The following is a 54,577-nucleotide window of genomic DNA, read 5'->3' as shown; positions in this document are numbered from 1 at the left end:
GTCCTGGAAGAACAGCCCGTCGGGTGCCGATCCGCGGGTGCCGCTGATCTCCCCGTCGGCGTGCAGGCGGACGAAGGTGGCGTCGCGCACCAGTTGGACGCGGGGGTCGGCCGCGGTCATGATCCGGCCTCCTTCGGGTCGGTGCTCAGCAGGTCGAGCGTGAGGGCCGCGGTCCAGGAGAAGTGCCGGGTGCCGCAGGCCGCGCCGGTGGCGGGGTCGACGTACTCGGCGAACCCGGAGCGTCCCGCCTCGGTGAGGAAGCCGGTGCGCAGGCGCTCGGCGTCCGTCTGGAAGCCGTGGGTGCGCAGGCCCCGCTCGATCAGCCAGGCGGTGTTGAACCAGGCCGGTCCGCGCCAGTACCGGGTGGGGTCGAAGGCGTGGCCCTTCAGGTCGTAGCTCGGGACCAGCTGCGTGGCCGGGGCGCTGAAGCGCGCTCCGGTGAGCGTGGTGTGCAGGCGCCGGACGATGTGCTCGGGCAACTGCGGGACCAGCAGCGGGATCAGACCGCTGACCGTCCGCTCGTCGACCGGTGCGCCGGTGTGCAGGTCGCGCACGCGGAACAGGCCGGCCTCCTCGTCCCAGAGCCGGTCCACCAGCGCCCGGGTCAGCCCGGCGGCCCGTTCGGTGTGCCGCTGCCCCGGCAGCCCCAGTTCGCGTGCCATGGCGGCCAGGGCGAGTTCGCTCACGATCAGCAGCGCGTTGAAGGCCGGATCCTCGACCGCGAACCGGTGCCGTACGACGCGGTCGTCGTAGCCGGCCTCCCGGTACTCGGTGGCCAGCCGGACGTACCGGCCGTAGTCGAGGTCGGTGGGCCGGTCGGCGGGGTGGCCGTGGTCGAGGTCGGCGCGCCGGAAGGTGTCGGGCGGGCTGGGTTCGACCCGCTTCAGGGCCCGGTCCCAGCTGGGGCTGTTGTCCATGCCGGGTTCCCACGGGTGGACGACGGCCGCGAGGCCGCCCCCGCCGAGGTCGCGGCGGCCGAGCAGGTAGTCGTGCCAGGCGGCGAGCCTAGGGTGGACGCGGGCGAGGAAGCCGCGGCGCCGGGACTCGGCCGGGTCGGCCCGGTGGACCAGCCAGGCGGCCAGGGCGTGCACGGGCGGCTGGACGATGCCCGAGGTCTCCACGGACGAGGGGGCGCCTGCCGCCCGGCCCGCGGTGGAGGACTGCCAGAAGTCGGGGCTCGGGAAGTAGGCGTCGTGCGGCAGGGCGGGGTTGAAGACGATGTGGGGCACGCGTCCGTCGGCCCACTGCGCGGCCAGCAGGGACTCCAGTTCCCGCTGGGCGCGGCGCACCGAGAGGTGGCGCAGTCCGATGGCGACGAAGGCGGAGTCCCAGCTCCACTGGTGCGGGTAGAGGGTGCGGGAGGGGACGGTGGAGGCGCCGGTCCAGTTGTCGATGAGGACCCGCGCCGCACCGCGCCGCAGGGTCAGGTCCGCGGGCGCGGTGGGCGCGGGCCGGTCCAGGAGGTCCAGGGGGGAGTTCACGCGCCCGACCTCTTGAGGAAGGCGGGGACGGAGCGCACGGCCTGGACGGGATCGCCGGTGAGCCGGCATTCGAGGGCGAGGTGGCCGTCGTAGCCGACGGTGTGCAGGGCGCCGAGCCAGGCGGGCCAGTCGAGGTGGCCGGCGCCGGGCTGGAAGCGGTTGGAGTCGGAGACCTGGGCGTGGCCGATGACGTCGGCGTGGGCGACGATGGCGGCCGCGGGGTCGGTCTCCTCGATGTTCATGTGGTAGCTGTCGATGCCGATCCGGACCGAGTCGAGGCCGACGGCGCGGATCAGGTCGGCGGCCTGGTCGAGCCGGTTGACCATGTGGTCCTCGTAGCGGTTGAGCGGCTCCAGGAAGAGCGTGACGCCCTCGCGGCGGGCGTGCTCCCCGAGTTCGGTGAGCCCGGCGAGGAGCACCTCGCGGTCCTCCTCCTCGGTGCGCGGCGGTGTGAAGGGCGGCAGGCGCCGGGAGAACATGCCGTACGAGGCGGGGGTCTGGGCGCCCGCGCCGCCGATCTCGGCGATCACGGTGAGCTGGGACTTCATCTGGGCGACGGCGTCGCGGCGCAGCTCCTCGTCGAAGGCGCCGAGGAAGTGCAGCATGTCGACGCAGACGGTGGGCATCACGACGCCGTCCTTGCGCGCCTGCCGCAGTTCCTCGCGCCGGGCGGCGAAGTGGAAGTCGCCCTTGCCGCGCAGTTCGATCGCGTCGTAGCCGGCCTGCTGGGCGAAGTCCCACTTGGCTTGCAGCGTGTCTCCGGGCAGGAGCTGTTCCTGGACGGCGGTCTTGAGCATGGGGGTGCCTCTGCCTTTCGGGGCTCTCAGAATTCCAGGACGACCTGCAGCGCCTCGGCGGGCCGCTCGTCCAGCAGGACGTAGGCGTCGGCCGCGTCGGCGACGGGGACGACGTGGCTCACCAGGGAGTCGACGTCCACCTGGCCCTCGGCGACCAGGCGCAGGAAGGTCTGCTGGAGGCGCTCGACACTCCAGCGGTTGGACAGCTGGGGCGGGACGCCACCGATCTGGGAGCAGATCAGCTGGACCCGGTTGTGGTGGAACTCGTCGCCGAGGCGCAGGCCGATGCCGTCGCCCTGGTAGAAGCCGGAGGCCACCACCCGGCCCCCGGCCGCGACCGAGCGCAGCGCCTCGTGCAGGGCCGGGTAGGCGCCGCTGATCTCGATGGCGAGGTCGGCGCCGAGGCCGCCGGTGGCCTCGCGGACGCGTTCGGCGACGGCGTCGGTGCGGGCGTTGAGGGTGCGCTGGGCGCCGTAGTGCTTCGCGGTCTCCAGGCGGCCGTCGAGGGCGTCGACGGCGGTGACGCGGGCGCCGCTGAGCCGGGCGAGCCGGGTGGTGAGCAGGCCGATGACGCCCTGCCCGAACACGGCGACGTCCTCGCCGAGGTGGATGTCACCGGCCAGGACCGCGTTGTACGCGATGGCGCCGACCCGGGCGAAGGCACCGGCCAGCGGTTCGAGGCCGGCCGGCAGGGTGTGGCCGACCATGCGCTCGGCGGGGACGATGCCCTCGCTGCGGTGGCCCCAGATGCCCCACACCAGGTCGCCGGGGACCGGCAGGCCCGGGGTGCCGGCCAGCTCCGGGGAGACCTCGACGACCTCGCCGACCTCGGAGTAGCCCCAGCCGGCCACCGGGTACTCGATGCCGGGCGCGCCGTCGCGGAAGAGGCGCGCCTCGGGGTCCCAGGTCCGGGTCAGGTACGGATTGGTGCCGCGGTAGGCGGTCAGCTCGGTGCCGGCCGAGATGCCCGAGTAGCGGGTGCGGACCCGCAGGTGGCCGGGGGGCAGTTCGGCCCTGGTGTGCTCGGCCACCTCCACCTGGCGGGGCCCGGTGAACTGGACGACGCGCTCCACGGACGACGCGGACGGCACGGATGACACCGACGGTACGGGCGGCACGGATGACACGGACGGCTCCGGAAGGGTTGCTGATGCTGTTGCGTCGACAATATCCGCAACTTATGTCTTGTCAACAAGCAAAAGTGATGCTGTGATGCGTGACGAGCAGACGTAAGCCGGAACGAGGACACTCAATGCGCATCAGGACCCTGCGGTCGAGGACGATCGCGGTCGGCGTCACGGCAGCCCTGGGAATCGGGCTGCTCTCGGGCTGCGCGAGCAGCACCGGGCCCGGCAAGCCGGACCGTGAGATCACGGTCTGGTCGCAGGAGAACCTGCCCGACCGCGTCGCCGCGACGCAGAAGGTCATCGACGGGTTCGAGAAGAAGACCGGCGTCAAGGTGAAGCTCGTCGGGGTCGACGAGCAGCAGATGCCGCAGCTCATCATGTCGGCGGCGGCCTCGGGCACCCTGCCCGACGTCATCGGCGCCGCCCCCATGGGCCAGGTCTGGCAGATGTACAGCAACGGCCTGCTGAACACCGACATCCCGAAGCGGATCGTCGACGGGCTGGGGCGCGACACCTTCAACGCCAACGCGCTGGAGCTGACCTCCGACGGCGGCACCAGCCTGGGCGTGCCCTCCGACGCCTGGCTCCAGCTGCTGGTCTACCGCAAGGACCAGTTCGACCAGAAGGGCCTGCCCGCTCCCACCACGTACGCGAAGGCGCTGGCCGCCGCCAAGGCGCTCACCACCGAGGGCCACGACGGCATCTCGGCGGCCACCGACCCCAGCGACGCCTTCACCTCCCAGAGCTTCGAGAGCCTCGCCCTGGCCAACGACTGCCAACTGGTCGACGACCGGCACGAGGTCGCCCTCGACTCCCCGCGCTGCCAGGAGGCCTTCCGCACCTACGACCAGCTGGCCCGCGGCTACGGCGCCCCGGGCACCCAGACCGTGGACTCCACCCGCGCCACCTACTTCGCGGGCCGGTCCTCCATGGTCATCTGGTCCTCGTTCCTGCTCGACGAACTCGCCGGACTGCGCAAGGACGCCCTGCCCAGCTGCCCCCAGTGCGCGAAGGACCCGCGGTACCTGTCGGACCACAGCGGCATCGTCACCGCCATGAAGGGCCCCGACGCCAAGGACGCCGCCCAGTTCGGCGAGATCACGTCGTGGGTCACCACCAAGACGGCCGAGACGGCGGCGTCCCGCGAGTTCATCGAGTACATGATGGGCACCGGCTACGAGTCCTGGTTCGGCATGGCACCCGAGGGCAAGATCCCGGTGCGCAAGGGCACGGCCGCCGAGCCCGAGCGCTACCTGGACGCCTGGCGGCACAGTGACATCGGCGTGGACACCCGCAAGCCGCTGGACGAGGTCTTCCCCACGTCCCTGCTGGACCAGCTCGCCGACGGCGTCAGCAACATGCGCCGCTGGGGCATCACCCAGGGCGAGGGAGCACTCGTCGGCGCCACCAACGGCGAACTGCCCGTTCCCAAGGCCATCGGCGCCATGACCAGCGGTCAGAGCTCACCGTCCGAGGCGGCGCGCGACGCCGACGAAGAGGTCGCCGCACTCAAGAAGTCCCTTCAGTAGCCGCCCGCCGCCTGCACATCACGAAGGTCTCTCATGCCCACAGCCCCAGCCGGCGCGCCGCAGCGCCGGGACACCAGCCGCCGGTCCACGGACCCGTCCGGGGGCCGGTCCCCCTCCCCGGGCCGTCGCCCGCTCACCGCGAGCCGGCGCGCCAACCGCGCGGGACTCGCGTTCGTCTCCCCCACCTTCCTCGTCGTCCTCGTGGTGGTCGTGCTGCCCATCGCGTGGACCGTGCTGCTGGCCTTCCAAAAGGCCAGGCTCGTCGACATCCAGGGCATGGGCCTGTTCGGCAACTGGTCCCTGGACAACTTCTCGCAGGTCTTCGACTCGGCCGGCTTCTGGTCCAGCCTCGGCACCACCCTGCTGTACACGGCGGGCGCCACGCTCGGTTCGGTCCTCCTCGGCCTGGTCGCCGCGCTCGCCCTGCGCAAGCCGTTCAGGGGGCGCGGGCTGCTGCGCGCGGCGATGCTGCTGCCGTACGTGGCGCCGGTGGTCGCGGTGGCCTTCGTCTGGGAGGTCGCGCTCAGTCCGCAGTACGGCGTGGTCAACGACTGGGGCCGGCGGCTGTTCGGCTGGGACGACCCGATCGCCTTCCTGTCGACCCGGCAGTACGAGGTCGATCTGCTCGGGCTGCACTTCGACATCCCGCTGGCGCTGCTGACGGTCATCGTCTTCGAGTGCTGGCGGTACTTCCCCTTCGCCTTCCTGTTCATCCTGGCGCGGTTGCAGGCGGTGCCCGACACCCTGGAGGAGGCCGCGCTGGTCGACGGCGCCACGCCGACCCAGCGGTTCCGGCACGTGCTGCTGCCCCAGCTGATGCCGGTGATCGCGCTGCTGTGCGTGCTGCGCTTCATCATGACGTTCAACAAGTTCGACGACGTCTACCTGCTCACCGGTGGCGGCGCCGGCACCGACGTGGCCGCCGTGCGCGTCTACGACTTCCTCACCGCCCGCTACGACGTGGGAGCGGCGGCCGCGCAGGCGCTCGTCCTGGCCCTCTCGCTGATGATCCTGCTGGGCTTCTACTTCAAGTTCTTCGGCAACAAGGTCCAGGAGGAAGCGTGAGTGGCAAGACGGCCCTGAGCCGGGCCCGGTTCGAGGAGAGGTTCTTCGGCGTCGCGCGCTGGATCGTCATCGCCTTCCTCGCCGTGATCACCCTCCTGCCGTTCTACTACATGGTGCTGCTGTCGCTGAAGCCCATCGACGCGCTGCTGCTGGACCCCGGCTCGCTGTGGATCTCGGCCAAGGACTTCACCCTCTCCACCTACCGGGACGTGCTGCGTTCCACCGACGACGGCGGCCAGGGCTTCCTGAAGTTCCTGCTCAACTCCGCGCTGGTCTCGCTCGGCACGGTGGTGCTGACCCTGGTGGCCGCCGTGCCCGGCGCCTATGCGGTGAGCCGGCTGAAGTTCTTCGGCCACCGCCAGGTCAGCGCCCTCTTCCTGGCCGTCTACCTGTTCCCGGCGACGCTGCTGGCCGTGCCGCTCTTCGTGATCTTCGCGAAGATCGGCCTCTCCTCCAGCCTGGCCGGTCTCGCCATCGTGTACGTCGCGCAGACCGTGCCGGTGTCGATCTACATGCTGAAGAACTACCTCGTCACCATCCCCGCCTCCATCGAGGAGGCGGCGGCGCTCGACGGCTGCTCGCGCCTTCAGACCGTGCGCAAGGTGATCCTGCCGCTGGCCCTGCCCTCCCTGATGGCGACGGGTCTGTACGTCTTCATGATCGCCTGGAACGAGTTCCTCTTCGCGCTGCTGTTCCTGGCCGCCGACCCGGGCCAGTGGACCGTCTCCCTGGGCCTGGCCCAGCTGTCCAACGGCATCGAGGTGCCCAAGACCGTCCTGATGGCCGGTTCCGTGGTGCTCACGATCCCCGTGGTACTTCTGTTCTTCGCCGCGGAACGCCTGCTCACCGAGGGGCTGACCAGCGGCGCCGACAAGAGTTGAGCCGTGGGGGACACCATGATGACGTCAAGTCAGGCCAGCGCCGGCGAACTGCTGCACCTGATCCGCAGCGGCCGCGCCAACACGCGGGCCGACCTCCAGCAGGCCACCGGCCTGTCCCGCTCCACCGTCGGACAGCGCCTCGACCTGCTCAACCGTGCCGGGTGGCTGCGCCACAGCACGGGCAGCTCCACCGGCGGCCGCCCCTCGCACCGGATCGCCTTCGACCCCGGCCACGCCTCGGTCATCGCCTTCGACCTGGAGACCCGGCACGCCCGCGCCGCGGTGCTCGACCTGGCCGGCAACATCCTCGCCGAGCACACCGGCCCGATGGACGTCGGCGCCGGACCCGACCGCGTCCTGAAGGGGCTGGCCGACTGGTTCCCCGACCTGATCGCCGCGGCCGGTGTCCCGGCGTCCCACGTGGCGGGCATCGGCCTGTCCGTACCCGGTCCGGTCGACTGGGAGTCCGGGCAGGTGATCGAGCCGCCCATCATGCCCGGCTGGGACCGCTACCCCATCCGGGAGCGGCTCCAGGAGGCGTACGCGGCCCGGCTGGACCTGGACCCGGCGGGAGCCGGGGCCGTGCCGGTGCTCGTGGACAACGACGCCAACCTCATGGCCCTGGCCGAGCACCAGGCCAACCACCGCGACTGCGCCTCCTTCGTCCTGCTGAAGGTGTCCACCGGCATCGGCGCCGGGGTCGTCATCGGGGACCGCCTGTACCGCGGCATCGACGGCGGGGCGGGCGACATCGGTCACATCCGCCTGCACGACCGGTCCGACGCGTTGTGCATGTGCGGCTCCCACGGCTGTCTCGCGGCCGTGGCCAGTGGCCGGGCGATCGCCGGGGAACTGGCCGCCCTCGGCCAGGACACCGCCTCCGGACGGGATGTCAGGCGGCTGCTCAACGAGGGGCACCCGGACGCCGTCCGGCTGGCCCGCGAGGCCGGCCGGCGGGTGGGCGAGGTCCTGGTGACCGTCGTGACCCTGCTCAATCCGGGGGTGCTCATGATCGCCGGCGAGCTGGCCGGAGTGCCCTTCCTCACCGGAGTGCGGGAGTTGGTCTACCAGCGGGCGATGCCCCGCGCGACCGCCAACCTCCAGGTCGTCACCTCGCGGCTCGGCGACCACGCGGGCCTCGTCGGAGCGGCCGCGATGGTCGTGGAGCACCTCTACTCCCCCGCGGGCGCCGACGCCCGGCTGGAACGCCTCGCCTCATGACCACCTCGCCGCATGACCACCTCGCCTCACACCCGCCTCGCCTCACGACCGCCGCCCGTCCTCCCCGGCCGGTCGCCGGGAGACCTTCCCAGACAGGAACACCGTGACCGCTGACCCCGCCCCCTGGACCGACCGGCCCGTCAAGGTCGGGCTCGTGGGTGCCGGCCCCTGGGCCCGCGCCATGCACGCCCGGGTGCTCGCCGCCGGGCCGGAGACCCAGCTCGCCGCGGTCTGGGCCCGCCGCACCGAGGCCGCCCGCGAGACCGCCGCGCCCTACGGCGCTCATGTCGCCGCCGGCTTCGAGGAGTTGCTGGACCACTGCGAGGCCGTGGCGTTCGCGGTGCCGCCCGCGATCCAGGCCGAGCTGGCGCCGCTGGCGGCGAAGCGGGGCAAGGACCTGCTGCTGGAGAAGCCGCTCGGTCCCGATCTGGCCGCCGCCCGCCGGGTGGCCGACGCGGTCGCCGAGTCCGGGGTCGTCTCCCAGCTCGTCCTGACCAAGCGCTACCACCCGGCCACCCGGGCCTTCCTCGAAGCCGCCCGCTCCTTCGAGGCGGTCGGGGCGCGCTCCTGCTACCTCCACGGCGCCTTCCTGGGAGGGGAGTTCGCCACCGGCTGGCGTCTGGAGCACGGCGCCCTGCTCGACCTCGGCCCCCATCTGCTCGACCTGCTGGACGCCGCGGTCGGTCCGGTCACCGCCGTCCGCGCCACGGGCGATCCGCGCCGCTGGGTGGAGCTGACCTGCGAGCACGAGAACGGTGCCGTGAGCCAGGCCTCGCTGTCCGGTTCCGTGGCCGTCCCCCGCGCGCTGACCCGCGTCGAACTCTTCGGCGCCGGCGAGCCGCTGGTCTACGACACGGCCGGCCTCGACCACGAGGAGTGCTGGCCCGTCCTGCGCCGCGACTTCGCCACGGCCGTCCGGACCCGCAAGCCGACGCAGGTCGACGCCGGACGCGGCCTGTACCTGCAACGCCTCCTCGACCGGGCCGTGCACGGCTAGGAGCGGTCAGTCGACGACCGCGGTGGCCTCCACCTCGACCAGGTGCTCGGGCACGTCCAGTGCCGCGACGCCCAGCAGGGTGGCCGGTGCGGCCGGGGTCACCCCCAGCTTCGCGGCCGCCCGCTCGATGCCCGCCAGCAGCAGGGGCATCTTGTCGGGCGTCCAGTCGACGACGTGGACGTTCAGCTTGGCCACGTCCGCGAAGGAGGCGCCGGCCGCGGCCAGCGCGGTGGCGACGTTGAGGTAGCACTGCTCGGTCTGCGCGGCCAGGTCTCCCTCGCCCACCGTGACGCCGTCGGCGTCCCAGGCGACCTGCCCGGCTACGAAGACCAGCTTCGATCCGGACGCGATCGACACCTGTCGGTAGACGTCGATCTCGGGCAGCCCGCCGGGGTTCACCAGGGTGATGGCCATGACGTCGTTCTCCTTGCTCACGTGCTCTCTTATGGTTACTCAGGAACCGTAGGAGAGTGAGCGCCGACATGGAAGAACGCACTTTTCAGTGACTGGGGCACCTGCGGGTGACCAAGCAGTTCAGCGGCTCGCCCGACGACGCCGGGAAGCCTCGCGCGGCCGCTTCGGCACCTGGGGCGTGTCCTGACGCGCGGTGCGGAAGACGGCCAGTCTCAGGACCAGGAAGCGTACGACGGTGACGGCGACGGACGTGGCGGCGAGGACCGCGGTCTCGGCGGCCGGCGAGGCGTCGGGCCGCCGGTGCGTGAACCACAGCACCGCACCGGAGGTGACCAGGTAGCCGAGCAGGAAGAGGCCGCCCGCTCCGAGGTGCGCGCGGGCCGGTTTCGTGGCGGCGTGCCGGAACGTCAGCCGCCGGTTCGCCTCGGTGTTCAGCACCGTCAGGACGAGGAGCGAGACCAGGTTGGCGACCGCCGGGGGCGACCACGGGCGCAGCCCCCAGTAGAGGAGCGCCTGGCCCGCGGTCGAGGCGACGCCGATCGCGACGAACCAGCCGACTTCCCTGGACCACACCGCGCGCCCACCGATCCGATCTCCCGACGAACTCCCCGGTGGCGCAGCGTACTACGACACCACCAGCCGCTTTGCCTTTTCTTTGCCCATCGGGAACCCTGTGGTTCCCGGCCGCGTTCATCGTGGTGACCGCGGGAAACCGCGGCCGGGGACAGACCGATGGACAGCGACAGAAGCCGAGGTGGCACGAGTGGCGATGTGGGACAAGATCAAGGACCAGGCCAAGACCTTCCAGCAGTCCCAGGGCACTCGGGGAGCGAGCGGATCCGGCCAGGGGTCGCACGGGCCCGTGGGCGGCGGCAGGCCGGGCTCGTCCTCCGGCGGTTCCAAGGCGCAGCTGATCGGGATGTTCAAGTCCCAGCTCGCCTCGGCCAAGAACGAGCTGAAGAGCGGCGCCTACCGGGACGCCAGCATGGCCATGTGCGCGCTGGTGGCCGCCGCGGACGGCCGGGTGGAGCCGGCGGAGCGGCAGCGTGTGGAGGAGCTGATCGTCTCCAACGAGGTGTTGCAGAACTTCCCGGCGGACCAGCTCCGCCAGCGGTTCAACCAGCACGTGGACCGGCTCCTCGCCAACTTCGAGCAGGGGAAGGCCGAGGCGCTCCAGGTGATCGCCAAGGCCGCCAAGAAGCCCGCGGAGGCCCGTGCGGTCGTGCAGACCGGCATGGTGGTCGCCGGGGCCGACGGGTCCTTCGAGCCGTCCGAGCAGTACGCGATCCGCGAGGCGTGCACCGCGCTGAACATCCCGCCCTCGGAGTTCGGCGTCTGATCACCCGTCGGCCCGGCGCCGGTGCGCCGCGACCCGCTCCCGCGTCGCGCAGCGACGTGAGCAGTAGCGGCGCTCCGGACCGCTGCCCCGGGTGATGAAGACGTTCCGGCAGCTGCCGGAGGCGCAGATCCTGCCGGGTGGGCGTTGGCGGTCCCAGACCAGGACCGTCAACGCCAGGCAGGACGACGCCAGGAACCATTCGGGCCACGGCGCGTCGTCGGCGTGGTCGATGTGCGGGTGCCAGGGGGACCCGCCCCGGTGGGACGACAGACGCAGGCGCCCCGTGTGTGCGCCCAGGAGGCGGTTCAGGACGTGCGCGGCGGCGTCGGCGGACTCCGCCGCGAAGACGTCCCGCAGCAGGGTGGCGGCCTCGCGCATCCCCTCCACGTCCCGGGCGGTGAGGTCGAGGGGCTCCTTCTCGCCGTAGGCACGCAGCACCTCGGCGACCGCGCCGGGGACCGGGCCTCCGCCGGCGCCGGAAGGGCCCGCGGCGAGCACGTTGACGAGAGCGGCGGTGCGCCGCGCCGTGGACAGCACGGAGTGCCTCGTGGACCAGTCGTCGTCGGGAGCAAGGGCGTCGCGAGGGGTGGACACGGGCCGAATGTAACGCATATTGCGGAGTTTTGAGTTACCTCCGTAACGTCTTCCCAGTGCCGAAGGGTTACTCGCTACGCTTCTACCTGGCCGCTGCGACGGCGGCGCGCGCCGGGGACGAGATGTCCGGGCCGGCGCTGCTGCTGGCGGGCCTCGCCGTCACCGGTTCGACGACCGACGCGTCGACACTGCTCGCGGGCATCACGGTCTCCGCCGCGGTCGGCGGGCCGCTGCTGGGGGCGCTCCTGGACCGGGCGGAGCGACCGGGCCGCCTGCTGGCGGGCGCCCTGGCGCTGTACGCGACGGGGCTGATGGTGATCCTCGCGGGGCTCGGCCGCCTCCCCATGGCCTGCACCCTCCCGCTCGCGGTACTCACGGGACTGCTGGGCCCGGCGCTGTCGGGCGGCTGGACCGCCCAACTCCCCCGCGTGGCGGCGGACGCACGGTTGCCCCGGGCCAACGCGCTGGACGCGATGACCTTCGGCGTGGCGAGCCTGGCCGGTCCGGCCCTGGCCGGGGGCGTGGCCGAACTGCTGGGCGCCTCCACGGCTCTCGCGCTCGCCGCGGCGCTGATCACGGCGGCCGTGCCCACCGCGTGGCGGTTGCCCGCGCGCGCCGTCCCGGACCGGGACTCCCGGCGGGCCCCGGTGGCCGCCGCGCTGGCCGCCGGGTTCCGGGTGGTCCTGCGGCGCCCGCTCCTGGCCCGGGCGACCCTCGTTTCGGTCGCCTCCTGCGCCGCCCAGGGCATGCTGACGGCCTGCGTTCCGCTCCTCGGCGCACAGTGGCTCGGCGCGGCCGGGCACGGTGTCCTGCTGTTCTCCGGCGCGGCGGTGTCCGCCCTGGCGGCCAACGCCGTTCTCGCACGGCGTCCGCTCCCCGTCGCCCCCGACACGGTCGTCCGGGCGGGCGCCCTGGTCCAGGCGGTCGCGCCGGCGCTGGCGGCGACGGGCCGGCCGGTGGCGTTGGTGGCCGCCGTGGTCGTCCTCGGCATCGGCGAGGGCCCCCAGCTCACCGCGCTGTTCGCGGTACGCCATCGGGAGGCCCCGGAGCACCTGCGGGGCCAGGTCTTCACCACCGGGGCGAGCCTCAAGATCACCGCGTTCGCCCTGGGCGTGGCCGTCGCCGGCCCCCTGGCCGCATGGTCCCTGCCGGGCACGCTGACGTTGGCGGCGGGGACCGCGGCGGGCGGGGCACTGACCCTCGGCGGGAAAGCGTTTGACGGCCGTCCGCGTCGAAGGGTCGGATGAGGGCCATGAGTTCAGGGCAGAGGCGTCCGGACCGGTGCCGCGTCGACGACCGTCTGGTGCGGCGCCTGGTCGACGGGCAGTTCCCGCGGTGGTCGGGCCTGCCCGTCGAACGCTTCCCCTCCGGCGGCACGGTCAACGCGATGTACCGGCTGGGCGAGGACATGGTCGTACGGCTGCCGCTGATCGAGGGCGGCGCGGCGGACGTGGCGACGGAGCGGGCGTGGCTGCCGCGGCTGTCGCCCCTGCTGCCCACCCCGGTGCCCGAGGTGCTCGGGGAAGGCGTGCCGGGCGACGGGTACCCGTGGCCCTGGTCGGTCTACCGGTGGCTGCCCGGGGAGAACCCCGCGGCCGGAGCGCTGACCGATCCCGTGCGGCTGGCGGAGGATCTGGCCGCCTTCGTGGCGGCGATGCGCGGCATCTCCCTGCCCGACGCGCCGAAGGCGTTCCGCGGTGGGCCGCTCACCACGCTCGACGCGCCGACGCGGGCCGCCCTCGACGAACTGCGCGCCCTCCCCGAAGAGGACGTCGACTGCGACGCGCTGGCCGCCGTGTGGCAGGACGCGCTGCGCGCACCGGCGCACGAGGGGCCGCCCCGCTGGCTGCACGCGGATCTGATGCCGGGCAATCTGCTGGTGCGCGGCGGCAGGCTGTCCGCGGTGATCGACTTCGGGTGCATGGGGGTGGGCGATCCGGCCTGCGACCTCTTCCCGGCGTGGAATCTGCTGCCGCGCGGCGCGCGGGAGGTCTTCCGCGAGGCCCTCGGCGTGGACGACGCGGCCTGGCGGCGCGGCCGTGGCCGCACGCTCTCCCAGGCCGTGATCGCCCTGCCGTACCACCGGAAGACCAACCCCGCGATGGCCGGCAACGCCCGCCATGTGATCCGGGCGGTGCTGGCGGAGGCGGCGGACCGCTAGCGCAGCAGCCGGTCCGCCCTCCGCCGGGATCCACCGCTCTACGGCGCGATCCCCACGCCCTCGATCCTGCTCCACGCCCGCTCCTGCGCGGCCGTCATGGCGGGCCAGGCGAGACCGCCCGGCCGCGGCAGCACCCGGGCGGCGTACGGCGCGGGGTGGAAGCCGGGGTCGTAGAAGCAGCCCTCTGCGTACCTGGCGTCGAAGGCGGCACAGGACGCGGCGATCGAGCGCGGGGTCGGCCGGTGACCGGTGCGCACCCAGGAGTCCAGCGCGGCGAGGGAGCCCGCGTACTCGGAGTCGCTCAGCGAGCTGTGCTCGTGTTCCCGGGTGAAGGTCTGGACGAGGTTCCGTTCCCGGCCGGCCCCGCGGAGCGTGGCGCGGTAGGCCGCCTCGTGCTCCACGAACGCCGTCGGGTCGTCGATGGCGTGCAGGGTGAGCACGGGCAGGGAGACCTTGCCGGTGAGGTCGCTGTCGTAGGACAGGTCGCGCCGTGCGGTGGGGTCGGCCGAGAAGCGCTCGACGCCCGCGTTCAGCGCCTTGTCGTCGTGCGAACCCGAGTAGCGCACCCCCCGGTTGCTCCACGGGTTCCGCCCGCCGAGCCGGTTGGTCACGATGTCCCGGAACGTGAACGTGGCGAACCGCAGATGGGATTCCAGGGTGCGCTCGGGGATGCCGGTGACGGCGAGGATGTCGTCGAGGTTGCGCTGCTGGAGCGCGGTCCGGTCGGCCGGGTCCGAGGCGTAGCCCGTGCACTCCTCCAGGCGGGCGCGCAGCCCCGCGGTCGTCATGGTGGAGCCGGGGCGCAGGCCCTGCCACAGCGGGTACTGCGGCTCGGTCGGGCGCGGGTGGTTGTGGCAGTAGTACTGGTAGACCACCCGCAAGTCCACGCGGTAGTCGTAGCCGCGCGAACCGCCGCCGAGCACGCCGTTGGTCAGCAGCACCCCGTCGTAGGCGCCGGGGCGCCGGCCGTAGGTCTCGGCGACCTTGGCGGCGACGTTCCCGCCCCAGGACTGGCCGTGCAGGTAGGTGTGTTCGGGCCGGCCGAACCGTTCGGTGAACAGGCGGCGCACGTTCTCGGTGTCGGCGGCCGCCATGCGGGCCCCGTAGCCGCCGCGCCGGTAGGAGGAGGCGGCCCAGGCGTATCCCTGGTCGACCATCACCGCCCAGCGTTCCAGGTCCTCGGTGCTGCGGGCGGGGTCCGAGGCGTCGCCGAGGTCGGGGCCGCCGTGGGCGTGCACGACGAGGGACCCGTTCCAGCGGTGGGGCACGGCCATCGCGTAGAAGGCGCCGTCCGCGTCCTGGCCGGTGTAGCAGGTGGCCTTCTCCGCGAGCGCGGGCGGGCAGTCCGCGGCCGCCGGCTGTCCGGCCGCCCGTGCGGGGGCGGCGGAGACGTTGCCGAGGGTGCCGAGGAGCGCGGCGGCGAGCGCGGCGGCGACCACCGCCGGGCGGCCTCTGCGGCGGGCGGGCCGGGTGTCGTGCCTGGGAGCGGGGGGTGTGGTCAAGGTGCGGCTCCTGTACGTGCTGTGGGCCGGCGCGAAGTTGCGCTGCGAGCGGGGATGTTAGGAACCCGCCGGATCCGGAGCCACCCCTTCGGCCGTTGCGTTCATAGTGTTCGCCGGCCGCCGCCGACCCGGACGTCCACGTGTTCCTGCGTGGCCTCTTGACGGCCCATTGGTCTCTACCTATCGTCACCGCCCAGTCGAACGTTCAGAACAACACCCAGCGTTCACATACTCGAACGGACGGACCCCCCACATGTCCTCTGCTCCCACGCGCCGCCACCGCAGATCCCGCTTCGTCCCGCTCGCGACGCTCACCGCCGCGCTCGTCGGCACCCTGCTCGCCGGTCCCGGCTCGGCCGGCGACCGCGCCGACGCCGCACCGGCCGCGTTCACGCATCCCGGAGTCACCGTCTCCCAGGGCCAGCTCGACTTCGCCCGGGCCAAGGTGCAGGCCGGGGCCCAGCCCTGGAAGGGCGCCTTCGACCAGATGATGGCGAGCCGGTACGCGGATTTGAACCGCGCCCCGAAGCCCCGCGCGGTGGTCGAGTGCGGTTCGTACTCCAACCCCAACTACGGCTGCACCGACGAGCGCGAGGACGCGATCGCGGCCTACACCAACGCGCTGGCCTGGTACTTCACCCGGGACGAGAAGTACGCCCGCAAGTCCATCGAGCTGATGGACGCCTGGTCCGCCGTGCTCCGGGACCACACCAACAGCAACGCGCCGCTACAGACCGGATGGGCCGGGTCCTCCTGGCCCAAGGCCGCCGAGATCATCAAGTACACGTACGGCGGCACCTGGGCGAACTCGGGCCGCTTCGCCACCATGCTCCGCGACGTCTACCTGCCCGAGATCATCAACGGCTCCAACTCCAACGGCAACTGGGAGCTGACCATGACGGAGGCCGCCGTCGGCATCTCCGTCTTCCTGGAGGACCGGGCCTCCTACGACAAGGCCCTGGCCAGGTTCCGCACCCGCACGGCCGCGTACGTGTACCTGAACTCCGACGGAGCGCTGCCGAAGACCGTGCCGAGCCAGCACCTCGACACCCGGGACAAGATCGTCAAGTACTGGCAGGGCCAGTCCACCTTCGTCACCGGCCTCACCCAGGAGACCTGCCGGGACTTCACCCACACCGGGTACGGCATCTCGTCCATCTCGCACGTCGCCGAGACCAGCCGGATCCAGGGGCAGGACCTCTACGGCACCGACGTCGGCGAGCGGCTGCGGCACGCGCTCGGTTTCCAGGCCAAGTACCAGCAGGGCGCGGCCGCACCGAGCTGGCTGTGCGGGGGCTCGCTCCACCTCGGCCTGGGCCCGGTGACCGAGGTCGGCTACAACGCCCTCCACAACCGCCTCGGGTTCGCCATGGACAACACCGAGGCGCTCACCGAACACACCCGGCCCTCCGGCACGAACAACCTCTTCGTCGCCTGGGAGACCCTCACCCACGGCGACAACCCCGCCTGAGCGGCCGCGGGCCGACGGCCGGTCAGCTGTCGTAGTCCACGGTCAGCTTCTCGGAGACCGGGTACGACTGGCAGGTCAGGACGTAGCCGGCGTCGACCTCGGCGGTCTCGAGGGCGTAGTTGCGGCGCATGTCCGCACTGCCGTCGGTGACCAGGGCCCGGCAGGTTCCGCAGACCCCGCCCTTGCAGGCGAAGGGCAGGTCGGGGCGGGTCTGCTGGGCCCCGTCGAGGATCGACCGCTCCCGGGAGAGCGAGGAGGTCGTCGAGCGGCCGTCCAGGGTGATGGTGACCTCGCTGACGGGGCCCTCGGGGCCGCTCTCCTCGTGGCGCACTTCCCGCACGGGCTCGTCGTCGGCGTAGAACAGCTCCCGGTGGACGCGCTCCGCCGGGACGCCGAGGCCGGACAGGACCTGCTGGGCGTCGGCGACCATGCCCTGCGGTCCGCACAGCCACCAGTGGTCCGCGCTCCCCACGTCCAGCAGGGAACCCACGAGCGCCGCGAGCCGTCCGGCGTCCAGGCGGCCGGAGAGCACCTCGGCCTCCCGCGGCTCGCGGGAGAGCACATGGGCGAGGTGGAAGCGGGTCGGGTGGAGGTCCTTCAGGTCGGCCAGCTCGTCGGCGAACATCACCGTGTCGGTGCGGCGGTTGCCGTAGAACAGGGTGACGGTGGAACGGTCGTCGGCGGCGAGCACCGACTCGGCGATGGACACCATCGGGGTGATGCCCGAACCGGCCGCGACCAGGACGTGGTGGCCGGGGGTGGTCAGGTCGGGAGTGAAGAGGCCGGTGGGCGCCATCACCTCCACGGTGTCGCCCGGCCGCACCTCGTCGACCAGCCACGCCGAGAACAGTCCGCCCGGCACCACCCGCACGCCGATGCGCGGCGCCGCACCGGCCGGTGCGCAGATCGAGTACGAGCGGCGCTCGTCCCGGCCGTCCACCTCGCGCCGCAGGGTGAGCGACTGACCGGGCGCGAAGGCGAACTCCCCGGCCAGCTCGTCGGGGATCTCGAAACTCACGGCCGCCGCGTCCGCGCACAGCCGCTCGACGGCGGCGACGCGCAGCCGGTGGAAAGCGGGCCGGCGGCGGGTGCGCACCGGGGCCGCCGGGACGGGGGCGGTCGGGGCCATCAGATCTCCTTGACGTACTCGAACGGCTCGCGGCAGGCCCGGCAGCGCCACAGCGCCTTGCAGGACGTGGCGGCGAAGCGGGAGGTCTCCTCGGTGTCCGCCGAGCCGCAGCGCGGGCAGGGCACGGCGGGACGGGTGGGTGACAGCACCAGGGAGACCGGGCCTCGGGGTGCCGCACCAGGCGGGGCGATGCCGTGCTCGGCGAGCTTCTGGCGGCCCGCCCCGGTGATCCAGTCGCTGGTCCAGGGCGGGTCCAGGACGGTGCGGATCTCCACGCGCGGATATCCCGCCTCCCGCAGCCGTGCGTCGACGTCCGCCCGCATCTCGGCCATGGCCGGGCAGCCCGAGTAGGTGGGGGTCAGGCTGGCGACCACGGTGCCGTCCGCGACCACCTCGACCTCGCGCAGGACACCGAGGTCGGCGAGGGTCAGCATGGGCAGCTCGGGGTCGGGCACCTGCTCGGCGACCTGCCGGGCGCGGCGGGCGTCCAGGAGTGCGGGGCCATCGGTCACCATGTCGCCTCCGGGTGGGCGCGGGCGATGCCCTGGAGCTCGGTCAGGAGCGGCGCCAGGTGTTCGGTGTGCTCGCCGGCGCGGCCGGAGCCGGGCAGCGGACGGTACACGGGCAGGGTCAGTCCCGCCGCCTCCGTGACCTGGCGCAGGTCGTCGGCGATCTCGTCCCGCACGTCGTACGCCGTGTGCAGCTCGCCGAGGTAGGGGGCGACCTCGTCGAGTGCGGTGCGCATCCGGCGGTGCGACTCGTCCGTGCCGTCGCCCAGGCGCACGCACCACTCGGCGGCGTACTGGCGGTGGTACGTCAGCTCCTTGACGCCCTTGGCTGCTACCGCCGCGAGCACCGGGTCGGGGTGTGCCTGAAGCCGCCGGAAGTGGGCCAGGCGCCAGCTGGAGAGCACCAGCAGCCGGACCACGGCGAACGCGAAGTCGCCGCCCGGGAGTTCCGCCAGGCGGACGTTGCGGAAGTCGCCGGCGTCCCGGAAGTAGGCGTAGGCGTCCTCGTCGCGGCCGGTGCCGTCGGCCTGCCCGGCTCGGGAGTAGAGCAGGCGGGCCTGGCCGAGCAGGTCGAGGCCGATGTTGGCCAGCGCCACCTCCTCCTCCAGCTCGGGCGCGCGGGTGACCCACTCGGCGAGCCGCTGGGCGCTCACCAGGGCGTCGTCGGCCAGGGCCACGCAGTCCGCGGCCAGTACACCGGGGTCGACGCCCTCGGGCACGGTGGTGTCGACGCCGTGCAGCGGGTCCTCGAAGCCGGTGCCGTAGGCCCAGCGGGTGTCGTCCTCGTGCCCCTCGGCCAGGGTGAGGTAGACGTGGTCGTCACTCATGCCCTGCTCCTAGATGTGCGGGACGTCGTCGGGGATGTCGTAGAAGGTCGGGTGGCGGTAGACCTTGTCGGCGCTGGGGGCGAAGAAGGGGTCCTTCTCGTCGCGGGTGGAGGCGGCGATGTGCTCGGAGCGCACCACCCAGATGCTGACGCCCTCGTTGCGCCGGGTGTAGAGGTCGCGGGCGTGGGTGAGGGCCATGGCGTCGTCGGCGGCGTGCAGCGAGCCGACGTGGACGTGGTTGAGGCCGCGCTTGCCGCGCACGAACACCTCGTACAGCGGCCAGCCCTGCTTCCCGGGCGTCTCGGTGCTCATGCCGCCGCTCCCTTCTCCGCGCGGGCGGCCTGTTTGGCGGCGTGGGCGGTGGCCGCCTCGCGCACCCAGGCGCCCTCCTCGTGAGCGGTCCGCCGCCGCTCCATCCGCCGGTCGTTGCAGGGGCCGTCGCCCTTGATGACGCGCATCAGCTCGTCCCAGTCGGGGGTGCCGAAGTCGTGGTGCCCGCTCTCCTCGTTCCAGCGGAGCTCCGGGTCGGGCAGGGTGACGCCGAGCTTCTCGGCCTGCGGGACGGTCATGTCGACGAAGCGGCGGCGCAGTTCGTCGTTGCTGTGCCGCTTGATCTTCCAGGCCATGGACCGCGCCGAGTTGGGCGAGGCGTCGTCGGGCGGGCCGAACATCATCAGGGACGGCCACCACCAGCGGTCCACCGCGTCCTGCACCATCTCCCGCTGGGCGTCGGTGCCGCGCATCATGGTCATCAGCAGTTCGTAGCCCTGCCGCTGGTGGAAGGACTCCTCCTTGCAGATGCGCACCATCGCGCGCGCGTAGGGCCCGTAGGAGCTGCGGCACAGCGGCACCTGGTTGCAGATCGCGGCACCGTCCACGAACCAGCCGATCACGCCGACGTCGGCGAAGCTCAGGGTCGGGTAGTTGAAGATCGACGAGTACTTCTGGCGGCCCTCGATCAGCCGCTGGGTGAGGTCGTCGCGGTCCGCGCCGAGGGTTTCCGCCGCCGAGTACAGGTACAGCCCGTGTCCGGCCTCGTCCTGGACCTTGGCGAACAGGATCGCCTTGCGGCGCAGCGACGGGGCCCGGGTGATCCACTCGCCCTCGGGCTGCATGCCGATGATCTCCGAGTGCGCGTGCTGGGCGATCTGCCGGATCAGCGTCCTGCGGTAGCCGTCGGGCATCCAGTCCCGCGGCTCGATGCGCTGGTCGCGCGCGATCGTCGCGTCGAAGTGCTCCTGGAGCCCGTCCGGCGCGTCCGGGGGCGGCGCCTCGGCGGCGTGTGTCGTGGTCATCGTCACCAGCTTCCCAACCGACCATTCGTTCGGTATCAGTGTGACGTGTTTCCGCGCGCCGGGCAAGAGCCGGACACCCGCCGGTCACACTCTTGACAGCGCCGCCGCGCGACGGGATAACTTGACCTTGCCGCGCGCTAACCGAATGGTCGGTCGGGAGACAAGGTGGTGGGTACGGTGTCGCAGGCCACTGAGCAGACGCCCACGGAGGCGATGTTCTTCGCGGACGAGGCCTCCCGGGGGCTCGGCATCGAGCTGGTGGAGCACGGCGCCGGCCGGGCCGTGGTGCGCATGACGGTGACCCCGGCGATGGTGAACGGCCACCGGACCGCCCACGGCGGCTTCCTGTTCCTGCTGGCCGACACCGCCTTCGCCTGCGCCTGCAACAGCCACGGCCCCGTGACCGTGGCGGCCGGCGCCGACATCGTCTTCGTCGCCCCGGCCCGCGAGGGCGACGTGCTGGTGGCCGTCGCCGAGGAGCGTGCCCGGTACGGACGCAGCGGGATCTACGACGTGAGCGTACGGCGTGGCGACGAGGTGATCGCGGAGTTCCGCGGGCGCAGCCGCAGCGTGCGCGACGACGGAGGCGGCCGCGGCACGCACAGGGACACGGCGCGCGAGACGCCGGGCACGACGACGAAGGAGTCGCGATGAGCAGCGAGCCGGCGACCGGGGCGGCCCCGGCACCCCGACCGGGCGAGCCTCTCCCCCACGACCTGCTGGACGACGCCGAGCGCCTCTCCCGCGAGCAGCTCCGCGAGCTCCAGCTGGACCGGCTGCGCGCGACCCTGCGGCACGCCTACGACCACGTGGAGCTGTACCGCAAGAAGTTCGACGCCGCCGGGGTGACGCCCGAGGACTGCCGCAGCCTGGCGGACCTGTCCCGGTTCCCCTTCACCACCAAGGCGGACCTGCGGGACACCTACCCCTTCGGCATGTTCGCCGTCCCGATGTCCGAGGTGCGGCGCGTGCACGCCTCCAGCGGCACCACCGGCCGCGCCACCGTCGTCGGCTACACGGAGAACGACCTCTCCATGTGGGCCGACGTCATAGCCCGTTCGATCCGCGCCGCCGGCGGGCGCCCCGGACACAAGGTGCACATCTCCTACGGCTACGGCCTGTTCACCGGCGGCCTCGGCGCCCACTACGGCGCCGAGCGCGCCGGCTGCACGGTGATCCCCGCCTCCGGCGGCATGACGGCACGCCAGGTGCAGATCATCCAGGACTTCCGGCCCGAGATCATCATGGTCACCCCGTCCTACATGCTCACCCTGCTCGACGAGTTCGAGCGCCAGGGCGTCGATCCGCGCACCAGCTCCCTCAAGGTCGGCATCTTCGGCGCGGAGCCGTGGACCGAGGAGATGCGGCGCGAGATCGAGGAGCGCATGGACATCCACGCCGTCGACATATACGGCCTGTCCGAGGTGATCGGCCCGGGCGTGGCCCAGGAGTGCGTGGAGACCAAGGACGGACTGCACATCTGGGAGGACCACTTCTACCCCGAGGTGGTGGACCCGCTCACGGACGCCGTGCTGCCCGAGGGCGAGGAGGGCGAGATCGTCTTCACCTCCCTCACCAAGGAGGCGCTCCCGGTGATCCGCTACCGCACGCGGGACCTGACCCGGCTGCTGCCCGGCACCGCACGTCCCGCCTTCCGTCGGATGCGGAAGGTCACCGGGCGCTGCGACGACATGATCATCCTGCGCGGGGTGAACGTCTTCCCCACCCAGGTCGAGGAGATCGTGCTGCGCACTCCGGGCGTCGCCCCGCACTTCCAGATCCGGCTCACCGAACGCGGCCGCATGGACCACATGACCGTACGGGTCGAGGCCCGGTCCGACGCGGGTCCCGAACAGCGCGAGGCCGCCGCCAGGGCGATCGCCCAGGGCGTCAAGGACGGGGTGGGCGTGACCGTGGAGGTGGAGGTCGTCGAGCCGGAGAGCCTGGAGCGCTCGCTCGGCAAGATCCGCCGGGTGTGGGACCTGCGGGGCGCGTGAAACGTGAGCACGGACACGTCCGTTCGCGGGTCGTGCTGGTGTGCGGGAAGAAACGGATGGGCAGTATGAGCACGATCGGGGGAGGTTGAGTACATCCTGGGGGGACATCCCGTGCGTGTGTGTGTGATCGGTGCAGGCCTGTCGGGGCTGGCGACGGGCCGTGCCCTCAAAGAGCGCGGCATCTCCTTCGTCTGCCTGGAGAAGGCGCCCGACGTCGGCGGGATCTGGCGCCGGCCGGGGGCCGGCGAGCGTGGACCGGGCTATCAGTCCCTGCACCTGAACACCGCCAAGCAGCTGACCGGTTACGCGGACTTCCCGATGCCGTCCTCGTACCCGCTCTATCCCCGGCACAGCCAGTTCGCCGCCTATCTGCGGTCCTTCGCCGAGTGGGCGGGCCTGCTCGACCACATCGAGCTGCGCACCGAGGTGCTGTCCGTGCGTCAGGACGGGGACGGCGCCTGGACGGTCGTCACCCGGGGCGCGGACGGGGTACCGCGCTCCCGCCGGTTCGAGGAGGTGGTCGTCGCCTCGGGCCACAACAGCGAACCGGCCCTGCCCGATCCCCTTCCGGCCGGTGCCGAGTCGTTCGCCGGAACGATTCTTCACTCCCTCGACTACCAGGACGGCGGCGACTTCGCCGGCCGGCGCGTGGTCGTGGTGGGCCTCGGCGCCTCGGCGGTGGACATCGCCGCGGACCTCTCCCGGCACGCGGCGCGGACCCTGCTGTCGGTGCGCCGGGGGCTGCACATCGTGCCCAAGCAGGTCTTCGGGATGTCCCTCGACGAGATCGCCGAAGCCCCGTGGTGGAACGCGATGCCCTTCGCCGAGCGGCGCCAGTGGGTGGAGCAGGCTCTGCTGGTGGCCCGGGGCAGGCTGTCGGACTACGGCCTGCCCGAGCCCGACCACCCGATCCTCTCCTCCGCGACGACCCTCTCGGACGAGATCCTCAGCCGGATCCGGCACGGCGCGGTGACCCCGAAGCCCGCGATCGCCGCGTTCGAGGGCAATCGGGTCGTGTTCGCGGACGGCAGCGCCGAGACCGCCGACGCGGTCGTCTACTGCACCGGTTTCCACATGACGTTCCCCTTCCTGCCCGCAGGCTGCCCGGTCGCGCCCGGCGGCTCGGTCGAGCTGTACCGACGGGTCGTCCCGGCGGACCGGCCCGGTCTGTACTTCGTGGGACTGGTGCGGCCCGCGGGCGCCCTCACCCGGCTGGTGGAGGCCCAGGCCGAGTGGGTCGCGCGCCTCGTCGACGGCGTCGCCGTGCTGCCCGGGGCCGAGGAGATGCGCGAGGAGATCGACACGTACCTGGCGGGCGTCGTCGAGCGCTACGGCCGGTCTCGGGCCGCCTCGATCCACGTCGACGTGGGTCCGTACCTGGCGGAGTTCCGGGAGTCGCTGCCCGTGTGAGTGTTCCGCCGGCCGCCGCCGCACAGTCCGCGACGGCGCCCGGTCAGGTCCCTGCCGAGGGTTCCCGGTGGATCGCACCGGGAGCCCTCTCGTGCGCGGACGGCCCGGTCAGGCCACCGGCACCGGTCTGCGGACGGTCTCCGCGGCAGGCGGCCGGACCGCGTACGCCTCCGAGGAGAGGTACGCCGTCACCCGCGGCGGCCGGTCCCCCTGGTGGGCGAGGGAAAGGTAGGCGATGAGGCCCGCCCCGTCCTCGGGCCGCCGCTCGGTGAGGGCGGGCAGGGCGCGGTCGAGCACGGAGGCGTCCATGCCGTGCCGGCGCAGCACTTCGGACGCCCGCGTCAGGGCCTCCCCGTCGTGGCGGACGTAGTCCCGCACCGGGATGTACAGGGTGAAGCCGCTCGGCCGCGCCGTGCCGAGGTCGGTGAAGGAGTGGCAGGACTGACCGGGCAGCCCGCCGAGCCCGCCCGCGTCGGAGCCGAGGGCCGCGGCCGTGCGGAAGAAGCCCTCGACCGCCGCGGGCCCGGGGCCCGGGTCCATCCGGGGCAGCCGTCCGGCCTCGTCGGCCGTGAGGTTGTCGTGGTACAGGTAGACCTTCACCCGGGGTTCCGCCCAGCCTCCGAGGTCGAGGGCGAAGAAGGGGTATCCGCTGCCCACGGGAAGGCTGTCGAAGGCCCGGTGGTACCCGAGCCGGTGCAGGGCCTCGCGCACCGTCGCGGCGGAACGTTCCTCCCCGCCCGCCGCCGGGTTCAGGTAGACCTTGACGCCGGGTACCCCGCCGGGCCTGAGTTCCAGGGCGCACCACAGGGCGAGGGGCCCCCGCGGAGCGGGCGGCAGGAACAGGTCCCGGAGTTCGTCGAGGGCGTCGGTGGCGAAGTGCCAGCGCCGCGCCATGGTCCGGATCGCCGCCAGCCCGGCGCGGCCGTTGTCCGCCAGGCTGCTCGCGCCGCAGCCCGGTTCCACGAGGACCCGCATGACGGGCGCCGCGTCCGCTCGGAAGGAGAGGGAGAACTCCACGGGGGTGTGGTCGTCGGACAGGAAGGTGCGCGTGGGCGGCGGCAGGTCCAGTGGCCGCTCGGCCTCCGGGCCCAGTACGTCGGTCAGGACCTGTGCGTAGGTCTCGACGTCGGCGTGGGACAGGCCGGCGACCGAGCCGAGTCTTCGCAGCTGGCCGCCGGTGAAGGCGCCGAGCGTGGGTGTGCCCTGCGGCTCCGCGCCCGTCGGCACGGCCCTCACCGTCCCGTCCCCGGCCGGAGCCGCACAAAGCGATACCCGCCTCGGGGGGCGGGTATCGGGGGGTTCGGCACCGGGAAAGCGGCGTTCGTGGATATGTGGTCCACGACACCTCCTTTGACTCGTAAGCAACTTGAATACCGCGTTGCTCACTACCCGTGCCGTTCGATCTTCATGCGAATGGGGCGGGTTGGGAGGGTGTTGTGCACATCACCGTGTGAGCCAGTTGAGGAACTGGCTCCACATTCCCTTGTGTTCGGCCGGGCGAGCCGCACCCGCCGTCTGCTGCTGCCCGGCCGCCGTGGTGGCGGGCCCCGCCTCGCCGCGCCGTGCGGGACGCACCGGGGTGAACCGGGCCGGAAGGGTGGCCAGGGCCCGGTTGAAGGGGCCCGGACGCCACGTCAGGCTGTCCTCGGGAACGGCGAGTTCGAGGTCGGGCAGCTCGTTGAGCAGGTGCTCGATGGCCGTGACGGTGATGTGCCGGGCCGGTTCCTTGGACGGGCAGGCGTGCGGGCCCGCGCTCCAGGCGAGGTGCGCGCGGTTGCTGCCCGCCTGGCGGGACGCCTTGAGGGCGGGACCGGTGTTGGCGGCGGCGAAACTGACGAGCACGAGGTCGCCCGCCCGCAGGTGCTGTCCGGCCAGTTCCGTGTCGGCGGCCGGGTAGTGCGGGGCGAAGTTGGCCATGGGCGGGTTCTCCCACAGCGTGTCGTCGATCGCCTCGTCGATCAGGCCGCCCTCACGGGCGTACCGCTCGTGGGTCAGCAGCCGGTGCAGGGTGTTGCCGAGGAGGTTGCGCAGGGGTTCGGATCCCGCGCTGAGCAGCAGGGCGAGCTGGTGCACCATCTCCTCGTCGTCGAGTCGGGCCTCGTGCTGCATCAGCCAGGAGGTGACGTCGTCGCCGGGCTTGCGCCGCTTGAGCGCGACGAGTTCTCCCACGGCCTGGAAGAGCACCGCGGCTGCCTTCTCGGCGTTGACCCCGTCGAACATGCCGGTGATGCCGAACAGCACCCGGTCGCCGATGTCGGCGGGGCAGCCGAAGAGTTCGTTGAACACGAACAGCGGCAGCTGCTTGGCGTAGTCCCCGAGCAGGTCGGCCGAGCCACGGGCGCCGAACTGGGAGACGAGGTAGCCGGAGATCTGCTCGGTGCTGCGGCTGAGGCGCCGAGTGTCGACCCGCGCCATGCTGTCGGTGACCGCCTGGCGCAGCCTGAGGTGGTCGGCGCCGTCGGCGAACATGCAGTTGGGCCGGTGGGCCAGCAGCGGCGCGACCGGGCTCTCCGGGCTGATCTTGCCCTCGTTGAAGGCCCGCCAGCGGCGCGCGTCCTTGCGGAAGGTGCCGGAGTCCTGAAGCAGTTGGAGCGCCGCCGCGTAGTCGGTGACCAGGGTCGCCTCGACGCCCGGGGCCAGTTCGACGGGGGCCGCGGCCCCGTAGTGGCGCAGGTACTCGTAGTACGCCTGCGGGTCGGCGGCGAACTCCGGCCCGTGCAGCGGCACCCGGGCGCCGGAGCCGTGGGCCGGGCAGCCGGGCGGCGGAACCGGGGCGGTGTCGTAGGCGTTCATGTTGCTCCCAGCTCCTAGCGGGTGCGGTCCAGCAAGTAGCGGACGAGGGTGGTCAGTGCGGCGGCCGAGGACTTCTCGTCGCGGGCGTCGCAGGTGACGACGGGGGTGTCGTCGAGCAGGTCGAGCGCCTCGCGCAGCGCCCGCTCGTCGCGCAGCGGCGAGCCGTCGAAGTGGTTGACGGCGATGGCGTAGTCGAGCCCGTAGTGCTCGATGAGGTCGATCACGGGGAAGGAGTCCGCCAGCCGCTCCGGGTCGACCAGTACCAGGGCGCCGAGCGCGCCGCGCGCCATGTCCTCCCACATCTGCACGAAGCGCTGCTGGCCGGGGGTGCCGAAGAGGTAGAGCACGACGCGGTCGCTGATGGTCAGGCGGCCGAAGTCCATGGCGACCGTGGTGGTGGTCTTGCCCTTGACCCCCTTGAGGTCGTCGACCGACTCGGCGGCCTGCGTCATCGTCTCCTCGGTGGACAGCGGCTCGATCTCGGAGATCGAGCCGATGAGGGTGGTCTTGCCCACCGCGAAGTGCCCGACGACGAGGATCTTCACCGCCGTCTGGGTCGCTCCCCCGCGTACGTAGTCCCGCTCATCCAAACTTGGCGCGGAGCCCATTGAGCACCTCCTCCAGTATTTCCTTGTCCGCGAGGCGGGCGCGGGCCACCGGCGGGCGGGTCATGAGGTGTCCGCCCTCCATCAGGGAGGCCAGCAGGATCCGCACGACGCCCAGCGGGAACTGGGTGTGTCCGGCGATCTCGGCGACCGAGAGGTAGCCGGCGGAGCAGAGGTCGAGCAGGCTCTGCTCCTCGGGGGACAGCCGGGACGGCCGCTGCGGCTGATCGGCGGCGGTGACCAGGGTGATCAGCGAGAGGTCGCCGTCGTCGGGCAGGCCGCGCCCCTTGGTGATGACGTACGGCCGCACTAATTCCGGCGCCTCGGGCTGCCAGCCGTCCTGGCCGGTCATGAGTGGGCACCCAGGTTCTCGCGCGGCGGTGTCGTCAGCCGCTTGCCGAGCTGGGCGACGAGTTGCTGCATCCGGAAGGTGATGTCCGCCATGTCGACCTCGGGGGAGGCGGACACGCCGAGGTAGGCGCCCTCGCCGGCCGAGATCAGGAAGACCCAGCCGCCGTCGAACTCGACCAGGGTCTGCCGCCAGGTCTGACTGGGGTCCTCACAGAAGAAGGCCAGGGTGCGGCTGAGCGACTGCACACCGCTCATCGCGGCGGCGACCCGGTCGGCGTCGTCCTTGTCGAAGTCCTGCGTCCGGGCCATCAGCAGGCCGTCGGCGGAGATCAGGACCGCGTGCAGGGCCCCGGGAATCTCCAGGGCGCTGTCGAGCATCCATGACAGATCGTCGTTCACGAGACCTCATGTCCTTCGCTGCTTGCACCAGGTGTTTCGCTCGTCCGCCCGGCGTCGTCCGGGCTCGCCGGTTCGGTGCCCCGGCCGGACTGCGTTCCGCGCTGGAAGGCACCCATGATCTGTGCCTGCTCGGAGTCGGAGCGGCCCGCGGCGCGCGGCGTGGACGCGCTGCCGGGCACGATGGCCATCGGCCGCTTGCGGCGGCGCCGCGGAAGACCGTCGCCGGTCTGGGAGGAGGTGAGCGGCGCGGCCTCCGGTCCGCCGGTGTCCGGGACCGGCCGGGCCGTGCCGCGGGCGGCCGGGGCGGGCGCCTTCTTCTCCGGCATCGCGGTGAGCAGTTCGTGCGGCAGCAGGACCACCGCCCGTACACCTCCGTAGGGGGAGGAGGAGTCCACCGACACCTCGAAGCCGAATCGTTCGCACAGCAGGCCGATGACGGCGAAGCCGAACTGCGGCGGGTTGCCGAGGCCGGCCACGCCCGAGGCGCGCTCGGTGGCGAGCAGCTTGTCGGCGCGGGCCCGCTCCTCGTCGCTCATGCCGACACCGGCGTCGTCGACCACGACGCAGATGCCCTTGGGCACGGTCCGGAGGTTGATCTCGACGACCGTGTCGGGGCTCGAGTAGCTGGTGGCGTTGTCGAGCAGCTCGGCGAGGGCCAGGGCGACGGGCTCGACGGCCCGGCTGGTGATGCCGAAGTCGACCTGGGAGAGGATGTCCACCCGGCGGAAGTGCCGGATGCGCCCCTGCGCGCTGCGCACCACGTCGTAGACCGAGGCGGTGTCGCGCCGGCCGCCGAGCCAGCCGTCGCACAGCACGGCGATGGACTGGGCCCGCCGGCCGAACTGCGAGTTGGTGTGGTCGATCTCCAGCAGGTCCTGGAGGAGGGCCGAGTCGCCGTACTTGTTCTGTAGCCGGGAGAGCACCAGCTGCTGTTCGGCGGCGAGTCCCTGAAGGGTCCGCATCGCGGACTTCAGCACCGTCTTGGTCTCGTCCTCGGCCCGCTCCTGGGCGGCCTGTACGGACTTCCCGTAATCGTTCTCCAGCTCGGTGTAGTGATCCCTGAGCCCCTGGACCTGCTGCCGCAACGCGCGTGCCGCCCGGCGCTGGCGGCTGATGAGCACGGCGGCGGCGACGAGGGCGACGAGGGCGACCCAGAGCAATGGGTTCCCTGTGTATTCCGTCATAAGACTCTCTTCAGGCGACTGACAGCCGGCTTGCTGAATTACCGTCCGTGCGGGCGGCCCGGTGGAGTGCCCGCACCGGGAGTGGCTGCCCGGGCTGCCCCTTACGTCGGGGATGCCGTCTTTCACCCATCCGCCCGCTCCGCAAACGCGGTGATCGTATCACCGCATGATCAGGTGAATTGACGTCAAGAAGCGCCCACACATGACCGGTTGGGACCAGCGGACACGCCGACCGGGGCGGTGGGTACAGTCGGCCCCGTGAAAGATGCACAAGACACCTTCCGGCCGACGGGCCGGGGCCCGGCGCGGGACGGCACGGGGTGACACCGGAGGCCATGGCCGCGGTGTTCACGGCGGGCGTCGGGGCCGGCGCCATCAACAGCGTCGTGGGCTCCGGCACCCTGATCACCTTTCCGGTCCTGCTGGCCACGGGGCTGCCGCCGGTCACCGCGACCGTCTCCAACGCGCTCGGCCTCATCCCCGGCTCCATCAGCGGAGCCATCGGCTACCGCGAGGAGCTGCGCGGGCAGGGGCGGCGCGTCCTGAAACTGGTTTCCGGAGCGCTGCTGGGCGGTCTCGCGGGGGCCGCGCTCCTGCTGACGCTGCCCGCCGACGCCTTCGAGACGATCGTGCCGGTCCTGGTGGGCCTCGCGCTGCTCCTGGTGGCGTTCCAGCCGCAGATCGGCAGGCTGGTCCAGCGCCGCCGGGCCCGCAACGGCACCTCCCCCCGCCGCGACGGCGGCCCGCTGCTCCTCACCGGTCTGACGCTGGCCAGCGTCTACGGCGGCTACTTCACCGCGGCCCAGGGGATCATCTACCTGTCCCTGATGGGCATGCTGATGGACGAACCCCTACAGCGGCTCAACGCGGTCAAGAACGTCCTCTCCGCCGTCGTCAACACCGTCGCCGCACTCTTCTTCCTCTTCGCCGCGGCCTTCGAGTGGACCGCCGTGGGGCTCCTCGCGGTCGGTTCGGGCCTCGGCGGCTACGTCGGCGCCAAGGTGGGCCGCCGCTTCAGCCCCGCGGTGCTGCGGGCCCTGGTCGTGACGGTCGGCACGGTCGCCCTCGCGCAACTGCTGCTCCGCTAGGGCCTGTCTGACCATTCCCGTCGTCGCCCGCGGGGCGGCCTCGCGGTGAAGCCGGGCGCCCCCGGCAGCGCGGTGGGCCGGCCCGGTCCCGCCCCTCGGGCATAACGCCGCGTTATGCGAAGCCGGGATTGCCCGGCCGGTGCCCGGGCCCGACATGCTGTGGGGCGCCCCCACACACCTGCACGCGAGTATGCGCGTGTCGTCGGAATCGAGGAGCCTTGCGCACAACGAGACTCGTCCCCGCTCTGCTGGCCGCGCTCGTGGCCGCCCTGCTGACCGCCCTCGCGCTCGCCCCGTCCGCCTCGGCGGTGGAGCCCCGGCCCGGTGACGGCGGCCCCCAGCCGATCATCGGCGGCGGCTACGCGCAGAACGCGCCCTGGGCGGCCAGGCTGTTCTCCAACGGCCAGCAGACCTGCACCTCGACCATCATCTCCCCCACCTGGATCCTCACCGCCAAGCACTGCGTCAGCGGCGGCAACCTGTCCTTCCGGATCGGCAGCCTCGACCAGGGCTCGGGCGGCACGGTGGCGAACGGCGTCCAGACCGTCACCAGTTCCTCGGCGGACCTCGCGCTGGTCCGGCTCGACCGCTCCGTCTCGGCCTCCTACGCGCAGCTCGGCCGGCCGGGCACGGTCCGGGTCGGCCAGACCGTGCAGGTCTACGGCTGGGGCGCGACCTCCCGGTGCGGCTCGGAGATCAACTGCCAGTCCCAGTACCTCAAGGTCGCCAACCTGAGCGTGACGCGCGGCTGCTACGACGCCTACTACGGCCAGGCGATATGCGCCCGGCCCGGCGACGGCATCACCGCGGGCGGCGACTCCGGCGGTCCGATGATGGCCGGCGGTGTCCAGGTGGGCGTCGCCTCGACCAGCGACCGGCAGACCACCACGGCCTACACCAACGTCACCGCCTACCGCTCCTGGATCCAGTCGGTGGCGGGCGTCTGACACCTCCCGCCCTGAGGCGCCGTTCCTGCGCCTGCCCCCGTCACCGCGGAGGCAGGCGCAGGACCCCGCACTCGTCCCGGACGCCCGTGAGGACCCGCCCCACCGTTCGTCACGGCGTCCGGGTACGTATCGCGCAGCGCGTGCAGGGCCGACGCGTCGGTCCATCGGGAGAAGGCCCGCCGTACGTCGTCGGCGTCGGCGTCGGCGTCGGCGTCGGCGTCGGCGTCGGCGTCGGCGTCGGCGTCGGCGTCGAACGTGGCGCAGCCGTGACCTGCGCTGCGACCAGCAGGGCCGCGAGCCCTCGCCTACGCGCCCCGTCCGCCCCGTCCGCTCCCCGCGCAGTGCGCCGACGTCCCACGACGCCGTGGCTCCTTGGCTCCCCCTCCGTGTCCCCTCGGCCGGCGCCACGCCGGGAGCCGGGCCCGGCGCCGCGGATGAATTACGCGGGCTCGTCCGCGCTCCGAGTGCCGCCGACCGCCGTCCAGGAAGCGGACGCCCCGACGGGCGTGTGGTGAGTACATCTAGTGTTCGCGGTGACCGAGAGGTGCCCCGCGTGAAGGAGTCACGGCATGACCGCCCAGACAGCCAGCTCCCAGGCCGACGAGACCGGGGCGGCCGTACTCCGGCTCCGGGACGTGGGAGTGCGCCGCTTCACCACGGACCAGCTGATCCTCGACGGCATCGACTGGACGGTCCGGCCGGGCGAGCACTGGGCGCTGCTGGGGGCCAACGGCGCCGGGAAGACCACCCTGCTGCGGCTGCTCGGCGCGGTGATGCACCCCACGACGGGCACGGTCGAGGTGCTCGGCAGCCGGCTCGGCCGGGTGGACGTCCGTGAGCTGAGGGCGCGGATCGGCCACGTCAACTCCGCCCAGCGGGTGCCGCAGGACCTGACGGCCCACGCGGTCGTGCTCACCGGCCACAGCGGCACCGTGCAGCCCCTGTGGCGGACCTACGACGAGGAGGTCCGGTTGCGCGCCCGGGACCTCCTGACCGAACTCGGCGTCAAGGAGCTGGCCGACCGGCCGTACGGGGTCTGCTCGGGCGGGCAGCGGGCGCGGGTCCTGATCGCCCGGGCGCTGATGGCCGATCCGGCCCTGCTGCTCCTGGACGAGCCGTTCAACGCCCTGGACCTGCCCTCCCGCGAGGACCTGGTCGAGGCGATGCACCAACTGGCCGAGGGCAGGCCGCGACTGGCCACCGTGACGGTCACCCACCACCTGGAGGAGCTGTTCCCGGCCGTCAGCCACGCCCTGCTGCTGCGCGAGGGCCGGACCCTGTCCCGGGGCGCGGTCGACGAGGTCCTGACCGACTCCCGGCTGACCGCCTGCTTCGGCCGGGACATCACGGTCGCCCGGCGCGACGGCCGCTGGTCGGCCTACTCGGGCCGCCGCGTCGCGGGAACCTGACGCCCCCCGTGAAGGGGCGAGGGCGGCCCCGGGTGTCCCGTCGTGCGCGACGTCCGGGGCCGCCGCCCGGCTCCCCCGCCGGGGACTGCCCGTGCGCCGCCCGGCGGAAACCGGACGCACGGTGACCGACGCCCAGGTGCACGCCCACGGGTTACCCCGGTCAACTCCGCGTGGACGAGGCCCGGGGCAGCGGTCAGGCGCAGCCCCAGGCGGACATTCCCTGCATCCGGGCCAGGCGTTCCGCCACGGCGATCTGCTCGGCACGGGTGGCCAGGTCCGCGCGCGGGGCGTACTTGAGGCCGCCTGCGGCGATCCAGCTGGACCGCGCGAACTGCAACCCGCCGTAGTAGCCGTTGCCGGTGTTGGCCTGCCAGTTGCCACTGGACTCGCACGCGGCGATCGCGTCCCAGTCGGTGCGCGACGGCGCCGACGGCGCGGCGACCGCTTCGCCGGTCGCGCCGAGGGCGGTCGCGGCGACCAGGATCACCGCGGCGGTGCGGACCCTGCGGCCACGCGAACCGCGCACGTCGCTCCGACGATCACTTCGTCTACTGATCATACGAAGACTGTTACACCAGGTGACCGTCCGCCGCCGCACCGGCGGCCGTGTCTTGGGCCGGTCGGAGCAGGCGTTCGCCCCCTGCCCGTGGCCGGTTTCACGGTGTCGGCCGTATGCGCCCCGCGGCGTCCGGCACCGCCGCCTCGGCGGCGAGGTAGTCCGGGACCGCCTCCTTGTCCACGAGCCGGTTGAGCCGGCTCGGGACGTCGAAGCCGATCAGCACGATCACCACGAGGGTCAGCGAGAAGGTGAGCACGGCGAGCGACTGGCCGAGCGACATGGTCGACGCCAGCCGGGCACCGAGCACCGGGGCGACGGCGCCGCCCAGCGCGCCGACGTTGTAGGTGAAACCGAGGGACGCGGCCCGGGTCTCGGTCGGGAAGTGCCCGGCGATGAACTTGGGCAGCAGCCCGGAGATGCCCTGCATGCAGGCGAGCATCAGGAACAACAGGATGCCCAGCTGGAGTTGGCTGTCCCGGATGGCGAAGACGGGGAAGACGAAGGCGATGCCCACCACCAGGGTGCAGGCGTACGCCCTGCGGGTGCCGAACCGGTCGCCGATGAAGCCGGTGACGATGCAGCCCGCCATCGTGCCGAACCCGGCGTAGTAGAGCGCGTCGCTGACCTGCGCCGGACTGAAGCCCAGCTCGGTCTTGAGGTAGGTGGGCAGCAGCGCCTGGACCGGCCAGCTGTAGAGGAAGGCGCAGAAAACGGTGACGCAGAGCGCGACGAACAGCACCCACCGCCTGCGGCCGCCCAGTTGCACCGCGAAGGCGATGAGGCAGGCCGTCGCCAGGACGGACAGGACGGGCACGGCGCCCGCGCCGAGCGGGGTGAACACCGCGAAGAGCGAGCCGGTGGCGACGACCGTGAGCACCGTGTTGACCGTCGCCCGGCGCCGGTCGGCGAACAGCGGCCGGAAGGGGTTGGGCCGTTCGCCCCTCGCTCCGACCCGTGCCTCCCAGTCGTCGGCCTCGGGCAGCGCCCGGCGTACCCACAGGGCGACGACGACGGGGAACAGGCCGATGTAGAACAGCCAGCGCCAGCCGTGCCCGGGCACCACGTGCTCGTAGACCTCGGCCGCCAGGACGCCGCCCAGCGAGAAGCCGGAGATGAGGAAGCCGGAGGCGCGGTTGCGCAGCCGGGCGGGCCAGCTCTCCAGGACGTAGGTGGCGCTGGCGCTGTACTCGCCGGCCATGCCCATGCCGATGAGCAACCGTGCCGTGAACAGGCTGGTGTAGTCCCAGGCGAAGCCGCAGGCGAAGGTGCCGACCGAGTACAGCAGGATGCTGGCCACCATGGCGCTCTTGCGGCCGTACCGGTCGCCGAGCGCGCCGAGCACCGCGCCGCCGAGCCAGCGGGTGATGAAGGCTCCGGAGACGAGGCTGGCGGACTCGACGGTCGACAGGCCGAAGTCGTCGGCGATCTCGGTCAGCACGAGGGTGATGAGGACGAAGTCGAAACCGTCCAGGAGGTAGCCGATCCAGGCGGCAAAGAAGGACTTCCACTTCTCCCGGGTGATCTCGCGGTACCAGGGAGGGGAGGTCGGGGTGGTGCGCGCAGATGACATGGCGATCCTATGCGGGTGGGGAAGACGCGCGTCGGGGACGAGGGCGGTCGGGGACGAGGGCGGGGGCGGGGTGGGAGACGGAGTGGGAGACGGGGCGGGCGGGACCGGGTCCGGCGGTCACCGGCCCGGTCCCGGGGTCACAGGAGTCCGGCCTCGGTGAGCCGGTCGCGGACCCGGGCCACGGCCGTGGCGTCGAGCGGGACCTGCGGTGCGGCGGTGGCCGGGCAGTCGATGAGGCCCAGCAGGTGGGCGGCGGCCTTGAAGGCGCCGAGCGCGCTGGAACTGCCGCCCATCAGCGCGGGGTCGCCCGCGTCGGTGAGGTCGAACAGGGCGGCGAGCCGGTCCTGTTCGGCCCGGGCCGCGGCCCAGTCGCCGGACCGGGCGGCCTCGTAGAGGCGTACGTAGCCGTGGGCGTCGACGTTGCCGAGGCCGGGCACGACCCCGTCGGCGCCGGCCAGCAGCGCGCCGTCGACGGTGAGTTCGGAGCCGGTGAGCACGGTGAAGTCCGGGGTGCGGCGGCGCAGTGCGACCAGCAGACGGCGCAGGGAGCCCTCGTCGCCGCTGGAGTCCTTGAGCCCGGCCAGGGTGCCGTCCCCGGCCAGGTCGAGGACGACCTCGCGGGGCAGCTTGGTGTGCACGGCGACCGGGATGTCGTAGGCGAACAGCGGCAGGCCGGCGCCCTCGCGCACCCGCCGGAAGTGGTCGGCGATCTCCACGGGGTGGGTGCGGGTGTAGAAGGGCGCCGTGGCCACGAGTGCGTCGGCGCCGGCCCGGACCGCGTCGGCCGCCCGGTCGAGGACCCGCGCCGTGGTGGTGTCGATGATCCCGGCGAGGACCGGGACGCGGCCCGCGGCGGCGTCCACGGCGCTCTCCAGCGCGGTCAGCCGCTGGGCGTCGGTGAGGTAGGCGGCCTCGCCGCTGGACCCCAGCAGGAACAGGCCGTGCACACCGGCCGTGATCAGGTGCTCGGTGAGCCGGCGCACCGAGGCGGTGTCCACCTCCCCCGTCGGGGTGAGGGGGGTGATGACCGGGGGGACGACACCGCTCAGCGGTGTGGGGATGGGCATGCGGTACTCCAGGTCGTACTGTGCTCGTCCAGGGAGCGCGGCGGGCAGCGGCGCGCCGAAGCCCCTGGTGACGGGGGACGTAGGATGTCCCATGTCCTGTTAGAGTGACACATGGCAGAGCAGCGGATGTCAAGGGTCGAGAGGGGACGTCACATGGGCTCGGTCGCCGCCGACGCCGAGGAGCGGGTCAAGGAGCTGATCGTCGAACAGGGCCTCGGCCCCGGCGACCCGCTGCCCACCGAGAGCGAGCTGATGGAGCGGTTCGGCGTCAGCCGCAACTCGTTGCGCGAGGCGCTCAAGTCCCTCCAGGCCATGCACATCGTCGAGATCCGCCGCGGCTTCGGGACCTACGTCGGGACCATGTCGCTGGAGCCGATGACCGAGGCCATGGCGTTCCGCACGGTGGTCGGGCACCGCCGGGGGCAGGGCAGCCTGCTCGAACTGCTGCAACTGCGGGAGGCATTGGAGGCCGGACTCATGCACCAGCTCGCCGGCCGGCTGCCCGCCGAGGACCTGGCCGAGCTGGACGCGCTGGTGGAGACGATGCACACGGAGGTGCGCGAGTCGGGCGAGATCGCGGCGCGCACCGACCGCGCCTTTCACCGGGCGCTGCACCGTTCCCTGGGCAACGACCTGCTCAGCGAGTTGCTCGACGCCTTCTGGAGCGCCTTCCACCGGGTGCGTACCCAGGCGCAGGGGATCGGCGCGGCGGCCGACGGCGAGGAACTGGCCCGGATGCACGCCAGGATCGTCGAGGCCGTACGGGCGGGCGACGCGAAGGCGGCGGAGACGGCGGTGCACCGGCACTTCGACGACATCCGCGGGCGGCTGTCGCAGCACTGACGGCCGCGAGCCCGGGGCCCTCGTTCGTGTGAAGAAGGGCCGGGGTGTCCGCCAGTCGGGTGACGGCCGGGCGGACGCGTCGCCGCGCGCGCTTACGGTTTCGCGGTGACCTCGATCTCCGCTGACCCGCGCCCCCTGCGAACCGCCGACCTCGGCACCCTCGTCATCATGTCCTGGAGCCGTGAGACGCCCGACGGCGACGTCCCCTTCCTCCTCGCCTGTTCGCTCGGCGACGGGGAGGGCGGCCCGGAGGCGGTCCCGGCCGCCGTCGAGGGGCTGCTGAGCCGCTCCGGACTCGCGGTGGGCGGCGACACCGTCCTCGACGCCACCGTCCTGACCGGCCTGCCGATCGGCCTGCTCGTCGTACCGGGTGCGGCCGCCCTCACCATGCCGGGGGTGAACGCCCAATTCGTGCCCACCCCGCAGTGGCGGGCGGCGGTCGACCGGCGGGGGTACGCCTGTCTCATCTTCGCCACCCGCCCCTGGTCCGGGGGCGAGCCCGGCGACGGCGAGGCGGTCGCCGCCTTCGCCAACCACGCGGACACGCTCTCCTCCGCGGCGCAGGTCGTCCTGCCCGTACGGAGCCTGCGCGGCTGAGGCCGGGCGCACGGCCCGCCGCCGGCGTGGCGGCGGGCCGTCTCACGTCCACAACTCGCCGCTGTCGCACACCCGGGCGCCCATGTTCCGTTCCATCATGCGCAGCGCCGCGTCCGCCAGGTCGGCGTGGATGTGGGCCACCGCGTCACGTGGAACGATGACCTGTAGATGGCGGATGTGGGCGTCCAGCGCCGAGTAGAGCACGCACTGCTCGGTGACCTGCCCGCACAGCACGAGCCGGTCGATGCCCTGCTGGTGCAGCAGATAGGTCAGCGGGGTCTCGAAGAACACCGAGTGGCGTGCCTTGACCACGAAGAGGGAGGAGTCGTCGGGCTTCAGCGGCTCGACGAGCCGGGAGTGCGGCCCGGAGAGGGCCTTGTCGAGGATCTCGCCGTGGTGCGAACGCCACTCCCCGAAGTTGTCGTTGACGTAGATCACGGGGACGCCCTGCCGCCTCGCCCGGTCCAGCAGGCCGGTCACGTTCGGCAGCACGGATTCCACGGCGGGGATCAAGGACTCGGCGTCCTCGTGGTCGTAGGTGTTGATCATGTCGATGACGATCAGCGCGGTCTTGCCCATGCCGCCCAGGTTGCCACCGGGCGGCGGGCGAACCCCGCTCCACCCGCCGACCGCGGGTCGGCGGGCCGCCCGGTTCACCATCCGGCTCGCCCGCACGGCCGCGTCTCGTCCTCCTGGGGCGCGAGCACCTCCCAGGGCGCCGGTCCCCCGCCCTCCCACCAGTCGCGCAGTCGCTCCTCGTTCACGCAGACTATGCCGCACCGCTCCGCGTACTCCGCGGCCGGTGCGGTGAAGTCGCTGCTGGTGACGAGGACCGCCACGTCGGCCCCGTGGACGGTGAAGCAGGTGCCGCCGAAGCGCTGGAGATCCTGGGAGCCGACCTTGTTCCCGTCGCCGTAGCGCTTGCACTGGACGACGATCCTGCGGCCGTCGGGGGTCAGCGCCAGCACGTCGGCGCCGAGGTCGCCCGCCCCGCCCACGACCTCCACCTCGGCGCAGCCGTCGCGCCGGCACAGCTCGGCTATCGCCTCCTCGAACTCGTCGGGCGTCAGGCGCTGGTGGGCGGGGAGGACCGCGGTCGGCTCCTCGTCCGTTCCCCGGTCCTCCTCCCCGGGCGCCGCCGCCCGCTCCTCCAGCGCGTCCAGCGCCGTCGCGGTGGCCGTCGCCAGGGCGTCGGCGGTGCGCCGGACCGGCCTGGAGCCCCGGCGGCCGCGGCGCCACAGACGCCGGACGAGGAGGGCCGAGACCGTGGCGAGGACCAGGACGAGCGCCCAGGCCGGGCGCCGTTGCGCGACGTCGAACGCCATCCTCGCGGCCCATCCCACGACGCTGAGGGCCACGGCGGCGAGCCCGAAGGCCAGGGTCGTGGCGCGGAGATCGAAGCGGCGCCCGGTGCTTCTGCCTCGGAAACGGCGTTCCGGCGTGGTCACGGTGGTCTTCCTCCCTGGGCAGCCGATATGAAGATCACCTACGCATGTGCCCAAGAAGCACCGGTTCAGCGCCGGTTCATGACACGCCGTCGGATGGCTCATCCAGGCTGCCTGGGAATATTTCCGGCATACCTTTCGGAATATGAAGAAATGCCATGTCGTGTACCTGGTGTGCACCGCAGCCATGATCGGGACGGGGCTCGGCGCGGCCCCGGCGTCCTCCGTCCCCGTGACCCATCTGGTCCACCCCGGGGAGTCGATCCAGAAGGCGGTGGACGCCGCCAAGCCGGGCGACACCGTCCTCGTCACCACCGGCACCTACCGCGAGAGCGTCAAGGTGAGCACCCCCGGGCTCACCCTGCGGGGCATGGGCCGCTCCACCGTCATCCGGCCCAGCACCCAGAAGGCCGCCGACAACACCTGTGCCGAGGGCGGCAACGGCATCTGCGTGATCGGCACGAAGGACGAGAACGTCAAGGGGATCACCGTCTCCGACCTGACGGTGACCGGGTTCACCCGTACCGGCGTGTTCTCGATGGCCACCGACGGGCTGACGGTCCGGAACGTGAACGCGGTGAAGAACGGCGTCTGGGGCATCGCCCAGGAGCGGTCGGTCCACGGCATCTTCCGCGGGAACACCGCCCGCGACAACGGCGACGCGGGGATCTTCCTGGCCAACAACATCAAGGCCGAGGAGGGCGCCGCCGACACCCAGGGCACGGAGGTCGCGCACAACCGGCTCGAGGGCAACCGGATCGGCGTCACCGTCCGGCGGCTGCGCAACCTCGCCGTCGCGGACAACCACATCGCCGGCAACTGCGCGGGCGTGTTCGTCGTCGGCGACGAGAACAAGCCCAAGGCCGGCGACCTGGTCGTGCGCGACAACCACGTCGTGCGCAACAACAAGTCCTGCCCGAAGACCGACCGGCTGGAGGCGCTCCAGGGCTCCGGCATCGTCCTGACCGGTGTCGAGAAGGTGCTGGTCGCCGACAACACCGTCGAGGGCAACTCGGGCCAGTCGTCGATGTCCGGCGGCGTCGTCCTGGCCTCGAGCATGGTGGGCACCGCCAACGCGAAGAACCAGGTCGAGGGCAACCGGCTGCGCGACAACTCCCCCGCCGACCTGGTCAACGCCGGGACCGGCGACACCGGCAAGAGCAACACCTTCACCGGCAACACCTGCGGCGCCTCCAAGCCCGCGGGCCTGTGCTGAGCCGGCCGCGACCGTAACCACCCGTGGACCGAAGAAGGCCCATGGACCGAAGAAGGAAGGAAAGCGGCACATGACGACCGCACAGACTGCCCCACCCCCGCCCATGCGGCTGCGGGAGCTCGTGTTCGGGGCGGCATGTGCCGCCGCCCTCCGCGCGGCCGCACGGCTCGGCGTCGCCGACGCGCTCGGCGACACCCCCATGGCCGTGGAGGACCTCGCGGCCGCGGTGAAGACCGAACCCAAGCCGCTGCGCCGGCTGCTGCGCGCCCTGACCTGCTACGGCGTCTTCACCGAGCACAAGAACGGGACGTTCGCGCACACCGACATGTCCCGCCTGCTGCGCGAGGACGACCCGCACAGCCTGCGCAACATCACCCTGTGGTGCACCGAACCGTGGACCTGGGACGCCTGGCCCCTGCTCGACGAGGCGGTGCGCACCGGCTCCAACGTCGTCGAGGGCCTGTACGGCAAGGAGTTCTTCACCTACCTCAACGAGGACGCGCCGCAGTCGGCCGAGGTCTTCAACCGCGCCATGACGACGTCCAGCCGGCAGTCCGCCCAGGACGTCGCAGCCCTCCTCGACCTGTCGGCCAGCACCTCGGTCGCCGACATCGGCGGCGGCCAGGGGCACGTGGTGGCGAGCCTGCTGGAGAAGTACCCGGCCATGCAGGGCACCCTGCTCGACCTGCCGCGGGTGGTGGAGAACGCCGACCTTCGGCTGTGCGAGGGCGGTGCGCTCGCGGACCGGGTCAGCATCGTGCCGGGCGACTGCCGCGAGGCCATCCCGGTGCGGGCCGACGTCTACGTCATCAAGAACATCCTGGAGTGGGACGACGACAGCACCGCCCGCGCGCTGCGCAACGTGATGGCGGCCGGCGGCCCGGGCGCCCGGGTGGTCGTCATCGAGAACCTCGTCGACGACACCCCGTCGATGCGGTTCAGCACCGCCATGGACCTGCTGCTGCTCCTCAACGTCGGCGGTGCCAAGCACACCACCGACAGCATGGTCGGCCGGCTGACCGACGCGGGTCTGGTCATCGACGACATCCGCCCGGTCAACCCGTACCTGCACGCGTTCGACTGCACCGTGCCCGAGTAGCGAACCGCGGACGCACACGCGTCGGCCGCCGGACCGCCACGGGGCGGTGCGGCGGCCGACGCGCGGGTGCGGGCCGTTCAGGCGTCCGGCGCGCGCCGGTCGGTGACCGGCTCCATCCGGGCGCCCTCCAGCGCGCGGACGAGTCCGCCGCCCGTCGGGGAACCGGCGTCCGTGAAGCCGTCCAGAAGGGACGTCAGCTCGGACACCCGCTCGGCGTCCGGAAGACCGAGGGTCACCGCGGGATCGCCCTCGTGCAGGTCGCCCCGTACGTCGACCAGCCGGACCACGACGTCGTCGCGCTGGAAGATGGTGCTGCACCGGACGGGGCTGCGCGGATCCCTGGCCGCCGCCTCGTCGTGCTCGGCGAGCAGCTGGGCCAGCCGCATGCCGCAGCCCGGCCGGGCCGGGTACGACAGCGCGTGCCGCTGGGCCTCGCCATGCTGCTCGCCCGCGGTCACGTGGTGGACGGCGGGCAGCGCCGCCCGCGTGTAGAACACCCGGGCGGACTCCGGGTCGCCGAGGTCCCGGTCCTGTTCCAGGTAGGGGTTGATGGCCTCCTCGACGGCCCGCACCTCGGGCTGTTCGGCCACGTGCCGCAGGGCCGCCAGCAGGTCGCCCCGCACCTCGATCGCCCGCACCACCCGGTTGCCGTGCAGGAACAGGGACGTACGGCACAGGCGCGTGGTGTCGTCGACCCGCGGTTCGGGCGAGGCGTAGTCGGCCAGGATCTTGCCCACCGCCTCCTCGCTGCCCGGCTTCACCGTGAAGGTCAGGGCGTGCCGGATGAGGCCGTCGCCGACGCGGGGCTCGGCCTGAAGTCCGCCCCGGGCGGGATCGGCGCCGGTCCCCGGGCGGCCGGTCTCGCGGACCACGTGGAAGCGGAGCGACCTGGTGTCCCGCACGCAGCTGTGCAGCGGCTTGACCATCCGCACGTGCTCCTCGCTGCTCACCCAGTTCAGGAACGGCGGCGCGCTCTCCCACTCGCTGGTGATCAGCCACTGGGAGGGGTTCTCGATGGACTGGCACAGCTGCTCGCCGATGTGCCCGGGGACGGACTCGACGTGGCTGCGCAGGTTCTCGTACGTCTCGAGGAACTGCTGCTGGGCTCCGTCGTAGACCTCCACCAGCAGGACGACCCGCAGGCGGGAGCCGTCGAACACGGACTGGGAGACCTGGTGCGAGAGCTGTCGCGTCAGCGGTTCGGAGGCAATCGGGCCGGAGGCAGGGGTGGACGTGGTGGTCATCTGGCGCACATCTCCTTCGCGGGGGCGGAACTGAACGTCGGCCGCGGTGATGCGACGCCGGCTTGCCTCGATCCTGGGCCGGGCCCCGACGGCGCGCGACCGGTGTGCACTGCGCGGGTGACCGGGGCCGCGGACGGCCGGTGGACGGAATCTCAGTCGAGGTGCGCGAAGACGACCAGGTTGTCCGTGTAGTCCTTGGCCTTGCGGTCGTAGTCGCCCGCGCAGGTGATCAGCCGCACCTCGGGCCGGTCGGCGTCGCCGTAGACGCGGTCGCTCGGGAACTCGTCCTTGGCGAAGGTCTCCAGGCTGTCGACCACGAAGGTCGCCTCGCGCCCGTCCGCGCGCTCGACCCGGAACGTGTCGCCCTTGTCGAGCTGGTCGAGGCGGGCGAAGACGGCGGGCGACGTCTTCGTGTCCACGTGCCCGGCGATGATCGAGGTGCCCCTCTCGCCCGGGGAGACGCCCTTGGCGTACCAGCCGACGAGGTTGGTGTCCGCGGCCGGCGGCGGCTGCAACTGCCCCTTGTCGCCGATGGCGAGGTCGGTGAAGGGGGCGTCGACGGAGATCTCGGGGATCAGCAGGCGCACCGGCTTCGACCGGGACAGGGCTGAGCCCGCCGCGCCGGTCGCGGGCGGGGCGGACGAGGCCGACGAGGCTGTCGTGCCGGGGTGGGCGGGCAGCGGGGGGCGGGCGGAGTCGGCGGACGTGTCGTTGCCGCCGACCAGGCTCACCGCGAGGATCAGCAGGGCCACGGCGCACAGCGCCATCAGGCCGGAGCGGGAACCCTGACCGGTCGTCGTCTCGTCGTCGGCCGGGGCGGGGGCGGAAGGGGGCACTTGCATCGGGGACGACCTCACTGGGGCACGGCGGCAGGGCGGACGGGGTGGGCGGGGGCGAGCCGGGCCGCCCCGTGGTTCCTGGGTGGCGGCCCGGCTGCTATCGCGCCCGGCACGGCTTACGCCACTCCGCCTGCCGACTTCTTGCGTCGGACGGCGTACAGGCCGGTCGCGGCGACGGCCAGGACGGCCAGACCGCCGGCGGTCGTGGTCGGCGTGGCCAGGCCGCCACCGCCGGTGTGCATGCCACCGCGCGGCTTCTCGTGCTCGCCGCTGCCGCGGGAGCTCTCGCCCTCGTCCTGGCGGTAGGTCTGCGAGCCGCCTTCCTTGGACTCGCGGCCGCCGCCGTCCCAGTCGCCCTCGTTCACCGCGGCCAGCGCACCGCCACCGGTGTGCATGCCGCCGCGCGGCTCCTCGTGCTTGCCGCCGTCCTCGTGCTTGCTCCCGTTGTCGTGCGTCTTGCCGGAGGACGCGTCCTCGTGGTCCCAGTCGCCCTCGGTCACCGCGGACAGCGCGCCACCGCCGGTGTGCATTCCGCCGCGCGGCTCGTCGTGCTTGCTTCCGTTGTCGTGCTCCTTGCTGTAGGAAGAGTCGTCGTGGTCCCAGTCGCCACCGACCGCCGCGTAGGCGCCGGGGGCGCCGAGGACGAAGACGGCCGAGGCCGCCGCCGTGGTCAGGAGCATGCGAGCAGAACGCATCTGTGGTTCCTTCCGTCACGACCGGGCAGCTGGTGCTTCGTCAGCTGAGGTGACCCGGCCCCGACGTGAATTACCGTCAGCCCGGCGCCCGTCTCGCACCACTCAAGGCGCTCAGCCGGGTGAACACCCCGCCCGTTCGGGGGTCCGGGGCACGGCGTACCGGGTCGCGAACACGGCCGGAAGGCCGCGGAGTTGGGCCGGTCCGGACGGAGCGTCACGCCGCGACGGCCCGTCACCCCCTCAGCGGCACGTCACCCCGGCGGCGACACGTCACCCCTCGGCGGCCCGTCACCCCGGCGGCGGCACGTCACCCCTCGGTGGCCCGTCACCCCGGCGGCCGGCGGTGGCTCCCGTTCGGTCCGCTACTCCCCCGGGTCCGTGTGGGTCGGGTCCTCGACCTCGGCCTCCTGGCGCCGGGAGCCGGGGGCGGCCCGGTCGGGGGCGGCCTCGCTCTGCCCGGACTGGGGCGGCGGGGGCGGCTCGGTGTCGCCGGGGGCGCCCATGCCGGCGGCGGGCAGCCGCAGGGCGAGCAGGGCGACGTCGTCCCCGCGCGGCGCGATGCGCGCGAGCAGTTCGTCGCAGAAGTCGTCGACGCTCCACCCGTCCGCACGCCCGGCCAGTACACCGGCGTGGTGGCGGAGCTGGTCCATGCCCACGTCGATGGGGCGGTCCCGGCTCTCCACCAGGCCGTCGGTGTAGAGCAGGAGGAGGCTCTCCGGCGGGAGGTCCTCGCGCGTGTCGGGCCAGCTCAGGCCGAGGCGCAGGGTGGCACTCATGCCGATGAGCGGACCGTGGCCGCCCTCCAGGAAGCGCGTCGCGCCGTCCCGCGTGATCAGCAGGGGCGGCGGGTGGCCGGCGTTCACCCAGTGCAGCCGCCAGGGGCCGCCCTCGGCCCCTTCGACGCGGGCGAAGACGAGGGTGGCCATGGGCGCGTCGCTGGTGTTGGTCACGGCCTCGTCCAGGCGGCGCATGATCACGCTGGGTGGTTCCTGGTGGTCCCAGGCGAGGGCGCGCAGCATGTTGCGGACCTCGGCCATGTGGGCGGCGGCCTGCAGATCGTGTCCGACCACGTCCCCGATGACCAGGGCCATCACGCCGTCGCCGAGGAGAAAGGCGTCGTACCAGTCGCCCCCGACCTCCATGGCGCTCTCGGCGGGCCAGTAGCGTGCGGCCATCCGAAGATGGTCGACCTGCGGCAGCGGGGTCAGGAGCTGGCGTTGCATGGTCTCGGCGACGTTCTGCTGCTCGTGGTACAGCCGGGCGTTGTCGAGGACCATGCCGACGCGGCGGCCGATGTCGGCCAGCAGGCCGATCTCGGCCTCGGTGTGGGCGGGGCGGTGTCCGGCGCGGGCCACGGTCAGGATTCCGTAGGACCGCTGCCGGGTGCCGAGCGGGATGGCGACGGCCGCGTGGCCGCCGAGCCGTTCGAACAGCACCCGGTGAGTGGCGGCGAGCGGGTGCTCCGGGTCCCGGGACAGCTCGTCGGCGCTCAGCGGGACGGGCCGGTCGCCCTTCATGAGCAGGGTCAGCGCGGCGCGGGCCTGGTCCGGCAGCGAGGTCATGGGACCGCGCAGGTGTCTGGCCCGGTCCGGCTGGTCGCTGCTGCGGACGGCCACCCGGTCCAGTACGTCCGACTGGCCGGGGTAGAGGTCGACCGCCGCCCACTGGCCCAGGTCCGGCACCAGCAGCCGTACGAGACGGCGGAGGGTGGTGGAGGTGCGCTCGGTGGGGACCAGGACGGTGGAGATCTCGGCGACCAGGTTCAGCTGGGCGGTGAGGGCCTCCAGGGCGGTGGTCCGCGCCTCGGTCTCCTCGGCGGCGCTGCGGTGCAGGCTGAAGTCGTGGAAGACGAGCACCAGCCCTTCCTGCCGTCCGCCGCGGACGAGGGGGGTGGTGGCCCAGATGATGGGGACCGTGGTGCCGTCGGCCCGCTGGAAGTACTCGTCGCTCCCCTCCTCGGCGGGCACCCCGTGCAGGGGGCGGCGCAGCGCGCAGCGCTCGCGCGGCACGGGGCTGCCGTCGGCATGCCGGTGCAGGAGGTCGTGCGCGTCGTGCCCGAGCATCTCCTGTTCGGAGCGGCCCAGCAGCTGCTCGGCCCAGGGGTTCACCGAGGTGATCCGGGCGGTGGGGCCGAGGGTGAGGACGCCGGCGCCCAGGGCACGCAGGACCGCGCGGGGGAAGTCGGGTTCCACGGGCTCCGGCGCGCCGTCCGCCGCGTCCGCCGCGTCGTGCCCTGGTTCCTCGCCGTCCCGGTGGCCCGCCCAGCGTGACGTCACGACCCTCACAGCCTTCCGATGCCGTCCATCCCGCCAGGTTCCCCCGGCGGGCGGGACTGAACCGCTCCGCGCGGCCGAAGGGGGGAGCGTCCGGGCGCGTAATACGGTCGCTCCGCCCGGCCGGAACTTGTACGTTCACCCGGTGCCCGAACTTCGAACCGAGCGTCTCGTGCTCCGCGACTGGCGGCCGTCCGACCTGGGCCCATGGGCGGCCATGAACGCCGACCCGGTGGTCCGCGAGTACTTCCCGGAGGTCCTGACCCGGGAGCAGAGCGAGGCGTCCGTGAACCGTTTCCAGGCCGACCTCGACCGGCGCGGGTGGGGCTGGTGGGCGGTGGAGGTCCTCGCCACCGGCGAGTTCGTCGGGTTCGCCGGGCTCGATCCCGTGGAGGACGGCATGCCGTTCAGCGGGGTGGAGGCGGGCTGGCGCCTGGCCCGTCCGGCCTGGGGCCATGGCTATGCCACCGAGGCCGCGCGGGCCGCGGTGGCCCACGCCTTCGAGTGCCTCGCGCTGCCGGAGGTGCTCGCGGTGACCGCGGCCGGCAACCTGCGCTCACGGGCGGTGATGGCCCGCCTCGGCATGACCTACGACCCGGCCGACGACTTCGACGACCCGGAGATCCCCGAGGGCAGCCCACTGCGCCGCTCCGTCGTGTACCGACTCCGCGCCGGGGACCACCGGCCGGGCGACCGCTGACCGGGACCGCCCGGCGCCGCCGGGTGCCGCGCGGCACCCGCACCCGCGCGCGGCCCCGCGGCCACCCCGGTGACCGGGCCGGTCGGATGGCCGCATGCCGACGGACACGGCGCCGGGTGCGGCTTCACGCGGCGGCCGGCGGCCCGGTGAGACGCCGAGCGCCACGTCGGTGACCGTCGCGCCGCGCGGGGCGGTGGGACGTCACCGCGTGCGGCGGCGGGGCGGGCGGCCGACCGGCCCATGGGTCCGTACCGTTCAGGCCGGCGACGGGTTGCCGGCACGGGCGCGTGGTCCCTGCCGCATGCGAACAGCAGGGCGGCTCGGCGGGCGCCACGTCGACGGACATCCCGGTGTAGCGGCGGGGGCGTGGGGCGGCACGGAACAGCGGCGCATCACCGCGTACGGCGGCGGGGCGGGCGGAGCGGCCGGAGGGAGCCGTGGTCTTCGGGCGCCTCTGGCGGATTGCCGTCCGGACGCGTCGGCCCCCGCGGCGGGGGCGTACGTGCCGGTGCCTCCGGCGGTCGGGAGGGGGACACCTGGGTCGCCGAGGTCGCCCGAGTCGCCCGGGGGGCGGTGTCCCCGGCGGCCGGTCCGGGGCCGGGGTCGTCGCGCGGGGCACCCGCCTCAGGGGCGTCGGCCGCGGAGTCGCGGCCCTCGGGAGCGCTTCCCTCCGTGCCGTCTCCCGCTGCGGCCCGGGCCCCTCGCCGCGCAGGCGGGGGAGCGTCGGCGGACGCCGGTGGGCCCTGCCGCCTGCGGCCGCCGCGGGTCAGGCCGACTGGCCGAGGGGGGCCGTGTCGTGCAGGTCGTCGGCGAGGCCTACCGCGGCTCTCATGCGCTTGCCGACCGGTTCCCGGTGCACCTCGAAGCTCTGGCAGACGGCCATCACTATCTCCAGCCCGTGCCGCCCGACCCGGCCGGGGTCCGCGGTCTCGGGCACGGGCAGTACCGGCTGGCTGTCCCACACCGTGACCTCCACCCGGTCCTCGGCGAGTTCGAGGTCGACCAGCGAGGGTCCGGGCGCGTACTTGCACGCGTTCGTCAGCAGTTCGCTGACCACCAGTTGCACCACCTCCACCGCGCGGTCGGAGACCCGGGCACCCTGGGCCGCGCGTACGCGCGCCAGGAATCCCCGGGCCAGTTCCCTGCCCCTGGCGATGTCGCCGGGCCTGCCCTGGTACTCCGCCGAAACCTTGACCGGCACGTCTGTCAGCCGGTCCCCCGTCTGGGCAGCCCCGTCCATCCGATCCGCCCTCTTCCTGAGCCTTGACCGTTACGCCAGGCCGTCTACCCCCGAATCCGGCAAACATCACCCGCCCCACCGCGAACCGGACGCCGCGTCGGCGTCGGGCGCGTCAGGCGTCGGGCGTCAGGCGTCAGGCGTCCGTCGGACGCAGGACCAGGCAGAGGAAGCCGAAGCAGTCGCGGTAGGCCCGCAGCCACCCGTCGCGGTGGGCGGTGGCCGTCTCCAGTGCCTGGTCACGGTCCGGGTCGGCGGGGTGGTCCAGGGCCCAGGTCGCCAGTGCCCCCGTCCAGGACCACTCGTAGGCGTCGAGTTCCCCGCGGGTGCTGATGTGCCCGCCCACGGGCGTCCAGCCGTCCGCGACGACCCGCTCCAGGGTGGTCGGCAGGTCGGTGAGGTCACCGAGCATCTCGACGGCCTCGGGAGACGGGTCGCGTTCCCAGAAACCGTCACCGACCAGGACGCGTCCGCCGGGCGCCAGGTGCTCGCGTGCGGCGGCGAGGGTCGCGGGCAGGCGCCCGAAGGCGTGTGTGGAGCCGACGCAGAGGACCAGGTCGAAGCGGTGCGCGGCGGCGAAGTGCGCGGCGTCCGCCCGGTGCAGGGTCAGCCGGTCCGCCACCCCGAGCCGGGCCGCGGCCTCGCGGGCGTGGTCGAGCGCGCTCTGCGAGAGGTCGACGCCCTCGGCCACCAGCCGCGGGTGACCGGTGAGGGCGCGCAGGAGCCACTCGCCCCCGCCGCAGCCCAGGTCGAGGACGCGCGCGCCGTCGTCGGGCACCGCGCGGGCCAGGAGCCGGCCCACCGAATCGTCGTCGAGGGGCGCGGCGATCGGGTGGTCGGCATGGGCGAGTCGGGATATCTGTTCGCGGTCCACCGGCGGAGCCTCGCACGGCGACCCCGACGGCGCACCCGATTTCCGGACCGTCCCGGCCGTCCCGGTCGTCCCCGTCGTCCCGGCCGTCCGGGCTGGCGGGTCCGGCCCACCCGGCAGGCCCGGGGGCCGCCCGACTCGGCGGATTCCGGGGCTGGTCAGTGCCCGGAGTGTGGCCGATCCTGTTGACCACGTCGTCGAGCCGCGATGGTCGCCGGGGCCGCGCGGCCGGACTTGGGGGTGGCCACGTGGCGCAGGACGGACGGGACGGACGGGACGGACGGGACGGACAGGACGGACAGGACGGACAGGACGGGCGGGGCTCCGCGCGGAAGGCGGACCGGGGCCGGGCCGGGCCGGCGTGCCCGGTCGACCGGGCGGCGGACGGGACCTGGCAGGTGCACGATTTCGCCGTCGCGCGGGCCCTGTTGCGCGGTCCGGGCACCGTGCAGGCCGGTCTCGGCGTCGAGACGGTGGAGAAGCTCCCGCCGCGCGTGCGCCGTCCCGTGCTCTACCGGGACGGCCCCGAGCACCGGGAGCACCGCCGGCAGACCGCCCGCTACTTCACTCCCCGCCGGGTGGACGAGCACTACCGCGACCTGATGGTCCGGGTCGCGGAGGAGCAGCTGGCCGTGCTGCGCTCGGCGGGCGAGGCCCCGCTCTCCGACCTCGCCTTCGGTCTCGCCGTCGGCGTGGTGAGCGAGGTCGTCGGACTGCGGTACAGCAGGCCGGGCCTCCGCCGCAGGCTGGAGCGGTTCTTTCCGGAGAAGTTCGGGGAGCCCGGACTGACCAGTGTGCGGGGCCTGTACTGGCTGGTGCGGCAGAACACCAACTGGCTCCGCATCCACCTGGCCGACGTGCGCCCCGCCGTGCGCGCGCACCGGCGCCGTGCGCACGACGACCTGATCTCCCACCTGATCTCCGAGGGCTGCTCGGACGTCGAGATCCTCGGTGAGTGCCTGACGTTCGCCGCGGCCGGCATGGTCACCACGCGCGAGTTCGTGTGCCTGGCCGCCTGGCACCTGTTCTCGGACGCCGAGCTGCTCGGCCACTACCGGTCGGCGGACGAGCCGGGCCGCCTCGCCGTCCTCCAGGAACTGCTGCGGCTGGAGCCCGTCATCGGGCGGTTGCGCAGGCGGGCCACGGACCCGGTGCAGCTGCACTGCCCCGGCGGGCCGGTGACGGTGCGCCCCGGCGAGTACGTCGAGGTCCACCTGGACGACGCCAACGCGGACCCGAAGGCCGTGGGCGACGACCCGCTGCTGGTCCGCCCGGACCGCGCCGAGACGGTCGGTGCGGGCCTCTCCTTCGGCGACGGGCCGCACCGGTGTCCCGGGGCGCACATCGCCCTCCTGGAGACCGACGTGTTCCTGAGCCGGCTGTTCGCCCTCGACGGCGTCCGGACGACCGGGGAGCCGCGCGTCGCCTTCCAGGAGGCCATCGACGGCTACGAGATCCGCGGCCTGACCGTGGCACTCCCCCGGGCCGGCCGTGACTGACCGGCCCGGGGGCCGCCGCCCGTAGGGCGTCGGCGGGACGAGGTCAGCCGCTCAGGGCGGCGAGGACGACGTCCTTGGCCTCGTCCTGCACCTGCCGGAGGTGGTCCGCCCCGCGGAACGACTCGCCGTAGATCTTGTAGACGTCCTCGGTACCGGAGGGACGGGCCGCGAACCAGGCGTTCTCGGTGGTCACCTTGATGCCGCCGATCGCTGCGCCGTTGCCGGGTGCCTCGGTGAGGACGCCGGTCACCGGTTCCCCGGCGAGGGTGTCGGCCGTGACCTGGGCCGGGGACAGCTTGGCCAGGCGGGCCTTCTCCTCGCGGGTGGCGGGGGCGTCGATGCGGGCGTAGGCGGGCTCGCCGAACCGGGCGGTGAGCGCGGCGTAGTGCTCGGACGGGGTCTTGCCGGTGACGGCGGTGATCTCGGAGGCGAGCAGGGCGAGGATGATGCCGTCCTTGTCGGTGGTCCACACGGAGCCGTCCCGGCGCAGGAACGACGCCCCGGCCGACTCCTCGCCGCCGAAGCCGAGGGAGCCGTCGACCAGTCCGTCCACGAACCACTTGAAGCCCACGGGCACTTCGACCAGGCGGCGACCGAGGTCGGCGGCGACCCGGTCGATCATGCCGGAGGACACCAGCGTCTTGCCCACGCCCGCGTCGGCCGGCCAGTCGGAGCGGTGGGCGTAGAGGTAGGCGATGGCGGTGGCGAGGTAGTGGTTGGGGTTCATCAGGCCGGCGTCCGGGGTGACGATGCCGTGCCGGTCGGCGTCGGCGTCGTTGCCGGTGGCGATGTCGAAGCGGTCGCGCCGCTCGATGAGGGAGGCCATGGCGTGCGGTGACGAGCAGTCCATGCGGATCTTGCCGTCCCAGTCCAGGGTCATGAACCGCCAGGTCGGGTCGGTGAGCGGGTTGACCACCGTCAGGTCGAGCCGGTGCTGTTCGGCGATCCGTCCCCAGTACGCCACGGAGGCGCCGCCCAGCGGGTCCGCGCCGATGCGGACGCCCGCCGAGCGGATCGCGTCGAGGTCCAGGACGCTCGGCAGGTCGCGGACGTAGGCGTCGAGGAAGTCGTGGCGGCCGGTGCCGGGGGCCGCGAGGGCCCGCGCGTACGGGAGCCGTCGTACGTCCTTCAGCCCGGCCGCGATGATCTCGTTGGCCCGGTCCTGGATCCAGGAGGTGGCGTCCGAGCCCGCGGGGCCGCCGTTCGGCGGGTTGTACTTGAAGCCGCCGTCGGCGGGCGGGTTGTGCGAGGGGGTGACGACCACGCCGTCGGCGAGGCCCGAGGTGCGGCCCCTGTTGTGGGTGAGGATGGCGTGGGAGACCGCCGGGGTGGGGGTGTAGCCGTCCGCGCTGTCGACGAGGACGGTCACGTCGTTGCCGGCGAACACCTCCAGCGCGGTGACCCTCGCGGGCTCGGACAGGGCGTGGCTGTCGGCGCCCAGGAAGAGCGGACCGTCGGTGCCCTGTGCCGAGCGGTACTCGCAGATGGCCTGGCTGGTGGCGGCGATGTGGTCCTCGTTGAACGCCGCCACCAGGGACGAACCCCGGTGCCCGGACGTCCCGAAGGCCACCCGCTGCCCCGGCTCGGCCGGGTCCGGGTGCAGGGCGTAGTACGCCGTCACCAGCCGGGCGACGTCGATCAGGTCCTCGGGGCCGGCCGGCTTCCCGGCTCGGTCGTGCTGCATGCGCCCACTCCTCCGCATAGGTCGGGACTTCGCTCGCGGGTCCCATCTTCCCCTGTCCGGGGAGCGGCGCCGTGCGGGGCGGCCGGTGTCAGATCCGGCCGCCGGTGAGCCGGGTGAGGGGCCCGTGCGTGTGACGTCCGGCGCGGCGGCCCATCGCGTACGACGCGGCGGTCACGGCGGTGAGGCCGGCGCCGACGCCGGCGGCGACGAGCTTGCGCTGGGCGACCACCGTCCAGGCGGTCTTGGCCGTGGCCGCGACCTGTCCCGTGGTGGCGACGACGGCCTGGCGGCCGGCCGCGACGCCCTTGGCCGCCGTGTGGACGGCGCCGTTCGCGGCGTCGGCGGAGCGCTGGGCACCGGCCTTGGCCGCCGACGCGGCGTCACTCGCCTTGCCCGCGGCGGCCTGTCCCGCCCGTGCCGCGGGCGCGGTCGTCTTCTCGGCGGCACCGCGCGCCTTGGACTCGGCGGTCCGCGTACTGGTGGGCTTCTTGTTCGTGTCCTTGTTCGGATCGCTCATGGACACCGCCTTGCCCCTCACCGCGTCGGCAAACGCGCCCGTCCCGCACCGGTGCGCCACCGGCCGGTCCGGGCACTCAACGAAGCTTTGCCGCCGGGGTGTTGTCCCGCTCACCGCCGCGGCCGGTTCACCGCCACGGACCGGGCAGGTCGCGCGGCTCCAGCCGCTCCTCGACCGCTGTGTCACCGTCGCGTACCACCACGTAGGCGCCCTTGCCCGGGACTTCGGTGACCGCCTCGACCAGTTCGGTGCCGCGGTACACCAATCCGACGCCGTCGTCCGTGCAGTGGGCCGTCGGGAGGGTGCCGTCGGCGACGAGGCGGTGGATCAGGGGACGGCGGCCGGGGTCGACGTCGTAGTGGACGCCGTTGCCGTAGGGCAGGAAGTCCAACGCGTCGGTGATCGGGCGCAGTTCGGGGCCGAAGGAGTCGGTCGCGCCGCCCCGGAACCAGCACAGGGAGCCCGCGCTCACGCCGCTGAGCACGACGCCCGCCTCCCAGGCCCTGCGCATGATCCGGTCCAGGCCGTGCACGCGCCACACGGCCAGCAGGTTGGCGACCGAACCACCCATGACCCAGACGACGTCCTGGTCGAGCACGGTCTCCTCGACGTCCTCGACGTTGGGCATGGGGAACAGGTGCAGCGGTGTCAGGTCGAAACCGGCGACCCGGGCGGCCTCCGTCATACGGGCGGTGAAGTGCTCGGCGTCCCCTATGGCCGTGCCCACGTACAGGACGCGGGGGCGCCGGCCGTGCGCGCCCGAGAGGTCCACCGCGTGGTGGACCAGGGCGTCGAAGGCCACCATGGTGCGGCCGCCCGCGCGGTGGCCGCCCGAGGTGGCGAGGATGGTGGGTTCCGGTGCCGTCATGCGGTGATCCTAACGACGGCTCGACGGCGGCAGCTGGGCCGCGCTCACCTGCTCGCCCAGCACCTCGGCCAGGAACTGCACGAGCCAGCGCTGGGCCGGGCTGCGCGAGGACTCGTGCCGTGCGTACAGGGCGATCTCGATGGGCTCGGTCTCGAACGGCAGCCGCACCAGGCGCACTCGGTGCGAGGCCGTGAAGACCTCGCCGACGTACTCGGGGACGATGGCCACCAGGTCGGTCTGCTCCAGCAGGTAGGGCAGCATCGAGAAGCGGGTGGCGTCCACGGCCACCCGTTCCAGGAGCCCGTGCGCGCCCAGCAGGGCCCTGGGCGCGACGTGGCCGCTCGGCCCGAACACCGTCGCGTGGTGCTCCGCCGCGAGGTCCGCCGACGTGACCGCGTCGCCCCGCACGCGCGGATGGTCGGCCGCGACCATCAGGACGTAGCGCTCGCGGAAGAGCGGGATGCGCACGGTGAGGTGCGAGGTGATCACCGGGGTGGCCACGAACGCGTCGAGGTCGCCGCGGCGCAGCTGCCCCTCGGCGTCCTCCACGTCGAAGGGCCGGACGGTGAACGACACCCCCGGGGCCCGCTCCCGCGCGGCGGCCACGAGTCTCGGCAGCAGCGTGGCCTCGCCGAGGTCGGACAGGGCGATGGTGAAGCGGCCCGACATCGACCCGGCGTCGAAGAGGTCGCCCTGGCGGACCGTCCCGTCGATCTCCGCCAGCGCGCGCTGGAGCGGCAGGTACAGCCGCCGGGCGCCGGCCGTGGGGGTCAGCCCGCGTCCGTTGCGGCGGAACAGCTCGTCGTCGAAGTGCCGGCGCAGCTTGCCCAGGCTGTAGCTGACGGTGGGCTGCGTGACGTGGAGCGTCTCGGCGGTGGCGGTGACACTGCCGGTCTCGTAGAGCAGCACGAAGACGCGGGCCAGGTTGAGATCGAAGGTGCCCATATCGAAAAACTCTATATCGGAGTGCCGAAACATCTATTGGTGCCCATGTCGCGGGGTGCCTAGCGTGTGCCGCGTCACTTCGAAAGGAATGTCCGTGCCATCCGTGCGTCGTGTCTCCCACGAGTTCCTGGAGCGCCAAGGGCTCACCACCGTCTTCGGTAATCCGGGCTCCAACGAGCTGCCCTTCCTCGCCGAGCTGCCCGACGGCTTCCGCTACGTCCTCGGTCTGCACGAGGGCGCCGTCGTAGGCATGGCCGACGGGTACGCCCAGGCGACCGGCCGCCCGG

At 72.9% G+C, this 54,577-nt stretch carries 56 protein-coding genes (2 of these 56 cut by a window edge); 22 read left to right on the top strand and 34 right to left on the bottom strand.

The features are described 5' to 3' along the window. The 4 genes in view from B9W62_RS37365 to B9W62_RS37350 are tightly spaced (at most 26 nt apart) and all read right to left on the bottom strand, a layout consistent with a single transcriptional unit that may run on beyond the window. Positions 1–120, bottom strand: the 5' end (the start) of a protein-coding gene (locus B9W62_RS37365) for an amylo-alpha-1,6-glucosidase (protein WP_087811332.1). 1,824 nt of this gene lie to the left of the window's left edge; the window shows 120 of its 1,944 coding nt (coding positions 1–120); it begins with the start codon at positions 118–120; its stop codon lies off the left edge, out of view. Beyond that, complete coding sequence (locus B9W62_RS37360) at positions 117–1,481, bottom strand: MGH1-like glycoside hydrolase domain-containing protein (RefSeq protein ID WP_087811331.1); 1,365 nt, start codon at positions 1,479–1,481, stop codon at positions 117–119. Before B9W62_RS37360 ends, B9W62_RS37365 begins: the two co-directional genes overlap by 4 nt. After that, positions 1,478–2,278 (bottom strand): sugar phosphate isomerase/epimerase family protein, encoded by an 801-nt coding sequence (locus B9W62_RS37355; RefSeq protein WP_087811330.1) that lies wholly within the window; start codon positions 2,276–2,278, stop codon positions 1,478–1,480. The genes B9W62_RS37360 and B9W62_RS37355 overlap by 4 nt, the downstream gene beginning before the upstream one ends. Positions 2,279–2,304: 26 nt before the next feature. Next, positions 2,305–3,351 carry a zinc-dependent alcohol dehydrogenase gene (locus B9W62_RS37350; RefSeq protein WP_179236191.1) on the bottom strand — a complete coding sequence of 349 codons (1,047 nt, stop codon included), beginning with the start codon at positions 3,349–3,351 and terminating at the stop codon, positions 2,305–2,307. 179 nt (positions 3,352–3,530) lie between these two features. On the opposite strand from B9W62_RS37350, the gene B9W62_RS37345 reads away from it, so the two are divergent. The 5 genes from B9W62_RS37345 (at position 3,531) to B9W62_RS37325 (ending at position 9,098) form a co-directional block, all read left to right on the top strand. Continuing rightward, positions 3,531–4,934 (top strand): ABC transporter substrate-binding protein, encoded by a 1,404-nt coding sequence (locus B9W62_RS37345; protein WP_087811328.1) that lies wholly within the window; start codon positions 3,531–3,533, stop codon positions 4,932–4,934. Between the two features lie 33 nt (positions 4,935–4,967). Then, positions 4,968–5,999: a carbohydrate ABC transporter permease gene (locus tag B9W62_RS37340; protein WP_087811327.1), complete on the top strand. Its 1,032-nt coding sequence runs from the start codon at positions 4,968–4,970 to the stop codon at positions 5,997–5,999. Then, a complete protein-coding gene (locus B9W62_RS37335; protein ID WP_087811326.1) occupies positions 5,996–6,880 on the top strand; it encodes a carbohydrate ABC transporter permease in 885 nt (294 codons plus the stop codon). Before B9W62_RS37340 ends, B9W62_RS37335 begins: the two co-directional genes overlap by 4 nt. 18 nt (positions 6,881–6,898) lie before the next feature. Then, on the top strand, positions 6,899–8,101 hold the full coding sequence (locus B9W62_RS37330; RefSeq protein WP_179236190.1) for an ROK family transcriptional regulator: 1,203 nt from the start codon (positions 6,899–6,901) through the stop codon (positions 8,099–8,101). Positions 8,102–8,204: 103 nt separating this feature from the next. Then, entirely contained in the window at positions 8,205–9,098 is an 894-nt protein-coding gene (locus tag B9W62_RS37325; protein ID WP_087811324.1) for a Gfo/Idh/MocA family protein, read from the top strand. Positions 9,099–9,104: 6 nt separating this feature from the next. Here B9W62_RS37325 and B9W62_RS37320 read toward each other — a convergent pair whose 3' ends face one another. Both B9W62_RS37320 and B9W62_RS37315 read right to left on the bottom strand, forming a co-directional pair. Beyond that, positions 9,105–9,512: a RidA family protein gene (locus tag B9W62_RS37320; RefSeq protein ID WP_087812285.1), complete on the bottom strand. Its 408-nt coding sequence runs from the start codon at positions 9,510–9,512 to the stop codon at positions 9,105–9,107. Between the two features lie 120 nt (positions 9,513–9,632). Next, positions 9,633–10,085, bottom strand: coding sequence for a GtrA family protein (locus B9W62_RS37315; protein WP_087811323.1), 453 nt, complete (start codon positions 10,083–10,085; stop codon positions 9,633–9,635). Between the two features lie 190 nt (positions 10,086–10,275). Here B9W62_RS37315 and B9W62_RS37310 point away from each other — a divergent pair, with 190 nt between their 5' ends. Continuing rightward, positions 10,276–10,851 (top strand): tellurite resistance TerB family protein, encoded by a 576-nt coding sequence (locus B9W62_RS37310; protein ID WP_087811322.1) that lies wholly within the window; start codon positions 10,276–10,278, stop codon positions 10,849–10,851. Here B9W62_RS37310 and B9W62_RS37305 read toward each other — a convergent pair whose 3' ends face one another. Next, positions 10,852–11,463, bottom strand: a complete 612-nt coding sequence (locus B9W62_RS37305) for a CGNR zinc finger domain-containing protein (protein WP_087811321.1) — start codon at positions 11,461–11,463, stop codon at positions 10,852–10,854. It abuts the gene before it with no gap. A gap of 38 nt (positions 11,464–11,501) precedes the next feature. Between B9W62_RS37305 and B9W62_RS37300 the strand changes: the two genes are divergently transcribed. Further along, a complete protein-coding gene (locus B9W62_RS37300; protein WP_087811320.1) occupies positions 11,502–12,692 on the top strand; it encodes an MFS transporter in 1,191 nt (396 codons plus the stop codon). Positions 12,693–12,697: 5 nt separating this feature from the next. Then, complete coding sequence (locus B9W62_RS37295; protein WP_087811319.1) at positions 12,698–13,606, top strand: aminoglycoside phosphotransferase family protein; 909 nt, start codon at positions 12,698–12,700, stop codon at positions 13,604–13,606. Positions 13,607–13,644: 38 nt separating this feature from the next. Here B9W62_RS37295 and B9W62_RS37290 read toward each other — a convergent pair whose 3' ends face one another. Next, positions 13,645–15,108 carry an alpha/beta hydrolase family protein gene (locus B9W62_RS37290; RefSeq protein ID WP_087811318.1) on the bottom strand — a complete coding sequence of 488 codons (1,464 nt, stop codon included), beginning with the start codon at positions 15,106–15,108 and terminating at the stop codon, positions 13,645–13,647. A gap of 253 nt (positions 15,109–15,361) precedes the next feature. Between B9W62_RS37290 and B9W62_RS37280 the strand changes: the two genes are divergently transcribed. Further along, a complete protein-coding gene (locus B9W62_RS37280) occupies positions 15,362–16,579 on the top strand; it encodes an alginate lyase family protein (protein ID WP_087811317.1) in 1,218 nt (405 codons plus the stop codon). Between the two features lie 22 nt (positions 16,580–16,601). On the opposite strand, the gene paaE is transcribed toward B9W62_RS37280, so the two are convergent. The 5 genes from paaE to paaA are packed head-to-tail and all read right to left on the bottom strand — an operon-like array spanning position 16,602 to position 20,339. Next, the gene (gene paaE / locus B9W62_RS37275; RefSeq protein ID WP_087811316.1) at positions 16,602–17,708 is read right to left on the bottom strand and encodes a 1,2-phenylacetyl-CoA epoxidase subunit PaaE; all 1,107 of its coding nucleotides are present in this window, start codon (positions 17,706–17,708) and stop codon (positions 16,602–16,604) included. After that, the gene (gene paaD / locus B9W62_RS37270; RefSeq protein ID WP_179235861.1) at positions 17,708–18,223 is read right to left on the bottom strand and encodes a 1,2-phenylacetyl-CoA epoxidase subunit PaaD; all 516 of its coding nucleotides are present in this window, start codon (positions 18,221–18,223) and stop codon (positions 17,708–17,710) included. Before paaD ends, paaE begins: the two co-directional genes overlap by 1 nt. Continuing rightward, positions 18,217–19,044, bottom strand: coding sequence for a 1,2-phenylacetyl-CoA epoxidase subunit PaaC (gene paaC, locus B9W62_RS37265; RefSeq protein ID WP_087811315.1), 828 nt, complete (start codon positions 19,042–19,044; stop codon positions 18,217–18,219). The genes paaD and paaC overlap by 7 nt, the downstream gene beginning before the upstream one ends. 9 nt (positions 19,045–19,053) lie before the next feature. Further along, positions 19,054–19,356, bottom strand: a complete 303-nt coding sequence (gene paaB / locus B9W62_RS37260; protein WP_087811314.1) for a 1,2-phenylacetyl-CoA epoxidase subunit PaaB — start codon at positions 19,354–19,356, stop codon at positions 19,054–19,056. After that, positions 19,353–20,339 (bottom strand): 1,2-phenylacetyl-CoA epoxidase subunit PaaA, encoded by a 987-nt coding sequence (paaA, locus tag B9W62_RS37255; RefSeq protein ID WP_087812282.1) that lies wholly within the window; start codon positions 20,337–20,339, stop codon positions 19,353–19,355. Before paaA ends, paaB begins: the two co-directional genes overlap by 4 nt. A gap of 213 nt (positions 20,340–20,552) precedes the next feature. Here paaA and paaI point away from each other — a divergent pair, with 213 nt between their 5' ends. The 3 genes from paaI (at position 20,553) to B9W62_RS37240 (ending at position 23,746) form a co-directional block, all read left to right on the top strand. Further along, positions 20,553–20,993 carry a hydroxyphenylacetyl-CoA thioesterase PaaI gene (paaI, locus tag B9W62_RS37250; protein WP_179236189.1) on the top strand — a complete coding sequence of 147 codons (441 nt, stop codon included), beginning with the start codon at positions 20,553–20,555 and terminating at the stop codon, positions 20,991–20,993. Beyond that, positions 20,990–22,336 (top strand): phenylacetate--CoA ligase PaaK, encoded by a 1,347-nt coding sequence (gene paaK / locus B9W62_RS37245; RefSeq protein WP_087811312.1) that lies wholly within the window; start codon positions 20,990–20,992, stop codon positions 22,334–22,336. The genes paaI and paaK overlap by 4 nt, the downstream gene beginning before the upstream one ends. 111 nt (positions 22,337–22,447) lie before the next feature. Next, positions 22,448–23,746, top strand: a complete 1,299-nt coding sequence (locus B9W62_RS37240; protein WP_087811311.1) for a flavin-containing monooxygenase — start codon at positions 22,448–22,450, stop codon at positions 23,744–23,746. A gap of 108 nt (positions 23,747–23,854) precedes the next feature. Here B9W62_RS37240 and B9W62_RS37235 read toward each other — a convergent pair whose 3' ends face one another. The 6 genes from B9W62_RS37235 to B9W62_RS37210 form a co-directional block, all read right to left on the bottom strand. Then, a complete protein-coding gene (locus B9W62_RS37235) occupies positions 23,855–24,973 on the bottom strand; it encodes a tryptophan dimethylallyltransferase family protein (protein ID WP_306426467.1) in 1,119 nt (372 codons plus the stop codon). Between the two features lie 216 nt (positions 24,974–25,189). Next, positions 25,190–26,539, bottom strand: coding sequence for a cytochrome P450 (locus tag B9W62_RS37230; RefSeq protein ID WP_087811309.1), 1,350 nt, complete (start codon positions 26,537–26,539; stop codon positions 25,190–25,192). A gap of 14 nt (positions 26,540–26,553) precedes the next feature. After that, on the bottom strand, positions 26,554–27,147 hold the full coding sequence (locus B9W62_RS37225; RefSeq protein ID WP_107424240.1) for a GTP-binding protein: 594 nt from the start codon (positions 27,145–27,147) through the stop codon (positions 26,554–26,556). Beyond that, complete coding sequence (locus B9W62_RS37220) at positions 27,122–27,496, bottom strand: DUF742 domain-containing protein (protein ID WP_087811307.1); 375 nt, start codon at positions 27,494–27,496, stop codon at positions 27,122–27,124. The genes B9W62_RS37225 and B9W62_RS37220 overlap by 26 nt, the downstream gene beginning before the upstream one ends. Further along, on the bottom strand, positions 27,493–27,894 hold the full coding sequence (locus tag B9W62_RS37215; RefSeq protein WP_087811306.1) for a roadblock/LC7 domain-containing protein: 402 nt from the start codon (positions 27,892–27,894) through the stop codon (positions 27,493–27,495). Before B9W62_RS37215 ends, B9W62_RS37220 begins: the two co-directional genes overlap by 4 nt. Further along, on the bottom strand, positions 27,891–29,078 hold the full coding sequence (locus B9W62_RS37210) for a sensor histidine kinase (protein ID WP_087811305.1): 1,188 nt from the start codon (positions 29,076–29,078) through the stop codon (positions 27,891–27,893). Before B9W62_RS37210 ends, B9W62_RS37215 begins: the two co-directional genes overlap by 4 nt. Before the next feature lie 335 nt (positions 29,079–29,413). On the opposite strand from B9W62_RS37210, the gene B9W62_RS37205 reads away from it, so the two are divergent. From B9W62_RS37205 to B9W62_RS37190, 3 genes are all read left to right on the top strand, one after another. Further along, positions 29,414–30,166, top strand: a complete 753-nt coding sequence (locus B9W62_RS37205; protein WP_179235860.1) for a sulfite exporter TauE/SafE family protein — start codon at positions 29,414–29,416, stop codon at positions 30,164–30,166. Between the two features lie 218 nt (positions 30,167–30,384). Next, positions 30,385–31,113: a S1 family peptidase gene (locus B9W62_RS37200; RefSeq protein ID WP_179235859.1), complete on the top strand. Its 729-nt coding sequence runs from the start codon at positions 30,385–30,387 to the stop codon at positions 31,111–31,113. A 569-nt stretch (positions 31,114–31,682) separates the two neighbouring features. Then, a complete protein-coding gene (locus B9W62_RS37190; protein ID WP_087811301.1) occupies positions 31,683–32,522 on the top strand; it encodes an ABC transporter ATP-binding protein in 840 nt (279 codons plus the stop codon). Between the two features lie 193 nt (positions 32,523–32,715). Here the strand turns inward: B9W62_RS37190 and B9W62_RS37185 are convergent, their stop codons facing one another. The 3 genes from B9W62_RS37185 to B9W62_RS37175 form a co-directional block, all read right to left on the bottom strand. Then, positions 32,716–33,081, bottom strand: a complete 366-nt coding sequence (locus tag B9W62_RS37185; protein WP_087811300.1) for a transglycosylase family protein — start codon at positions 33,079–33,081, stop codon at positions 32,716–32,718. Between the two features lie 97 nt (positions 33,082–33,178). Beyond that, positions 33,179–34,651 (bottom strand): MFS transporter, encoded by a 1,473-nt coding sequence (locus tag B9W62_RS37180; RefSeq protein ID WP_087811299.1) that lies wholly within the window; start codon positions 34,649–34,651, stop codon positions 33,179–33,181. Between the two features lie 137 nt (positions 34,652–34,788). After that, entirely contained in the window at positions 34,789–35,718 is a 930-nt protein-coding gene (locus B9W62_RS37175; protein ID WP_087811298.1) for a dihydrodipicolinate synthase family protein, read from the bottom strand. Positions 35,719–35,871: 153 nt separating this feature from the next. On the opposite strand from B9W62_RS37175, the gene B9W62_RS37170 reads away from it, so the two are divergent. Together B9W62_RS37170 and B9W62_RS37165 are read left to right on the top strand one after the other, a co-directional pair. Next, positions 35,872–36,561: a FadR/GntR family transcriptional regulator gene (locus B9W62_RS37170; RefSeq protein WP_087811297.1), complete on the top strand. Its 690-nt coding sequence runs from the start codon at positions 35,872–35,874 to the stop codon at positions 36,559–36,561. 105 nt (positions 36,562–36,666) lie between these two features. Next, positions 36,667–37,158, top strand: coding sequence for a DUF5949 family protein (locus B9W62_RS37165; protein WP_087811296.1), 492 nt, complete (start codon positions 36,667–36,669; stop codon positions 37,156–37,158). A 42-nt stretch (positions 37,159–37,200) separates the two neighbouring features. On the opposite strand, the gene B9W62_RS37160 is transcribed toward B9W62_RS37165, so the two are convergent. After that, the gene (locus tag B9W62_RS37160) at positions 37,201–37,737 is read right to left on the bottom strand and encodes a cysteine hydrolase family protein (RefSeq protein WP_087812281.1); all 537 of its coding nucleotides are present in this window, start codon (positions 37,735–37,737) and stop codon (positions 37,201–37,203) included. Between the two features lie 74 nt (positions 37,738–37,811). Continuing rightward, positions 37,812–38,606, bottom strand: a complete 795-nt coding sequence (locus B9W62_RS37155; protein ID WP_087811295.1) for a restriction endonuclease — start codon at positions 38,604–38,606, stop codon at positions 37,812–37,814. Between the two features lie 142 nt (positions 38,607–38,748). Between B9W62_RS37155 and B9W62_RS37150 the strand changes: the two genes are divergently transcribed. Both B9W62_RS37150 and B9W62_RS37145 read left to right on the top strand, forming a co-directional pair. Then, a complete protein-coding gene (locus tag B9W62_RS37150; RefSeq protein ID WP_087811294.1) occupies positions 38,749–39,819 on the top strand; it encodes a right-handed parallel beta-helix repeat-containing protein in 1,071 nt (356 codons plus the stop codon). 70 nt (positions 39,820–39,889) lie between these two features. Beyond that, positions 39,890–40,918, top strand: coding sequence for a methyltransferase (locus tag B9W62_RS37145; RefSeq protein ID WP_087811293.1), 1,029 nt, complete (start codon positions 39,890–39,892; stop codon positions 40,916–40,918). Positions 40,919–40,995: 77 nt separating this feature from the next. Here the strand turns inward: B9W62_RS37145 and B9W62_RS37140 are convergent, their stop codons facing one another. The 4 genes from B9W62_RS37140 to B9W62_RS37125 all read right to left on the bottom strand — a co-directional run bounded on the left by B9W62_RS37140 (position 40,996) and on the right by B9W62_RS37125 (position 45,972). After that, positions 40,996–42,162, bottom strand: a complete 1,167-nt coding sequence (locus B9W62_RS37140; RefSeq protein ID WP_087811292.1) for a SchA/CurD-like domain-containing protein — start codon at positions 42,160–42,162, stop codon at positions 40,996–40,998. A 152-nt stretch (positions 42,163–42,314) separates the two neighbouring features. Further along, the gene (locus tag B9W62_RS37135; protein WP_373433727.1) at positions 42,315–43,004 is read right to left on the bottom strand and encodes a class F sortase; all 690 of its coding nucleotides are present in this window, start codon (positions 43,002–43,004) and stop codon (positions 42,315–42,317) included. A 113-nt stretch (positions 43,005–43,117) separates the two neighbouring features. Beyond that, positions 43,118–43,696, bottom strand: a complete 579-nt coding sequence (locus B9W62_RS37130; RefSeq protein WP_087811291.1) for a hypothetical protein — start codon at positions 43,694–43,696, stop codon at positions 43,118–43,120. Between the two features lie 362 nt (positions 43,697–44,058). Beyond that, on the bottom strand, positions 44,059–45,972 hold the full coding sequence (locus tag B9W62_RS37125; protein ID WP_179235858.1) for a SpoIIE family protein phosphatase: 1,914 nt from the start codon (positions 45,970–45,972) through the stop codon (positions 44,059–44,061). Positions 45,973–46,114: 142 nt separating this feature from the next. Between B9W62_RS37125 and B9W62_RS37120 the strand changes: the two genes are divergently transcribed. Beyond that, complete coding sequence (locus B9W62_RS37120) at positions 46,115–46,669, top strand: GNAT family N-acetyltransferase (RefSeq protein WP_087811289.1); 555 nt, start codon at positions 46,115–46,117, stop codon at positions 46,667–46,669. Between the two features lie 766 nt (positions 46,670–47,435). Here B9W62_RS37120 and B9W62_RS37115 read toward each other — a convergent pair. Beyond that, positions 47,436–47,909, bottom strand: a complete 474-nt coding sequence (locus B9W62_RS37115; protein ID WP_087811288.1) for an ATP-binding protein — start codon at positions 47,907–47,909, stop codon at positions 47,436–47,438. Positions 47,910–48,042: 133 nt separating this feature from the next. Next, on the bottom strand, positions 48,043–48,780 hold the full coding sequence (locus tag B9W62_RS37110) for an SAM-dependent methyltransferase (RefSeq protein ID WP_087811287.1): 738 nt from the start codon (positions 48,778–48,780) through the stop codon (positions 48,043–48,045). A 245-nt stretch (positions 48,781–49,025) separates the two neighbouring features. Here B9W62_RS37110 and B9W62_RS37105 point away from each other — a divergent pair, with 245 nt between their 5' ends. Continuing rightward, a complete protein-coding gene (locus tag B9W62_RS37105; protein ID WP_087811286.1) occupies positions 49,026–50,276 on the top strand; it encodes a cytochrome P450 in 1,251 nt (416 codons plus the stop codon). A gap of 43 nt (positions 50,277–50,319) precedes the next feature. Here B9W62_RS37105 and pgm read toward each other — a convergent pair whose 3' ends face one another. The 4 genes from pgm to B9W62_RS37085 form a co-directional block, all read right to left on the bottom strand. Next, positions 50,320–51,960: a phosphoglucomutase (alpha-D-glucose-1,6-bisphosphate-dependent) gene (gene pgm / locus B9W62_RS37100; protein WP_087811285.1), complete on the bottom strand. Its 1,641-nt coding sequence runs from the start codon at positions 51,958–51,960 to the stop codon at positions 50,320–50,322. A gap of 88 nt (positions 51,961–52,048) precedes the next feature. Further along, a complete protein-coding gene (locus tag B9W62_RS37095; RefSeq protein ID WP_087812279.1) occupies positions 52,049–52,477 on the bottom strand; it encodes a hypothetical protein in 429 nt (142 codons plus the stop codon). 127 nt (positions 52,478–52,604) lie between these two features. Continuing rightward, positions 52,605–53,345 (bottom strand): Type 1 glutamine amidotransferase-like domain-containing protein, encoded by a 741-nt coding sequence (locus B9W62_RS37090; RefSeq protein ID WP_087811284.1) that lies wholly within the window; start codon positions 53,343–53,345, stop codon positions 52,605–52,607. A 9-nt stretch (positions 53,346–53,354) separates the two neighbouring features. After that, positions 53,355–54,290, bottom strand: a complete 936-nt coding sequence (locus B9W62_RS37085) for a LysR family transcriptional regulator (RefSeq protein ID WP_087811283.1) — start codon at positions 54,288–54,290, stop codon at positions 53,355–53,357. Between the two features lie 94 nt (positions 54,291–54,384). On the opposite strand from B9W62_RS37085, the gene mdlC reads away from it, so the two are divergent. Next, positions 54,385–54,577, top strand: partial view of a benzoylformate decarboxylase gene (gene mdlC / locus B9W62_RS37080; protein WP_087811282.1) — the 5' portion only. 1,388 nt of this gene lie beyond the right edge of the window; only the first 193 of its 1,581 coding nucleotides appear in the window; it begins with the start codon at positions 54,385–54,387; its stop codon lies off the right edge, out of view.

The sequence above is a fragment of the Streptomyces sp. CS113 genome, assembly GCF_002188365.1.
GTDB lineage: Bacteria > Actinomycetota > Actinomycetes > Streptomycetales > Streptomycetaceae > Streptomyces > Streptomyces tendae.
The sequence above is the reverse complement of the archived record's forward strand: the minus strand, read 5'-3'. Positions and strand labels throughout refer to the sequence as shown.

Excerpts from the sequence above, each read along its gene's own strand:
- B9W62_RS37330 (WP_179236190.1), top strand. The coding sequence starts at position 6,899 with ATGACGTCAAGTCAGGCCAGCGCCGGCGAACTGCTGCACCTGATCCGC.
- paaC (WP_087811315.1), bottom strand. The coding sequence starts at position 19,044 with ATGAGTGACGACCACGTCTACCTCACCCTGGCCGAGGGGCACGAGGAC.
- B9W62_RS37220 (WP_087811307.1), bottom strand. The coding sequence starts at position 27,496 with ATGACCGGCCAGGACGGCTGGCAGCCCGAGGCGCCGGAATTAGTGCGG.
- B9W62_RS37090 (WP_087811284.1), bottom strand. The coding sequence starts at position 53,345 with ATGACGGCACCGGAACCCACCATCCTCGCCACCTCGGGCGGCCACCGC.
- B9W62_RS37085 (WP_087811283.1), bottom strand. The coding sequence starts at position 54,290 with ATGGGCACCTTCGATCTCAACCTGGCCCGCGTCTTCGTGCTGCTCTAC.
- pgm (WP_087811285.1), bottom strand. The coding sequence starts at position 51,960 with ATGCAGCACGACCGAGCCGGGAAGCCGGCCGGCCCCGAGGACCTGATC.
- B9W62_RS37180 (WP_087811299.1), bottom strand. The coding sequence starts at position 34,651 with ATGTCATCTGCGCGCACCACCCCGACCTCCCCTCCCTGGTACCGCGAG.
- paaD (WP_179235861.1), bottom strand. The coding sequence starts at position 18,223 with ATGGTGACCGATGGCCCCGCACTCCTGGACGCCCGCCGCGCCCGGCAG.
- B9W62_RS37150 (WP_087811294.1), top strand. The coding sequence starts at position 38,749 with ATGAAGAAATGCCATGTCGTGTACCTGGTGTGCACCGCAGCCATGATC.
- paaK (WP_087811312.1), top strand. The coding sequence starts at position 20,990 with ATGAGCAGCGAGCCGGCGACCGGGGCGGCCCCGGCACCCCGACCGGGC.
- B9W62_RS37280 (WP_087811317.1), top strand. The coding sequence starts at position 15,362 with ATGTCCTCTGCTCCCACGCGCCGCCACCGCAGATCCCGCTTCGTCCCG.
- B9W62_RS37095 (WP_087812279.1), bottom strand. The coding sequence starts at position 52,477 with ATGAGCGATCCGAACAAGGACACGAACAAGAAGCCCACCAGTACGCGG.
- B9W62_RS37225 (WP_107424240.1), bottom strand. The coding sequence starts at position 27,147 with ATGGGCTCCGCGCCAAGTTTGGATGAGCGGGACTACGTACGCGGGGGA.
- B9W62_RS37345 (WP_087811328.1), top strand. The coding sequence starts at position 3,531 with ATGCGCATCAGGACCCTGCGGTCGAGGACGATCGCGGTCGGCGTCACG.
- B9W62_RS37320 (WP_087812285.1), bottom strand. The coding sequence starts at position 9,512 with ATGGCCATCACCCTGGTGAACCCCGGCGGGCTGCCCGAGATCGACGTC.
- B9W62_RS37340 (WP_087811327.1), top strand. The coding sequence starts at position 4,968 with ATGCCCACAGCCCCAGCCGGCGCGCCGCAGCGCCGGGACACCAGCCGC.
- B9W62_RS37130 (WP_087811291.1), bottom strand. The coding sequence starts at position 43,696 with ATGCGTTCTGCTCGCATGCTCCTGACCACGGCGGCGGCCTCGGCCGTC.
- B9W62_RS37355 (WP_087811330.1), bottom strand. The coding sequence starts at position 2,278 with ATGCTCAAGACCGCCGTCCAGGAACAGCTCCTGCCCGGAGACACGCTG.
- B9W62_RS37305 (WP_087811321.1), bottom strand. The coding sequence starts at position 11,463 with ATGCGTTACATTCGGCCCGTGTCCACCCCTCGCGACGCCCTTGCTCCC.
- B9W62_RS37210 (WP_087811305.1), bottom strand. The coding sequence starts at position 29,078 with ATGACGGAATACACAGGGAACCCATTGCTCTGGGTCGCCCTCGTCGCC.
- B9W62_RS37175 (WP_087811298.1), bottom strand. The coding sequence starts at position 35,718 with ATGCCCATCCCCACACCGCTGAGCGGTGTCGTCCCCCCGGTCATCACC.
- paaE (WP_087811316.1), bottom strand. The coding sequence starts at position 17,708 with ATGGCCCCGACCGCCCCCGTCCCGGCGGCCCCGGTGCGCACCCGCCGC.
- B9W62_RS37190 (WP_087811301.1), top strand. The coding sequence starts at position 31,683 with ATGACCGCCCAGACAGCCAGCTCCCAGGCCGACGAGACCGGGGCGGCC.
- B9W62_RS37140 (WP_087811292.1), bottom strand. The coding sequence starts at position 42,162 with ATGACCACCACGTCCACCCCTGCCTCCGGCCCGATTGCCTCCGAACCG.
- B9W62_RS37160 (WP_087812281.1), bottom strand. The coding sequence starts at position 37,737 with ATGGGCAAGACCGCGCTGATCGTCATCGACATGATCAACACCTACGAC.
- paaI (WP_179236189.1), top strand. The coding sequence starts at position 20,553 with ATGTTCTTCGCGGACGAGGCCTCCCGGGGGCTCGGCATCGAGCTGGTG.
- B9W62_RS37145 (WP_087811293.1), top strand. The coding sequence starts at position 39,890 with ATGACGACCGCACAGACTGCCCCACCCCCGCCCATGCGGCTGCGGGAG.
- B9W62_RS37185 (WP_087811300.1), bottom strand. The coding sequence starts at position 33,081 with ATGATCAGTAGACGAAGTGATCGTCGGAGCGACGTGCGCGGTTCGCGT.
- paaA (WP_087812282.1), bottom strand. The coding sequence starts at position 20,339 with ATGACCACGACACACGCCGCCGAGGCGCCGCCCCCGGACGCGCCGGAC.
- B9W62_RS37295 (WP_087811319.1), top strand. The coding sequence starts at position 12,698 with ATGAGTTCAGGGCAGAGGCGTCCGGACCGGTGCCGCGTCGACGACCGT.
- B9W62_RS37135 (WP_373433727.1), bottom strand. The coding sequence starts at position 43,004 with ATGCAAGTGCCCCCTTCCGCCCCCGCCCCGGCCGACGACGAGACGACG.
- B9W62_RS37115 (WP_087811288.1), bottom strand. The coding sequence starts at position 47,909 with ATGGACGGGGCTGCCCAGACGGGGGACCGGCTGACAGACGTGCCGGTC.
- B9W62_RS37230 (WP_087811309.1), bottom strand. The coding sequence starts at position 26,539 with ATGAACGCCTACGACACCGCCCCGGTTCCGCCGCCCGGCTGCCCGGCC.
- B9W62_RS37205 (WP_179235860.1), top strand. The coding sequence starts at position 29,414 with ATGGCCGCGGTGTTCACGGCGGGCGTCGGGGCCGGCGCCATCAACAGC.
- B9W62_RS37170 (WP_087811297.1), top strand. The coding sequence starts at position 35,872 with ATGGGCTCGGTCGCCGCCGACGCCGAGGAGCGGGTCAAGGAGCTGATC.
- paaB (WP_087811314.1), bottom strand. The coding sequence starts at position 19,356 with ATGAGCACCGAGACGCCCGGGAAGCAGGGCTGGCCGCTGTACGAGGTG.